55 protein-coding genes and 1 tRNA gene are annotated in these 56,458 nt (G+C 66.3%); 25 read left to right on the forward strand and 31 right to left on the reverse strand.

Going from position 1 to position 56,458, the window contains the following annotated elements:
- Positions 1-60 precede the first annotated feature (60 nt).
- The 4 genes from FPT20_RS10890 to FPT20_RS10905 all read right to left on the reverse strand — a co-directional run bounded on the left by FPT20_RS10890 (position 61) and on the right by FPT20_RS10905 (position 5,993).
- On the reverse strand, positions 61-246 hold the full coding sequence (locus FPT20_RS10890; protein WP_158865184.1) for a hypothetical protein: 186 nt from the start codon (positions 244-246) through the stop codon (positions 61-63).
- A 49-nt stretch (positions 247-295) separates the two neighbouring features.
- Complete coding sequence (locus FPT20_RS10895) at positions 296-4,051, reverse strand: AAA family ATPase (RefSeq protein ID WP_158865186.1); 3,756 nt, start codon at positions 4,049-4,051, stop codon at positions 296-298.
- A 62-nt stretch (positions 4,052-4,113) separates the two neighbouring features.
- Complete coding sequence (locus FPT20_RS10900; RefSeq protein WP_158865188.1) at positions 4,114-5,355, reverse strand: MFS transporter; 1,242 nt, start codon at positions 5,353-5,355, stop codon at positions 4,114-4,116.
- Complete coding sequence (locus FPT20_RS10905; protein WP_158865190.1) at positions 5,352-5,993, reverse strand: ArsR/SmtB family transcription factor; 642 nt, start codon at positions 5,991-5,993, stop codon at positions 5,352-5,354. The genes FPT20_RS10900 and FPT20_RS10905 overlap by 4 nt, the downstream gene beginning before the upstream one ends.
- 74 nt (positions 5,994-6,067) lie before the next feature.
- Between FPT20_RS10905 and FPT20_RS10910 the strand changes: the two genes are divergently transcribed.
- From FPT20_RS10910 to FPT20_RS10930, 5 genes are all read left to right on the forward strand, one after another.
- Positions 6,068-7,513, forward strand: coding sequence for an MDR family MFS transporter (locus tag FPT20_RS10910; RefSeq protein ID WP_158865192.1), 1,446 nt, complete (start codon positions 6,068-6,070; stop codon positions 7,511-7,513).
- Between the two features lie 565 nt (positions 7,514-8,078).
- Entirely contained in the window at positions 8,079-8,840 is a 762-nt protein-coding gene (locus FPT20_RS10915) for a FadR/GntR family transcriptional regulator (RefSeq protein WP_158865194.1), read from the forward strand.
- A gap of 8 nt (positions 8,841-8,848) precedes the next feature.
- Positions 8,849-10,129, forward strand: a complete 1,281-nt coding sequence (locus FPT20_RS10920; protein ID WP_158865196.1) for an alpha-hydroxy acid oxidase — start codon at positions 8,849-8,851, stop codon at positions 10,127-10,129.
- 107 nt (positions 10,130-10,236) lie between these two features.
- Positions 10,237-11,142, forward strand: a complete 906-nt coding sequence (locus tag FPT20_RS10925) for a DsbA family protein (RefSeq protein WP_233265478.1) — start codon at positions 10,237-10,239, stop codon at positions 11,140-11,142.
- A gap of 218 nt (positions 11,143-11,360) precedes the next feature.
- Positions 11,361-11,753, forward strand: a complete 393-nt coding sequence (locus FPT20_RS10930; protein WP_233265479.1) for a hypothetical protein — start codon at positions 11,361-11,363, stop codon at positions 11,751-11,753.
- A gap of 7 nt (positions 11,754-11,760) precedes the next feature.
- On the opposite strand, the gene FPT20_RS10935 is transcribed toward FPT20_RS10930, so the two are convergent.
- The gene (locus FPT20_RS10935; protein ID WP_158865198.1) at positions 11,761-12,357 is read right to left on the reverse strand and encodes a TetR/AcrR family transcriptional regulator; all 597 of its coding nucleotides are present in this window, start codon (positions 12,355-12,357) and stop codon (positions 11,761-11,763) included.
- A gap of 142 nt (positions 12,358-12,499) precedes the next feature.
- Here FPT20_RS10935 and FPT20_RS10940 point away from each other — a divergent pair, with 142 nt between their 5' ends.
- The 5 genes from FPT20_RS10940 (at position 12,500) to FPT20_RS10960 (ending at position 16,814) form a co-directional block, all read left to right on the forward strand.
- Positions 12,500-13,096, forward strand: coding sequence for a DUF6230 family protein (locus FPT20_RS10940; protein ID WP_158865200.1), 597 nt, complete (start codon positions 12,500-12,502; stop codon positions 13,094-13,096).
- Positions 13,087-13,548, forward strand: a complete 462-nt coding sequence (locus FPT20_RS10945) for a DUF6114 domain-containing protein (protein ID WP_233265480.1) — start codon at positions 13,087-13,089, stop codon at positions 13,546-13,548. Before FPT20_RS10940 ends, FPT20_RS10945 begins: the two co-directional genes overlap by 10 nt.
- Entirely contained in the window at positions 13,545-14,258 is a 714-nt protein-coding gene (locus FPT20_RS10950; RefSeq protein ID WP_158865202.1) for a hypothetical protein, read from the forward strand. Before FPT20_RS10945 ends, FPT20_RS10950 begins: the two co-directional genes overlap by 4 nt.
- Positions 14,259-14,418: 160 nt before the next feature.
- On the forward strand, positions 14,419-15,672 hold the full coding sequence (locus FPT20_RS10955; protein ID WP_233265481.1) for an alkaline phosphatase family protein: 1,254 nt from the start codon (positions 14,419-14,421) through the stop codon (positions 15,670-15,672).
- Positions 15,669-16,814 carry an alkaline phosphatase family protein gene (locus FPT20_RS10960; protein ID WP_233265482.1) on the forward strand — a complete coding sequence of 382 codons (1,146 nt, stop codon included), beginning with the start codon at positions 15,669-15,671 and terminating at the stop codon, positions 16,812-16,814. The genes FPT20_RS10955 and FPT20_RS10960 overlap by 4 nt, the downstream gene beginning before the upstream one ends.
- Positions 16,815-16,832: 18 nt before the next feature.
- Here FPT20_RS10960 and FPT20_RS10965 read toward each other — a convergent pair whose 3' ends face one another.
- A complete protein-coding gene (locus FPT20_RS10965) occupies positions 16,833-17,471 on the reverse strand; it encodes a J-domain-containing protein (RefSeq protein WP_158868078.1) in 639 nt (212 codons plus the stop codon).
- A gap of 414 nt (positions 17,472-17,885) precedes the next feature.
- Between FPT20_RS10965 and FPT20_RS10970 the strand changes: the two genes are divergently transcribed.
- Complete coding sequence (locus tag FPT20_RS10970; RefSeq protein WP_158865206.1) at positions 17,886-18,725, forward strand: SDR family NAD(P)-dependent oxidoreductase; 840 nt, start codon at positions 17,886-17,888, stop codon at positions 18,723-18,725.
- Between the two features lie 62 nt (positions 18,726-18,787).
- Here FPT20_RS10970 and FPT20_RS10975 read toward each other — a convergent pair whose 3' ends face one another.
- Together FPT20_RS10975 and FPT20_RS10980 are read right to left on the reverse strand one after the other, a co-directional pair.
- A complete protein-coding gene (locus tag FPT20_RS10975) occupies positions 18,788-20,188 on the reverse strand; it encodes an APC family permease (protein ID WP_233265483.1) in 1,401 nt (466 codons plus the stop codon).
- A gap of 152 nt (positions 20,189-20,340) precedes the next feature.
- Positions 20,341-21,090, reverse strand: coding sequence for an NAD(P)-dependent oxidoreductase (locus tag FPT20_RS10980; protein ID WP_233265484.1), 750 nt, complete (start codon positions 21,088-21,090; stop codon positions 20,341-20,343).
- 609 nt (positions 21,091-21,699) lie between these two features.
- Between FPT20_RS10980 and FPT20_RS10985 the strand changes: the two genes are divergently transcribed.
- Both FPT20_RS10985 and FPT20_RS10990 read left to right on the forward strand, forming a co-directional pair.
- Positions 21,700-22,302: a DUF4190 domain-containing protein gene (locus FPT20_RS10985; RefSeq protein ID WP_158865208.1), complete on the forward strand. Its 603-nt coding sequence runs from the start codon at positions 21,700-21,702 to the stop codon at positions 22,300-22,302.
- A gap of 156 nt (positions 22,303-22,458) precedes the next feature.
- A complete protein-coding gene (locus FPT20_RS10990) occupies positions 22,459-23,247 on the forward strand; it encodes a glycosyltransferase (RefSeq protein ID WP_158865210.1) in 789 nt (262 codons plus the stop codon).
- Between the two features lie 202 nt (positions 23,248-23,449).
- Here the strand turns inward: FPT20_RS10990 and FPT20_RS10995 are convergent, their stop codons facing one another.
- Positions 23,450-23,623, reverse strand: coding sequence for a hypothetical protein (locus FPT20_RS10995; RefSeq protein WP_158865212.1), 174 nt, complete (start codon positions 23,621-23,623; stop codon positions 23,450-23,452).
- Between the two features lie 83 nt (positions 23,624-23,706).
- A complete protein-coding gene (locus tag FPT20_RS11000) occupies positions 23,707-24,783 on the reverse strand; it encodes a nuclease-related domain-containing protein (RefSeq protein ID WP_158865214.1) in 1,077 nt (358 codons plus the stop codon).
- Between the two features lie 146 nt (positions 24,784-24,929).
- Here FPT20_RS11000 and FPT20_RS11005 point away from each other — a divergent pair, with 146 nt between their 5' ends.
- From FPT20_RS11005 to FPT20_RS11015, 3 genes are read left to right on the forward strand one after another with little or no spacing between them, the layout of a single operon-like run.
- Positions 24,930-25,124 carry a hypothetical protein gene (locus tag FPT20_RS11005; RefSeq protein ID WP_158865216.1) on the forward strand — a complete coding sequence of 65 codons (195 nt, stop codon included), beginning with the start codon at positions 24,930-24,932 and terminating at the stop codon, positions 25,122-25,124.
- Positions 25,125-25,176: 52 nt separating this feature from the next.
- Positions 25,177-25,818: a class I SAM-dependent methyltransferase gene (locus FPT20_RS11010; protein ID WP_158865218.1), complete on the forward strand. Its 642-nt coding sequence runs from the start codon at positions 25,177-25,179 to the stop codon at positions 25,816-25,818.
- 37 nt (positions 25,819-25,855) lie between these two features.
- Positions 25,856-26,356: a SixA phosphatase family protein gene (locus FPT20_RS11015; RefSeq protein WP_158865220.1), complete on the forward strand. Its 501-nt coding sequence runs from the start codon at positions 25,856-25,858 to the stop codon at positions 26,354-26,356.
- Positions 26,357-26,429: 73 nt separating this feature from the next.
- Here the strand turns inward: FPT20_RS11015 and FPT20_RS11020 are convergent, their stop codons facing one another.
- The 3 genes from FPT20_RS11020 to FPT20_RS11030 all read right to left on the reverse strand — a co-directional run bounded on the left by FPT20_RS11020 (position 26,430) and on the right by FPT20_RS11030 (position 29,811).
- Complete coding sequence (locus FPT20_RS11020) at positions 26,430-27,596, reverse strand: RtcB family protein (protein ID WP_158865222.1); 1,167 nt, start codon at positions 27,594-27,596, stop codon at positions 26,430-26,432.
- Between the two features lie 338 nt (positions 27,597-27,934).
- On the reverse strand, positions 27,935-28,162 hold the full coding sequence (locus FPT20_RS11025) for an RNA-binding S4 domain-containing protein (RefSeq protein ID WP_158865224.1): 228 nt from the start codon (positions 28,160-28,162) through the stop codon (positions 27,935-27,937).
- A gap of 47 nt (positions 28,163-28,209) precedes the next feature.
- Positions 28,210-29,811, reverse strand: a complete 1,602-nt coding sequence (locus FPT20_RS11030) for a phospholipase D family protein (RefSeq protein WP_199245748.1) — start codon at positions 29,809-29,811, stop codon at positions 28,210-28,212.
- Positions 29,812-29,895: 84 nt separating this feature from the next.
- Here FPT20_RS11030 and arfB point away from each other — a divergent pair, with 84 nt between their 5' ends.
- Entirely contained in the window at positions 29,896-30,333 is a 438-nt protein-coding gene (gene arfB, locus FPT20_RS11035) for an alternative ribosome rescue aminoacyl-tRNA hydrolase ArfB (protein WP_158865228.1), read from the forward strand.
- Positions 30,334-30,408: 75 nt separating this feature from the next.
- Here the strand turns inward: arfB and FPT20_RS11040 are convergent, their stop codons facing one another.
- Positions 30,409-30,870: an Lrp/AsnC family transcriptional regulator gene (locus FPT20_RS11040; RefSeq protein WP_158865230.1), complete on the reverse strand. Its 462-nt coding sequence runs from the start codon at positions 30,868-30,870 to the stop codon at positions 30,409-30,411.
- A 93-nt stretch (positions 30,871-30,963) separates the two neighbouring features.
- Here FPT20_RS11040 and FPT20_RS11045 point away from each other — a divergent pair, with 93 nt between their 5' ends.
- Complete coding sequence (locus FPT20_RS11045; protein ID WP_158865232.1) at positions 30,964-31,407, forward strand: rhodanese-like domain-containing protein; 444 nt, start codon at positions 30,964-30,966, stop codon at positions 31,405-31,407.
- Positions 31,408-31,430: 23 nt separating this feature from the next.
- Here FPT20_RS11045 and FPT20_RS11050 read toward each other — a convergent pair whose 3' ends face one another.
- Entirely contained in the window at positions 31,431-32,048 is a 618-nt protein-coding gene (locus tag FPT20_RS11050) for a protein tyrosine phosphatase (RefSeq protein WP_158865234.1), read from the reverse strand.
- Between the two features lie 164 nt (positions 32,049-32,212).
- On the opposite strand from FPT20_RS11050, the gene FPT20_RS11055 reads away from it, so the two are divergent.
- Positions 32,213-32,974, forward strand: coding sequence for an alpha/beta fold hydrolase (locus FPT20_RS11055; RefSeq protein WP_158865236.1), 762 nt, complete (start codon positions 32,213-32,215; stop codon positions 32,972-32,974).
- 34 nt (positions 32,975-33,008) lie between these two features.
- On the opposite strand, the gene FPT20_RS18160 is transcribed toward FPT20_RS11055, so the two are convergent.
- The 13 genes from FPT20_RS18160 to FPT20_RS11120 all read right to left on the reverse strand — a co-directional run bounded on the left by FPT20_RS18160 (position 33,009) and on the right by FPT20_RS11120 (position 46,891).
- Positions 33,009-33,611 (reverse strand): acyltransferase, encoded by a 603-nt coding sequence (locus FPT20_RS18160; RefSeq protein WP_325064788.1) that lies wholly within the window; start codon positions 33,609-33,611, stop codon positions 33,009-33,011.
- A gap of 165 nt (positions 33,612-33,776) precedes the next feature.
- Positions 33,777-34,349, reverse strand: a complete 573-nt coding sequence (locus tag FPT20_RS11065; protein WP_158865238.1) for a hypothetical protein — start codon at positions 34,347-34,349, stop codon at positions 33,777-33,779.
- A gap of 190 nt (positions 34,350-34,539) precedes the next feature.
- Positions 34,540-35,025: a DUF805 domain-containing protein gene (locus tag FPT20_RS11070; RefSeq protein WP_158865240.1), complete on the reverse strand. Its 486-nt coding sequence runs from the start codon at positions 35,023-35,025 to the stop codon at positions 34,540-34,542.
- 225 nt (positions 35,026-35,250) lie between these two features.
- Positions 35,251-36,039: an SDR family oxidoreductase gene (locus FPT20_RS11075; RefSeq protein ID WP_158865242.1), complete on the reverse strand. Its 789-nt coding sequence runs from the start codon at positions 36,037-36,039 to the stop codon at positions 35,251-35,253.
- Between the two features lies 1 nt (position 36,040).
- Positions 36,041-36,841 (reverse strand): alpha/beta hydrolase, encoded by an 801-nt coding sequence (locus tag FPT20_RS11080; RefSeq protein WP_158865244.1) that lies wholly within the window; start codon positions 36,839-36,841, stop codon positions 36,041-36,043.
- Positions 36,842-37,289: 448 nt separating this feature from the next.
- Positions 37,290-37,541, reverse strand: a complete 252-nt coding sequence (locus tag FPT20_RS11085; RefSeq protein WP_158865247.1) for a hypothetical protein — start codon at positions 37,539-37,541, stop codon at positions 37,290-37,292.
- A 94-nt stretch (positions 37,542-37,635) separates the two neighbouring features.
- A complete protein-coding gene (locus FPT20_RS11090) occupies positions 37,636-42,915 on the reverse strand; it encodes a DEAD/DEAH box helicase (protein ID WP_233265485.1) in 5,280 nt (1,759 codons plus the stop codon).
- Positions 42,916-42,980: 65 nt separating this feature from the next.
- Complete coding sequence (locus tag FPT20_RS11095) at positions 42,981-43,811, reverse strand: esterase/lipase family protein (protein WP_158865249.1); 831 nt, start codon at positions 43,809-43,811, stop codon at positions 42,981-42,983.
- Between the two features lie 242 nt (positions 43,812-44,053).
- Complete coding sequence (locus tag FPT20_RS11100; protein WP_158868088.1) at positions 44,054-44,932, reverse strand: IS3 family transposase; 879 nt, start codon at positions 44,930-44,932, stop codon at positions 44,054-44,056.
- Positions 44,929-45,249, reverse strand: coding sequence for a transposase (locus FPT20_RS11105; protein ID WP_158865251.1), 321 nt, complete (start codon positions 45,247-45,249; stop codon positions 44,929-44,931). The genes FPT20_RS11100 and FPT20_RS11105 overlap by 4 nt, the downstream gene beginning before the upstream one ends.
- A gap of 485 nt (positions 45,250-45,734) precedes the next feature.
- Complete coding sequence (locus FPT20_RS11110; RefSeq protein WP_325064801.1) at positions 45,735-46,349, reverse strand: IS3 family transposase; 615 nt, start codon at positions 46,347-46,349, stop codon at positions 45,735-45,737.
- Positions 46,350-46,361: 12 nt separating this feature from the next.
- Positions 46,362-46,559 (reverse strand): IS3 family transposase, encoded by a 198-nt coding sequence (locus tag FPT20_RS18230; protein ID WP_442786488.1) that lies wholly within the window; start codon positions 46,557-46,559, stop codon positions 46,362-46,364.
- Positions 46,560-46,606: 47 nt separating this feature from the next.
- The gene (locus tag FPT20_RS11120; RefSeq protein WP_158865257.1) at positions 46,607-46,891 is read right to left on the reverse strand and encodes a transposase; all 285 of its coding nucleotides are present in this window, start codon (positions 46,889-46,891) and stop codon (positions 46,607-46,609) included.
- A gap of 239 nt (positions 46,892-47,130) precedes the next feature.
- On the opposite strand from FPT20_RS11120, the gene FPT20_RS17825 reads away from it, so the two are divergent.
- Positions 47,131-47,370 carry a hypothetical protein gene (locus FPT20_RS17825; protein ID WP_199245750.1) on the forward strand — a complete coding sequence of 80 codons (240 nt, stop codon included), beginning with the start codon at positions 47,131-47,133 and terminating at the stop codon, positions 47,368-47,370.
- Positions 47,371-47,725: 355 nt separating this feature from the next.
- Positions 47,726-48,469: a hypothetical protein gene (locus tag FPT20_RS11130; protein ID WP_158865259.1), complete on the forward strand. Its 744-nt coding sequence runs from the start codon at positions 47,726-47,728 to the stop codon at positions 48,467-48,469.
- Between the two features lie 564 nt (positions 48,470-49,033).
- Here FPT20_RS11130 and FPT20_RS11135 read toward each other — a convergent pair.
- A complete protein-coding gene (locus FPT20_RS11135) occupies positions 49,034-53,011 on the reverse strand; it encodes a hypothetical protein (RefSeq protein WP_158865261.1) in 3,978 nt (1,325 codons plus the stop codon).
- Positions 53,012-53,393: 382 nt separating this feature from the next.
- Positions 53,394-53,465: transfer RNA gene (locus tag FPT20_RS11140), tRNA-Arg, on the reverse strand.
- Positions 53,466-53,599: 134 nt separating this feature from the next.
- On the opposite strand from FPT20_RS11140, the gene FPT20_RS11145 reads away from it, so the two are divergent.
- The 4 genes from FPT20_RS11145 to FPT20_RS11160 are packed head-to-tail and all read left to right on the forward strand — an operon-like array spanning position 53,600 to position 55,939.
- Positions 53,600-53,929, forward strand: coding sequence for a PadR family transcriptional regulator (locus FPT20_RS11145; RefSeq protein ID WP_158865263.1), 330 nt, complete (start codon positions 53,600-53,602; stop codon positions 53,927-53,929).
- 5 nt (positions 53,930-53,934) lie between these two features.
- On the forward strand, positions 53,935-54,318 hold the full coding sequence (locus FPT20_RS11150; protein WP_158865265.1) for a DUF1048 domain-containing protein: 384 nt from the start codon (positions 53,935-53,937) through the stop codon (positions 54,316-54,318).
- Entirely contained in the window at positions 54,315-55,166 is an 852-nt protein-coding gene (locus tag FPT20_RS11155; protein WP_158865267.1) for an ABC transporter ATP-binding protein, read from the forward strand. Before FPT20_RS11150 ends, FPT20_RS11155 begins: the two co-directional genes overlap by 4 nt.
- Positions 55,163-55,939: an ABC transporter permease gene (locus FPT20_RS11160; protein WP_158865269.1), complete on the forward strand. Its 777-nt coding sequence runs from the start codon at positions 55,163-55,165 to the stop codon at positions 55,937-55,939. The genes FPT20_RS11155 and FPT20_RS11160 overlap by 4 nt, the downstream gene beginning before the upstream one ends.
- Positions 55,940-56,128: 189 nt before the next feature.
- Here the strand turns inward: FPT20_RS11160 and FPT20_RS11165 are convergent, their stop codons facing one another.
- Complete coding sequence (locus FPT20_RS11165; RefSeq protein WP_158865271.1) at positions 56,129-56,428, reverse strand: hypothetical protein; 300 nt, start codon at positions 56,426-56,428, stop codon at positions 56,129-56,131.
- Between the last annotated feature and the right edge of the window lie 30 nt (positions 56,429-56,458).

Raw genomic sequence — 56,458 nt, forward strand, 5'->3', positions numbered from 1 at the left:
CGCCTCGAGAGGAGACCGGCGGGGCGGGGGCCACAGGGCGAGCCCCGCGAGCCCGCACCGCTACCAGTGGGGAGGGACGTCCCGGCGGAGGCGCTCGTCGTTCGATCCCCACGAGGGACTGTGGTCGCTGTCGCGCGGAGCGGACGGCCCGTCATCCCGCGGCTCGACCTTGGGCGCCGGGTCGGAGCCCGGCGCACCGGCACGCTGGACGCGCCTGTGCCTTCGGGGACGCGGCTCCTCGCTCATCCCTCCACTCTACGGCGAGGGACGGATACGCGGCCGCCCGCCGACCCGCTCAGACCGGCAGCGAGATCGGCGCCGTCACCGCGTCCGGCTCGCCCGCGCCGATGAGACGTGCGACCCGGCCGGCGACTGCCTCCGGGTCGGCGAACAGCTCGAAGCCGTGGACGCGCAGGTAGTGCCATCCGAGGCGGCGGAGGACGTCGGGGCGCAGGCGCAGCGACTCGCGGAGGCTCCCCTTGGCGACGTCGTCGTCGGTCTCGATGACCACGGCGCGGCCCTCGTGCGATGCGACGAGGGTCAGCTTGCCGCGGTAGCCGAGCTGGACGTCCAGTCCCCGACGGGCGAGCCTCCGGGCCAGGTCGGCGACCATGGGGTCGGCGTCGGGGCTGAGGTATTCGGCAACCGGCGCCTGGAGGGTGTCGGCCTCGCTGAGCACCTGGGCGAGCGCGGCGATCCCGTGGCGCATCCGGGTGTCGTCGATGTCGTCCGGGTGGAAGCACGAGACGATGTCCATCCCGCGGCGCGCCCGGGTCATCCCGACCGCGAGGAGGCGGTCGCCACCCGGCTCGGCGAGCGCCCCGAAGTTCGACAGCAGCCGTCCGTGCGGGGTGCGCCCGTACCCGATCGAGAACACGACCCGGTCGCGGCTCAGCCCGACGGACTGGTCGAGGGTGACGACCGTGAACGGCTCGGGCCGGTCGCCCAGGATGAACTCGCTGAGTTCGGTCCGCTTCGTGAACGCGGTCAGCACCGCCTGGTTGACCCGCACGGCGTGCCGGGCACTGGCGGTGATCACCATGAGCGACTCGCGGGGACGCTCGACCGCGTGCTTCAGGACGAGCTCGACGACCTTGGCGACCTCAGCGTCCGTGGACTCGACCGCGCCCGACTCGCTGTCCGGCATGCCCTGGCCGCCGCTGACGTAGTGCAGGGCGAGGCTGCCGTGACCGAGGTAGGTGCCGGCCCACGGGAGGGAGTCGATCATGCCGCCGTAGAAGCGGCGGTTGACGAGGTCGGCGAGGTCCTCGCCGCCGGCGCGGTAGCTGCGGCTGAGCGTGTACACCGGGAGGAGCTCGGAGAGGCGGGCGAGCGCGGACTCCGCGTGGAGCGCCTCCACGTCGTCGACGCCCTCGACGGTGGTGCCGTACTCGTGCACGCCGATGTCGAAGCGCGACGGCGTCTGCGTGACCGGGTCGCCGAACGCGACGACCTGGCGGGCACGTCGGAGCACCGGCACGTTCTCGGCGAGGCTGGAGGCGCCGGCGTCGACCAGGACGACGGCGTCAAACGCGACGTCGCGGCCGATCGAGGGGACCTCGTACGGCGAGATGAGCCAGACCGGGGCGAGCGGGCGGGCGAGGTGCGGCGCGGCCTCGTTGAGCGTCGTGGCGGTCGGGTTCTCGGTCTTGAGGAGGCGCTTCAGCGCGGCGGCCTCGTCGGGCCAGTCGACGATGCCGATCTTCCAGGTCTCGGCGAGCATCCACGCGAGCTGCTTGCCGGTGGCGGAGGCGTGAGCCTCGTCGACCAGCCGGAAATCGGCCTCGAGCCGGTCGAGCACACCGGTGTTGCCGTTGAGCAGGGCCCGGTCGGAGGCGAGCAGCGTCTCCAGCACGGACTGCCACCAGGCGAGCTCGAGCTCGGCGCTGACCTGTTCCTCGGGCACGTGACGGATCGAGAGGTCCGACAGGAGCGGGTCGAGGTCGAGTTCGCGGAGCCGGCCGAGCAGGGCGGTGCGCTCCTGGAGGTTCGCCAGCACCTCCGATTCGGCGGCGAGCCCGGCGACCTGGCGCGTGAGCTCGGCGACGGGCAGCGCAGCGAGCGAGTGCGGCGTGCCGGTGCGGCGGAGCGGGATGTCGAGCCGGGCGAGGTCCTCGGCGACGCGCTGGTAAGCGACCTGGACGTCGGCGATCCCGACGGGCACCTCGGGCACGACGCCGGCGACCGCGAACCGGTTCCAGAGGATCCGCTGCTGCTGGATCCGCCGGAGCGCTTCGTTCAGATCGGTGACGTGCACGCCCGGGCGGACGCACTCGAGCGCGAGCTTGCGGAGGCGACGACGGTTGGCGCCGGACATGCTGGCCGACTCGCGGCGGGACGCCGTCGCCGAGATCAGCTCGGTCAGCGACCGGTCGAACACCGAGGGCATGAACTTGTCGAGCGTCTCGCGGATGTCGGCGAGCAGCCGCAGGTAGACCCCGAGCTCGGCGATCGTCTCGAACGGGCGCATGCGCGTCTGTCCGATGAGCGCGTTGGCGCGGTCGATCAGGCGGGGCAGTTCGGCCCGGTTGAGCTTCTTGGCGAGGTCGTGAGCGGAACGGCCCTCCTCCGTCGTGCCGAAGGAGGCGCCGTACCAGGGCGAGTCGTTCGGCCCGTAGCGGAACTCGCCGAGGCGCGCTGCGCGGATGAGGGCGTCCGCCGCCTCGGCCCGGTCGCTGGCGAGAGCCTCGATCGAGCGGCGTCCGAGACGGGCCGTCGTCGCGGGCGGCGAGGCCAGAGCAGACAGGCGCGACAGCTCGCGGAGCGCGTCGAGCACGGAGACCTTGAGGACGGGATCGCGGCGCGTCAGGGCCGACCGGTAGTCGACGAGCACCTTGCGGAGACGCACGAGCGCCTCGTCGACGTCGGTGACGCGCGGCTGCGTGGCCTTCTCGTTGCGGCTGATCGACTGGATGAGATCGCGGCGCAGGGTGCGCGGCGTCACAGCGAGGCCGGGGAGGCCCGCGCGGGTGAAGCGCTGGGCGATGTCGTCGAGGCTCGAGCGTCGCGGGCTGACGACCAGCACGCGCTTGTGCTGAGCCACGAGAGTGCCGACCGCGTTGACGATGGTCTGCGTCCCACCGGTGCCCGGGAGGGTCTTCACCACGACGGAGTTGCCGGTCGCGATCTGGGCGATCACCGCCTCCTGGGCCTCATCTGCGTCGAGGAGGAGCGTGTCGGTCGCCGGCGGCCGCTCGTCCTGACGGACGGGCTCGACCGGGTTGAAGGCGCTCTCGATGCCGGTGCGCGCGGTCGGGTTGCCGGCCAGCGCGTCGAGGATCGGGGCGTCGAGGTCCTCCGCCTCGGCACGCAGAGCGGGGGCGACGTCGACGAACGAGGAGGCGACGAGCCGGGGCTGCACGTTGAACCACGGGAGGTGCGAGGTGAGACCGCGGAGCCGGTCGATGACGGGCTGCGGCTTGAACACGCCGTTGCTCACGGCGAGCGCGACGAACGCGTCGGCGTCGAGCGTGATCTGGAACTGCTCGGACAGGGCCCGGGCGAGCTCGGGGTTCAGGAAGGTCCGGCCCTTGAGCTTCAGCTCGAAGTCGCGGCCGTAGCGGCGGATCGCGAGCGGACGCAGGAGGATCGGCGCGGTGAACTCGTCGCCGCCGTGCCGCCACTGGGCGAGCCCGATCGCGAGGTGGATGGCCTCGATGCCGCGCACCTCCCGCAGCTCGATGCCCTTGGCGGTGATCGCGCTCGCCGCCGCGCGCGCGGTCCGGAGGGCGAGCTCGTCGCGGATGAGGCTCGACAGGAGGGTGCTCTGCCCGGTGATGAACTGCGGGAGACCACCCGGGTGGGTCGTGCTCAGCTCGATGCGCGTCCGCGGGCTGTCCTCGAAGTGCAGGAGCGGGGAGTCGCCTCCGATGGCGGCGATCTCGTCCCGCCAGCGCTGCCAGACGGGCTCGGCGATGTTGCCGGCGACCAGGGCGGGATCGCCGAGGCTCAGCTTGTGCGGAGCAGTGGTGGAACGTGGATGGAGGGCGTCCTCTTCCGGGATGCCCGACGTCACGTCGTCATCCTCGTTCTTCCTGTCCAGTCGCCACACACGGACACCCTACGTGCAGATGTCCCGCACTCCCGGGAAATCGCGCGGGTTTCGCGCCAATATCACGTCCGCGGCCCGCGGAGGAAGACCAGGGCGCTCGCGCCGCACACGAGATAGAGGGAGGCCTGCGCATCGAGCACGGGCACGACCGGGACGAGGCCGGCCAGCACGCCGCCCAGCAGGAGGCTGATCCCCTGCGCTCCGGTGGAGAGCGTCGTGACCGCGGCGATCACGCGGCCGAGTGCTGGCGCGGGCGTCACCGTCTGAACGAGCGTGATCTCCCCCGCCTCCGTGGCGACCGCGGGGATGCCCATGGCGATGAACAACCCGGCGTAGACGGCCAGCGCGGTGGTAACGGGTGCGAGGTTCCAGGTCAGGAGGGACAGCGCGCCGAAGACGAGGTACCCGACACCGATGAGGAGGCGCGGGCTGAGCCGGCGGATCAGCACTCCGGCGGTGAGGCCGCCGAGCACTCCCCCGATCGCCTGGACACCGCGCAGCACCCCGACGCCCGTGCCGCCCGCACCGAGATCGTGGGTCACGTAGACGAGGACGAGGACGACGAAGAGGCCCTGCGCCACGCTGCCGAGCGCCGCGATGACCGAGAGGGTTCGCAGGGTGCCGTTCCGCCACAGCAAGGCGAGCCCCTCCCTCCACTCGCGCAGCAGCCTTCGCTCGGCATCGGTCGCGCGATCGGCCGCGCTCGCCGGGGCAGAGACCCGAGCGCGACTCAGCGCGACGAGCCCCGCGGTGACGACGAAGCTCGCCGCGTCGACGAGGACGACGCCCGGAAGCCCCCACACCGCGAACGCCAGACCGCCCAGCGGCGACCCGATGAGCCGGGCCAGGTTGTCGCTCACCGCGATGAGCCCGTTGGCGCGGCCGAGCTCCGGCGCCTCGACGAGCCTCGGCACGAGAGCCCTGCGTGCGGGGTTCATCACCGCGCCGAGGAGGGACTCGACCGCCGCCACGCCGTAGACGATCCACATCCGGTCGGCGCTCGCGGCCAGCAACGGGAGGAGCAGAACGCCCTGGAGGCACGCCACCGCGATCATCGTGCGGCGATGGTCCCAACGGTCGACGAGAACGCCGAGGAAGCTCCCGGTGAGCAGCATCGGCACGAGCTCGACGAGGAACACGGTGGAGGCGCCGAGCGGCGACCCCGTGGCCGCGAGGGCGAACAGCGGCAGCGCGATCATGAGCAGCCAGTCGCCGGCGTCGGAGACGAGCCCGGCCGTCCAGATGAGGGCGAAGTCGCGCCGGAGGAGCGGGGAGCGGGAGCGAGGCGCGACGAGCGAGGTCACGGGTGCTCCTCCGGTTCGTCGACCCGGGAGGCGGCTCGTGCGGCCTTCTCGGCGTCAGGGTGGCGGAACGCGTTCAGGTGCAGCGCGACGATGTCGCTTTCGTCGGGAGCATCCGTCCGGGTCAGGGCGATGAACGGCCGGATCAGGGCGTCGAGCCGCTCGCCGAGTCCGCGGAGTTCGTCCGGCGAGATGCGAAGGGCGTAGCCCGACAGGATCGATGCCTCGCGCCACTCCTCGGGCTGATCGTCGCGTTGGGCGATCGAGCGGTGCACGAGGTCGGCCTCCTCATCGACCTGCCGGTCGGCGAGGAAGCGCTCGACGGTGTCGGTTCCCAGCCGGAACGCGGGATCGCCGCTGCGGCCGAACTCCAGCCCGGTGGCCGTGGACCGCCAGGGTCGCTCGCGGCCGTCCGTCGCCTCCACCGACTCGACGAGACCGAAGCGGGCCAGGGTGCGCAGGTGGTAGCTGCAGTTGGAGCCGGTCGACCCGACCACCTCGGCGCATTGACTGGCCGTCCGCGGGCCGAAGGTCATGAGGTGGTCGAGGAGCGCGAGCCGGAGAGGATGCGCCAGCGCACGCAGCGCGCGCGGGTCGGTGACCGTCGTGCGGTGCTCGGGGCGAGCCGATGTGAAAGACATGTTTCACATTGTCCGGAGCGGTTTCTTTCACGTCAAGCGGGAATGCAGGCGCCGGGGCTACGTTGTTGACCGATATGAACGAACCCACCCGAGCGAGCGTCGGCTTCCGGTCGGAGCGCGGCCCCATCCTGATCGCGCTGATGCTGACGACCGGACTGGTCGCGATCGACTCGACGATCCTCGCCACGGCCGTCCCGTCGATCGTCAAGGACCTCGGCGGATTCGCTTCGTTCCCGTGGCTGTTCTCCGTCTACCTCCTCGCGCAGGCCGTGTCCGTGCCGGTCTACGCGAAGCTCTCCGACACCGTGGGGCGGAAGCCGATCGTCCTCGTCGGCATCGGGCTGTTCTTCCTCGGGTCGGTGCTCTGCGGATTCGCCTGGAGCATGCCCGCGCTCATCGCGTTCCGCGCCGTGCAGGGCCTCGGGGCCGGCGCGATCCAGCCGATGTCGATGACCATCGCCGGAGACATCTACACCCTGGCCGAGCGCGCCAAGACGCAGGGTTACCTCGCCAGCGTCTGGGCGATCTCCTCCGTCGTCGGGCCGACCCTGGGCGGGGTGTTCGCCCAGTTCCTGTCCTGGCGCTGGATCTTCTTCGTCAACGTGCCTCTCTGCATCCTGGCCGCCTGGATGCTGATCCGCAGCTTCCACGAGAGCATCGAGCGGAAGCGTCACCGCATCGACTATGCGGGCTCGATCCTTCTGACCGCGGGCATGACCCTCCTGATCCTCGCTGTTCTCGAGGGCGGCCAGGCGTGGGCGTGGAACTCGATCTGGAGCATCGGCTCGTTCGCGCTCGGCGGCCTGCTGCTCGTCGCGTTCGTTCTCGTCGAGCGGCGCGCCGAAGAGCCGGTGCTGCCGCTCTGGGTGTTCTCGCGGCGCCTCCTCGTCACGACGACGCTCATCTCGCTCGGCGTCGGGGCCATCCTCATCGGCCTCACCTCGTACGTGCCGACCTACCTGGAGGCGACGACCGGCGCCGCGCCCCTGGTCGCCGGTCTGGCCGTGGCGGCGCTCACCCTCGGGTGGCCGATCGCCGCCAGCGTGTCCGGGCGCTTCTACCTGCGCATCGGCTTCCGGAACACCGCGCTGCTCGGAACCGGGATCGCGATCGTGGGCTCCATCACGCTCGCGGCCACCTCCCTCCACCCGTCGGTGCTGTTCGTGGCGGTCAGCTGCTTCATCGTCGGGCTCGGCATGGGCCTGATCGCCACGCCGACCCTCATCGCCGCCCAGTCGAGCGTCGCGTGGAACGAGCGCGGGGTCGTCACCGGCAGCAACATGTTCGCGCGCTCGATCGGCAGCGCCGTCGGCGTCGCCGTCTTCGGAGCGATCGCCAACGCGGTTATCGGCGCGACGGGAGGCGGACCCCACGACCCGGCGGCGGTCCAGGCCGCGTCGACCTCGGTCTTCGTCGCCGTCGCCGTCGCCGCGGTGCTGACCATCGTGGCCGGCATCGCGATGCCGTCGACCCGCGTCGAGGACATGCAGATCCACCGGGCGCCGGCCGCGGCGGACTGAGCCCGGGGGTGGGGGCTGACGGCTCCGGCCGGCGCCTCCCGCCCACATTCGTGCTGAACGTGGGCTCTGCGCGCCGTCGCACCCCGTCCCGCTCTCGGCGGATTCGTGCCGAATGTAGGTGGGGAGGCGCCTCCCGCCCACATTCGTGCTGAACGTGGGCTCTGCGCGCCGTCGCGCGCCGTCCCGCTCTCGGCGGATTCGTGCCGAATGTGGGTGGGGAGGCGCCTCCCGCCCACATTCGTGCTGAACGTCGGCTTTGCGCGCCGTCGCGCCCCGTCCCGCTCTCAGCGGATTCGTGCCGAATGTAGGTGGGGAGGCGCCTCCCGCCCACATTCGTGCTGAACGTCGGCTCTGCGCGCCGTCGCACCCCGTCCCGCTCTCGGCGAGTCGGCACCTCCGCTGCGCAGGGAGGCCGCCTGCGGCCGGCGCACGCGGATCCTCCTCCGTAACCCGACACGCACCCGCGTGTCGCGCCGTTTCTCCTCCCTCCTCCACCACCGCGCACGGACCACCCCGGCCGCATGCTACTGTGGTCCGACCACATGGTCCGACCACAGGAGGCCGCATGACCGCCGAGCCCCGCGCCTGGGAGGGCGTGCTCGCGCACATCGAGGCGCAGCTCGTCGACGGCCGACTGCACCCCGGCGATCACCTTCCCGCCGAGCGAGCGCTGTCGGCCGAGCTCGGCGTCGCCCGCTCCAGCGTGCGGGAGGCGATCCGGGTGCTGGAGGCGATGGGTCTCGTCCGAACGCAGACCGGTTCGGGGCCGAGCTCAGGCGCGATCATCGTGGCTCGGCCGGTCGGAGGGATGCAGGCCCTGATGCGCCTCCAGGTCGCTGCGTCCGGGTTTCCGGTCGCCGATGTGGTCCGCACGCGACTCCTCCTCGAGACCTCCGTCGCCGCTGATCTGGCCGCGACCGGCACGGATGCCGCCCTCGGCGAAGCGCTCGAGCTCCTCGATGCGATGGACGACACCGCTCTGACGCCCGAGGAGTTCCTCGCCCTCGACGCCCAGTTCCACCTCGCGCTCGCCGAGGCCGCCGGCAACGCGGTGGTGGCGGCGACCATGGCCGGGCTCCGCACCTCCATCGAGGGCTACGTCCTCGCTGGCGCTGCTCGGCTCCCCGATTGGGCGGCCATGGCGCGCAGGCTCCGCTCGGAGCACCGAGGCATCGTCGCCGCGATCTCCGCGGGTGACGCAGCGAGCGCGCACGCGCTCATCCACGACCACATCAGCGGCTACTACCGCGACGCCGCGCCCGAGCAGTCGGCCGCGCGCACCGAACCCGCCCCTTCCCCCGTCCCGTCCGCCCCTCAGACCCGTTAGGTTCCGACATGGTCACTCGCCAACTCCCGAAGCCCGCCGAGCTGCTCGAGCTCATGAAGTTCAAGAAGCCGGAGCTCGACCTCAAGAAGCGCCGCCTGGAGTCCGCCCTCACCATCGAGGACCTCCGCGCCATCGCCAAGCGCCGGACGCCGAAGGCCGCGTTCGATTACACGGAGGGGGCCGCCGAGGGCGAGATCTCGCTGGCCCGGGCGCGGCAAGCCTTCCAGGACGTCGAGTTCCACCCGTCGATCCTCCGCGACGTGTCGACCGTCGACACCTCCTGCACCATCTGGGGCGGCCCCTCGGCGATGCCGTTCGGCATCGCTCCGACCGGCTTCACGCGCCTCATGCAGACCGAGGGCGAGGTCGCGGGCGCCGGTGCGGCCGGCGCCGCCGGCATCCCCTTCACCCTCTCGACGCTGGGCACCACCTCCATCGAGGGTGTCAAGGAGGCGAACCCGACCGGCCGCAACTGGTTCCAGCTGTATGTGATGCGGCAGCGCGAGATCTCGTACGAGCTCGTCAAGCGCGCGGCGGCCAACGGCTTCGACACCCTGTTCTTCACGGTCGACACCCCGGTCGCCGGGGCCCGGTTGCGTGACAAGCGGAACGGCTTCTCCATCCCGCCGCAGCTGACGATCGGAACCATCGTCAACGCGATTCCGCGGCCGTGGTGGTGGTACGACTTCCTCACGACGCCCAAGCTCGAGTTCGCCTCCCTGTCGTCGACGGGAGGGACGGTCGGCGAACTGCTCGATTCCGCGATGGACCCGTCGATCAGCTTCGAGGACCTCGACATCATCCGCGGGATGTGGCCGGGCAAGATCGTGGTGAAGGGCGTGCAGAACGTCGACGACGCGCGCAAGCTGGTCGACCTCGGCGTCGACGGCATCGTGCTGTCCAACCACGGCGGCCGTCAGCTCGACCGCGCACCGATCCCGTTCCACCTCCTTCCCTCGGTCGTCCGGGAGGTCGGGGCGCACACCGAGGTCGCGATCGACACCGGCATCATGAACGGGGCCGACATCGTCGCCGCCTACGCCCTCGGAGCGAAGTTCACGCTCATCGGCCGCGCCTACCTCTACGGACTGATGGCGGGAGGCCGGGCCGGCGTCGACCGGACCATCCAGATCCTCTCCGGCCAGGTAGTGCGGACGATGAAGCTGCTCGAAGTCGCCTCATTGGAGGAGCTGACGCCGAAGCACGTGACGCAGCTGACGCGACTGGCGCCGCTCGTCCGCGAGCCCGCCGAGCGTTCCGAGCGCGCCTACGAGCCGGTCGAGGAGTGACGGTCTCCCGCCGCGGTTCGCGACGGTCAGGAGCGCCACAGCGTTCTCATAAGGATTACCTCCTACGATCGTACGGACACTGTCCGACCATCGATGGGATGAGCTGAATGGCAACTGGCAGGGGCGCTGCGGGCCCGACGAAACGCGATCGCCGGGAAGAGGCGCGCGAGACCGCCAGGAGGATGCGCGAGGAGGCGGCGAAGAAGGCACGGCGCCGCCGGATCGTCCTTCAGAGCTCCATCGTCGTCGGCGTGCTCGCCGTGGTCGCCGTGATCGCGGTGATCATCTTCACCACGACGAGCGCGAACAGCAACGTCGCGAACCCGAAGAACATGCAGAGCGGCGGCATCCTCCTGTCGAAGTCCGACCAGGCGGTCACCACCCCGGCCATCGCGTCGGGCGCGCAGCCCACGCCGACGAAGATGCAGCTCGACGGCAAGACGGCGCACATCCAGATCTGGCTCGACTACCAGTGCCCGTACTGCGACCAGTTCGAGACGACCAACAACAGCCAGATCAAGCAGTGGCTCGACGAAGGGTCGGCGACGCTCGAGATCCACCCGGTCGCCATCCTCGACAGTTCGGCGAACAAGCAGTACTCGACGAGGTCTGCCGCGGCCGCGAGCTGTGTGGCGAACTACGACCCCGACAAGTATTTCGCGGTCAACGCCGCGCTGTTCGCGAACCAGCCGGACGAACAGACGGGAGGCGGCCTCGACAACTCGAAGATCCTGAGCTTGTTCAAGGGCGCCGGCGTCGACTCGAAGGAGGTCACCGACTGCGTCAACCAGCAGACGTTCGCCAGCTTCGTCGGCAACCGCACGCAGGACGCGACGACGAACAAGCAGCTGGCCAACCCGACGACCGGCGGCTTCGGCACCCCGACCGTCTTCGTCAACGGCGAGCGCTACCAGGGCGGCTTCACCGACGCGGCCCAGTTCGCCGCCTTCAAGGACGCAGCCGTGAAGGACGCCGGCAGCGGCAAGACGATCACGTTCCCGACGTCGAAGTGACGCGGGCGGCCGAGGGCCGCGCTGAGTCGAGGGGCGGTCGCCGATCAGGGCGGCCGCCCCTCTGTCGTGCGCGGACGTTGTTGCCGAGTTGCTGAGTTGGGCCCGTTCGAGGTGCTCGTAGTTGCTGTCGGTCGCGGCGTGTCGAGCGCAGGTACGAGCACCTCGTCGGATGTCGGGGGGCTTCCCCGATTGGTTCTCCAGTGAGAACGTGCGGGTGTATGTTCGCCGCATTCGGGCAGGCGATCGCTCGAATCAGCGACCAGCGAGCGAAGGAGACCACCACGATGGAGCGCATTCCCGAAGACGGCGTCGGGCAGCCGGAGGTCGGCGAAGCAGACGCGGGCGAGACGCCCGGCTGGGCAGACCCGGCCGACGACGACGTCGACTACAGCCTCGACGACCCCATCGCGGAGGCCGACTTCGAGGACGAGCTCGTCACCAACGACGCCGTCGCCGGCGAGACCATCTGGCCCGGCCCCGGCGACGGCAACGACGGCCCGACCGGTGGCCAGCAACGGGAGGCGGAGCCCGAGTACGACGAGCACAGCCGCGTCCAGGAGGACGAAGAAAGCGTGCTGACCGAGGAGGACGTCGAGGAAGAGGGCATCTGAATCCGCGTCAGGGGCGCGAAGCCACCGCCTCGACGACCCCGCCGGCGCTCCGCTCGAGAAAACCGACGATCTCCGGCGAGGGCAGCTCCGTCCCGATCGCGCTCTCGACCAGAGCCTCCTCGGCAAAGGCGATCCAGGAGCGGAGCGCGATCCGGAGCATCGGGCCGTCCGGCTCACCGAGCTCGAGGAAGACCGCGGTCACCCGCTCCGCCTGGATCCGGCGCGCCTCCTCGACGACCGCACGCACCTCGCTGTCGCCGCTCGCGACGCCGCGCACGAGCGAGAAGAACGTGCCGCTGTGCTCGCGGACGAACTGCACGATGCGCGTGAGCGTGTCATGGAGGCGGTCCAGCGGAGGCAGATCCGCGACCGGCTCGGTCGCCCGCAGCATGCTGTCGCGGGCGGTGCGCACGACCTCCCGGTGCAGGCCCTGCTTGGTGCCGAAGTAGTGGAAGAGCAGCCCGCGGGAGACACCCGCCTGCGCTGAGAGCCCTTCGATCGTGAGCTCGTCCAGCGGATTGTCCGCGAGGAACGCGACGCCCAGCGCGACGAGCTGAGCCCGGCGCTCGTCCGGGGTCAGGCGCGTGCGACGGTCGTGCTCCATGCCGCCGAGCCTACCGGCGGGCTCCCCCGCTGGTGAGCCTCCCTCGCTTTCGGCACGACTATTGACAGGCGGTCAATAACGTCTATGCTCACACAAGGACCGACAGCACCGCCGCTGTCAAGTCCCCCGAACAGGAGGATCGATGAAGTTCCGAAAGCTCGCCGGGTCGCACGCAGGCCGCATCGTCCTGGCCGCCGTGCCCGTCGCCGTCGTCTCGACGCTGCTCATGACCGGGGTCGCTCAGGGCGCCGTCCCGGTCTCGTTCTCGGTCTCCGGCAGCCAGTTCCAGATCAGCGCGTCGAAGCTCGAGGGAACCGGGTTCTCGCAGTACGCCGGCGTCGCCCCGGACACCGCCGGCAAGCAGCACCAGGTCGCGATCGCGAACATCAAGTCGGCGACGCTCTCCGATCTCTGCCAGTCCGTCGTCACCGACACCCCGCTCGGCAAGGTCGGCATGCTCATCACCGCGGGCGGCGGCGGCAACCCGGCCTCCGCCTCGGACCTGCAGATCGGCATGACCGACCTCAAGGGCGACTCGCAGTTCCACAACATCCGGATCGGCGTCGACGCCTCCACCGTCAACACGGCCGCCAAGGGCTCCGCGGGCGACTTCGCGCAGGACGCCGACACCGTCACCATCTCGCACCTCGAGCAGACGGCCTGGAGCACGCAGGCGTCGGTCTTCACGCTCAGCGGCATGCACGTCCAGCTCACCGACGGATCGAAGGGGTGCTTCTGATCGTGGCCGCCCACGCGGAGACGACAGCGGGAGGCACGGCCGACGTCCGCACCGGGCGCGCGGCCCGGGAGCGGTTCCGCGCCTGGAGGCGGGAACGCCCGTTCGTCGGAGGCGCGCTGACCGCGCTCGGCGGGATCGAGCTGTTCTTCTCGGGCCAGCTGGATGTGGGCAAGATCCACGTCCAGCTCGGCATCGAGGGGCTCCAGGCGACGGTCATCCCGATCCTGCTCGTGCTGCTCGGCGTGCTGGCGATCGCCATGCCCGCGCACCGCATCTTCTACGGGGTGATCGCGCTCGCCGTCGCCGTCTACTCCCTGGTCGGCGTCAACCTCGGCGGCTTCTTCATCGGGATGCTGCTGAGCACCATCGGGGGCATCCTCACGGTGGCGTGGATGCCGAAGGGCGCCGGGCCCACGCCGGAGCGCCCGAGCGACGGGAGCGAGGAGGCGTGAGCCGGCCGCGTAACGGCGTCGCTGCCGGCGCCCTCGTCGCGTGCCTCACGGCGGGTGTCTCAGGCATCGGAGCGGCTCCGATCTCGACGGTGGCGCCGTCAGATCTCTGCATCCCACTGTTCAGCGCTTGCGGGTCGCCGAGTCCCAGCCCGAGCCCGACGTCGGCCCCCAAGCCCTCGTCGGGGGTCCCCGGCCTTCCGACCCTCCCGGCGCCGGCGGCCCCGGGAGCGCCAGGAGCCCCGCTCCCGACGCCGACCCCGGCCGCGCCGGCGCCCCTGCCCGGCGGCCCCGACAACGCGACGGTGTTCACGGAGCCTCCGGCACAGCTCGGCAGCCAGTCGCTCTCCTTCTCGGGCCTCAAGGGCATCAGCGTCGTGACGGTCCCGCTGGCCGACGGGAGCCGCGTGCCCGTGCTGAAGATCTCCGCCGACAGCATCACGATCGACGGCTTCAGCCTGACCGTCCGGAAGGCGAGCGGCCCCTCCCTGTCGACGACGGCGGACAAGATGACCCTGACGGGCGATGTGAACGTGTACCTCGACTCGGTCACGGCGACCGGCGAGGACGGCAAGTCGATCACGCTCGGCGCTGCGACCCCACCCCCGCAGGACGGCGTCCCGGTACACCTCCTCCGGGCCACGCTGGGCCTGGTGGGTGCCACCGCGGACGACATCTCCTATACGAACACCAAGCAGCACCTGAGCGAGTAGCCTCACGACGGCAGTCCATGAACCTGCATCGTCGGCCGGGCGAACGCCTGGTTAACAACCGCTGCGAAAGCGCTCAAGGTCCCCTTTTCGGGGGACACAGGCCGTTGCCCTCGTGGTTGTGTGGTGGACCGTGAACGTCAACCGCAGACAATTCCTGACCGTGGCCGGCGGCACGGCTGCCGGGGCGCTCGCGGCGGGCGCCGCGGTAGCGGCCCAGGGGGCGACGCCGAGCGCTGGGGCCACCTCGACCCTTCCGTCGCCCTCCGCCTCCGGTATCGATCACATCATCGTCGTGATGATGGAGAACCGCTCCTTCGACCACCTCGTCGGCTGGTTGCCCGGCGCGTCCGGGCTGCCCGCCGGGCTCCGCTACATCGACCGCTACGGGTTCCCGCACGCACCCCATCACCTCGGCGACTTCCAGGGATGCGGGCACCCCGATCCCGACCACTCGTACGAGGGAGGCCGCATCGAGCTGAACAGCGGCAAGTGCGACGGGTGGCTGCGAGCGGGCGAGAACGACGACTTCTCGATCGGCTTCTACGACCAGGCGGATCTCGGGTTCTGGGGCCAGGCGGCGCCGCAGTGGACGGTCTGCGACCAGTACTTCGCGGCCACCCTCGCCGAGACATACCCGAACCGGTTCTACCAGCACTCGGCGCAGACCGACCGCCTCCACAATTCGACGGCGACGGCAACGATGCCCACCATCTGGGACAACCTCGCCGCCGCTGGCGTCAGCGGCAAGTACTACTTCAACGATGTGCCCTTCGTCGCCCTGTGGGGGACCAAGTACCTCGGGATCTCGCACCCGTACGCCGAGTTCCTCGCCGATTGCGCGAGCGGCTCGCTCCCGGCCGTCTCGTTCATCGACCCGCGGTTCGAGGACGAGTCGTCGGGCACGTCCGGCGACGACCACCCGCGCGCCGACATCCGGAGCGGCGAGCTGTTCCTCGACGAGATCTACCGCGCGGTCACCACCTCACCCGCGTGGAGCCGCACCATGCTCGTCATCAACTACGACGAGTGGGGCGGGTTCTTCGACCACGTGCCTCCCGCGGTCGCGCCGGACGCGAACCCCGCGACCGGGCAGCGCGGGTTCCGCGTGCCCGCGATGGTGGTGTCGCCGCGGGCTCGTCGCGGCTACGTCGCGCACGGCGTCTACGACCACACCTCCGTGCTGAAGGCGATCGAGTGGAGGTTCGGCCTCCCCGCCCTCACCCCTCGCGACGCCGCAGCCCGAAACATCGCGGAGGTGCTCGACTTCACCTCGACCCCGAACCTGAACGCGCCCGTGTACACGGTGCCTCCCTACGTGGCGGGACCCGCGTGCAGCCCGGTGGGTCCGCCTCCCGCGGAAGAGTGGGCGCCCCTCAAGCAGAAAGCGATCGCCGAAGGATGGAGTCTCTCGTGACCGGCCGCAGACCCCGCAACCGTACCCGTACCCGCGTCACCGGCGCGCTGGCGGCCCTGGCCGCCGCCGTCCTCGGTGTCGCGGCCGTTGCCGTCCCCGGCGGGCTGACGGCGGTGCACGCCTCGACGACGAGCTCGTACCTCCCCGGTGCGAAGCACTTCTTCGTGATCAACCTCGAGAACAAGGGCTACTCCGAAACCTGGGGCCCGAACTCGGCCGCGCCCTACCTCTCGCAGACGCTGCGGAGTCAGGGCGTGCTGCTCAACTCCTACTACGGGACGGCGCACAACTCGCAGCCCAACTACGTCGCCGAGATCTCAGGGCAGGGTCCGAACCCGCAGATGCAGGCCGATTGCCAGACGTACTCGCCGTTCGTCGGCGCCGGGACGATCGCGCCGGGCCAGGCGGTCGGCGACGGCTGCGTGTTCCCGTCGACCGTCAAGACGGTCGCCGACCAGCTCACGGCCGCCGGCCGCACCTGGAAGGGCTACATGGAGGACATGGGCACCCCCTGCCGCCACCCGGCCCTCGGCGCAATCGACGACACGCAGAAGGCGAAGGTCGGCGACGAGTACGCCGCGCGGCACAACCCCTTCGTGTACTTCCAGAGCATCACCGGGTCGGCCGACTGCGCCAAGAACGACGTCGATCTCTCGCAGCTGAAGACCGACCTCGCCTCGGTCGGCACGACGCCGAACCTGTCGCTCATCACGCCGAACCTCTGCGACGACGGCCACGACTCGCCGTGCGTCGACGGCCGGCCAGGAGGCCTGGCGAGCGCGGACGCGTGGCTGAAGCAGTGGGTGCCTGTGATCACCTCCTCCCCCGCGTTCAAGCAGGACGGCGTGCTCGTGATCACGTTCGACGAGTCGGAGGGCCCGCAGTCGGACGCCTCCAGCTGCTGCGGCGAGGGCCCCGGCCCGAACAGCCCGCAGCCGGGCATCACCGGTTCGGGAGGCGGACTCGTCGGCGCCCTCGTGCTCTCGCCGTTCGTGAAGGGAGGGACGTGGTCGACGACTCCGTACAACCACTACAGCCTGCTGGCGAGCATCGAGGACACGTTCTCGCTGCCGTACCTCGGGTACGCAGGGCAGACGGGCCTCAACCGCTTCGGGCTGGACGTGTACAACGGCAAGCTCTGAGGCCTTGATTCGTCGCATTCAGCCCCGGGAGGAGCGGCGCCAGCGGCGGCGCTCCCGCCAGGACATGGCCGCGTAGGCCTCGGCCTCGGCCTTCCTCCGCTCCTCCGCCTGGCGGAGGCGCTCCTCCCGGCGGCGACGCCACCGCTCGACCTCGTCGTCGACGTCTCGCGTGGGCGTGATCACGGGAGGGCCGCCCTGCAGCTGGCGCCGCGCCTCCACGATGCGGCGGTTGAAGTCGTCGAGGTGCTCGCGGACGGCGCGCTCGCTGCCGAGGCGGTCGAGGCGCGCCTCCAGCTCCTGGTCCTCGGTGCGGAGCATGAGCGCGGGAGGGCCGAGGCCGGTCAGCTGCTCGCGCTCGATCTTGCGGCGGATCCACCAGTCCGGGTCGTGCGTGCCGCCGAGGCCCGGCAGCGGCTTGCCCGCGCCCGGGAGGTTGTCGAAGTCGCCCCGGCGGATCGCCTGCTGGATCGAGTTCTCGATGATCATCGCCCGCTGCTCCATCGTGGGCTGGCCGGCGGTGTTCTCCTCGATCTCCTCGCCGCGGGCCTCCGCGTCGCGGCGGACCCGGTAGCGCGCGGCGGCGACGATCGGGTCGATCTGGGGCGCGCGCCCGCTGTCGCTTCGGTGCCGGGACCCCCCTGGGCGTGTCTCCGACATGCGCCCTGCTCGGTCGTCCGCGTCGTGCTGTGCGGCCATGCCTCCAGCGTACGCCGGCGCCGGGGAGGTCCCGTCGGCCGCCCGGGGCACGCATCGCGGTGAGCGACAGCGCGCTCGACGAGCTGGCCTCTGTCGTCTGAGCGCCGGATTCGAAACTGCGTGTGATCGCACGGGTTGACTTCTCGTGCACGCCGGTTAATGTGTGCACTAAGCAACCGGATGGCAGGCCGGACCGCAGGGGGCGGACGGCAGTACTGCATTCCCGGTAGGTGGTGGCCGGCATTTCGGGTGAGCCGGTCACCACCGAAGCTCTTCGGGACCCACCCGTCCGCGGGGACTCGACGGAGGGACGCGGCCGGGTCAGCGGCAGGCACACCTGTCGAAGCGGGACACGGGGGTGGCAGACTGACGCCCATGAGCAACCCCGTCCTCCTCGTCACCGGCACGTCGTCCGGCATCGGTCTCTCCTCCGCCGTCGCCGCCGCGCGCAGCGGATTCACGGTCGTCGCCACCATGCGCGACCTCGCCAAGTCGTCGGCGCTCCGCACCGCGGCCGAGCAGGCGGGCGTCACGCTCGACCTCCAGCAGCTCGACGTGACCGACACGGCCTCCGTCGACGCCTGCTTCGAGCACATCCGCTCGACCTACGGCCGGCTCGACGCCCTCCTCAACAACGCGGGTGCCGGCCATGTCGGAACGATCGAGGTCGAGTCGGTCGCCGCGGTGCGCGCGGTGATGGAGGTGAACTTCTTCGGAGTCGTCGCGGTCACGAAGGCCGCGATGCCGCTGCTCCGCGAGAGCGGCGGCCGGGTCGTCACGGTGACGAGCGTCGGAGGCGTGGTCGGTCAGCCCTTCAACGAGGCGTACTGCGCCGCGAAGTTCGCCGTGGAGGGGTTCATGGAGTCGCTCACACCGGTCGCCTCCACGGTCGGCGTCCGCGTCACGGTCGTCGAGCCGGGAGCCGTGTCGACGGAGTTCGTCGCGAACGTCGGCCTCGGCGACCGGCCCGCCGCGCTCGGCACGCCGTACGAGGGCGCCTTCCGCGCCTACCTCGACCGCACCGCGAGCGCTTTCGACCCCGCGAACGCGCAGACCCCCGAGGGCGTCGCCGACGCGATCGTGGAGGCGCTCACCGCCGAGAACCCGCCCGCGCGTGTCCAGACCTCGGAGGCCGCCGAGAAGTTCGTCGGCATCAAGCTGTCGGACCTCAACGGCGCCCACGTGCAGGCCGTGACGGCTCACTGGGTGCGCTGACCCGCCGCGCCCAACTGCGGCGAGCGCCCTACTGCGGCGAGCGCCAAACCGCGACGAGCCCGCTAGCGCGCCTGAGTCGGTTCCCCCTGCCGGGTGATGATCGCCGGATCGCCCTGACCGTCGTCGTCGAGCTGCACCCGCAACGGCTTGCGGAACGCCCGCGTGAGCACCAGCACCGTGATGATGCCGATGGTCAGCCAGACGAGCCCGTAGGTCAGCGCATCCAGGTGGAGGTTCGCCCACAGCACCCCGGTCAGCACCATGCCGATCGCGGGCAGCACGATGTTCCGCATGATCTGGCGCGCGCCGCGCACCTCCTTGCGGCGCAGCGCGAAGTGGATGATCACGGTCGCGTTGACGACGGTGAACGCGATGAGCGCACCGAAATTGATCATCGACGAGACGAATTCGAGCGTGAACGCCGCGGCCAAGAGGGACACCGCGCCGACGAGCAGCACAGCCGTCGCGGGGGTGCGGAACCGCGGGTGCACATATGAGAGGAACCGCGAGATTCGGCCGCCGCCGTTTCGCGCCATGACGTAGATCATGCGCGACACGCTCGCGTGCGAGGCGAGGCTCGAGGCGACCGCCGCCGCCACGGCGGCCGAGATGAACAGGATCTGGAACAGCAGGCCGCCGGTCTTGAGCGCGATCTCGGGGAGCGTGTCGTCGGTGAAGTGGAAGCCGGCGAGGGTCGGGAACCGCGACTGGGCGAACCACGCGGCGACGAAGAAGATCGCGCCGCCGATCATCAGGGCGAGCACGATCGCACGAGGAACCGTCTTGGTGTCCTTCGCCTCCTCGGTGTACATGGTGATCGCGTCGAAGCCGATGAACGAGAAGCAGACGACGGTCGCGCCTCCGATCACGGCCCCGAGGTGCACCCCCTCGTGGAAGAGCGGGGCCAGGCTGAACGCCGTCCCGTTGCCGGAGCCCGAGTTCAGCGCACCCCAGGTCAGCGCGATGAACACCGCGATGAGCACGACCTGGAACACCACGAGGATGCCGTTGACCCGGGAGGTGGACGACATGCTGAAGAGGTTCATCGCCGTGATGAGGGCGACATACCCGACGACCCAGATCCAGCCGGGCACCTGCGGGAAGAACGACTCGAGGTAGAGCCGGACGATGAGCGCGTTGACGAGCGGCAGCAACAGGTAGTCGAGGAGGGACGACCACCCGACGAGGAACCCGACGTTGGGGTGGATGGTCTCCGAGGCGTACGTGTACGCCGACCCGGCCGACGGGAACACGCGGGTCATCCTCCCGTAGCTGATCGCCGTGAAGATCATGGCGACGAGCGCGAAGAGGTAGGCGGACGGGACGACCCCGTTCGTCTCGCCGGTGACGATGCCGAACGTGTCGAAGACGGTCATCGGGGTCATGTAGCCGAGGCCGAGACCGACGATCGCCCACAGGCCGAGGGAACGCCGAAGGGAGGTGGGGGCCGGGTTTGCTGACACGCGAGCTCCTTCGCTCAGGGTCGGGCGGACCAGACATCCTAAACACGAAGAGGTGCGAAATCCGAATCGGCGAGTGTCGATATCGACGGTCGAATCGGATTATGACGGAGCTTTACGTAGTGCATTCGGGAATTTCGGTGCGGAATCAGCATTCAGGCGAGAGCGCCGGAAACGATATGGAGCGGCGCCAGACCGGCCTGCAGCCGCTCCGCCTGCGTGCGCACGAGCCGCGCCATCCTCGGCGTCATGGCGGTGGAGTTGCCCCCGACATGCGGCGCTACGATCACGGTGGGAAGCGTCAGCAGCGGATGCCCGGCGGGCAACGGCTCGGGCTCGGTTACGTCCAGTGCGGCCCGCAGCCGGCCACCGGAAGCCGCGCGCACCAGTGCCTCCGTGTCGACGACGGCACCGCGCGCGACATTGACGAGAAGAGCGTCGTCTGGCAGCGCCGCGAGGAACGAATCGTCGACCAATCCCGTCGTCTCAGGGGTGAGCGGCAGCGCGAGAATGACGATCTCCGCGTCCGGCAGGAGCCTCGGCAGGTCCGCGATGGCACGAACCTCACCGAGGCCATCGTGCCTCGCCGTCCGACCGACGCGCGTGAGCTCGACCTCGAAGGGAGCGAGACGCTCAGCGATCGCGCGGCCGACTCCCCCGGTGCCGAGCAGGAGGACGCGCCGGTCGGCGAGGCTCGGATACCTCCGCGCGATCGGCTGCCCCCTCTCCGCTTGCCGGACGAAGTCGTCGAGTCCCCGCTGCGAGGCGATGATCAGCCCGATCGCGAGTTCCGCCGTCGACGACTCGTGCACCGTCGCCGCGTTCGCATACGGCACACCCGGAGGGAGCGCCTCAGCCACCCCGTCGAAGCCGAGCATCTGCCCCTGCACCAACCTCGGCGTCACGCTCGTCGACCTGCAGGTGGAGGAAGCCGGGCACCAGGACCTCGGGCCGGTGGAATCCGCCTTCGCCGCGGCAGGGAACGAGATCGATCGGGTCGACGCGGTCTGCCGCTGACGGGGCGATGGCCGAGGGACTTTAGCCCCTACGCCCCGTGCCTCCCGCTCTTAGTCTTGCTTCAACGGGTAGCACCCGGGCAACCGAAGCGAGGTTCGGACTCAACTCCTTCTCGTGGGGATCGCGATTGACAAGTCGCATGGATCACGGTCAAGGTTGCTGCGACAGAGGCGATGTTCCGGCAGGAACATCGCCTCGACCCGTTAACGGCGCACCTCCGCGGTAGGGCGGCAGAGAGGGGCAGCGACGCGACACGAGCGCGCTTCCCCGGCGGCGTCGCGTCAAACCATCACAATGAGAGGCCTATGGACACTGACGCCGCCCCTCCCGCCGATGCACCAGTGCCGCCCATCGTGACGCCTCCACCACCGCCTCCGGCCCCAGCACCCGCACCAGCACCCGCACCCGCACCCGGCGCCGCAGTGCTCGATGCCGCCCCTCCCCCGGCGCCGTGGGCGAGATACCAGCCGCCTGCTTCGGAGCCGCGGACGAACGTGATGGCTGTCATCGCCTTCGCCGGCTCATTCGTCGTTGCGCTGCTCGGGATCATCGGCGGCCACATCGCCCTGGCCCAGATCGAGCGGACGGGCGAGAAGGGGCGCGGCCTCGCGCTGGCGGGAACCATCATCGGCTACGTGGGCGCCGCCTTCTGGGTGCTGTACTTCGCCTTCATCGCGGTGCTCTTCGCGGTCGGGGGCATATCGGCGTGGCGGGCGGCGGACGCCCCGACGGACACGCCGACCAGCAGCGCCGTCGCGGGGCCGTCGGCGGCGGACTGCGCGACGATCACGACGGCGACGACCAAGCTGTCGAGCGCACTCTCGGCGATCGAATCCTCCCGGATCGCCGATGACCCTGCAGGGGCGAAGGTCGCAGTCAATTCTGCGATCGAGCAGTTCCAGGGGGACACCGCGAACGTCGACCTCACCGGCGACCTGTACTGGGATGTCTTCGACCTCGACAACGACCTCGACCACATCGCAACCGCGCTGGTCGACTACCAGGCACTGCCCGACGGCCAGAAGAGCCTCGGAACGGTCGACGCGGCGTTCAGCACCGCGACGCAGGGCATCGACAAGGTCGTGTCGCTGTGCAGATGATCCCGCTGGGTCAGCTCATTCGGGTCGAGTTCTGACTTGCCGAACTCCGAGTCGCCGTCATGAAGAGGGACGTTCGGCCCTGTAGCAGTTGGTCGCGCCGCTCGTAGTGTCGCCCCATCGGGTTGTACCCGCTGAGCGACGCGGAGGTGCGTCACCATGACGAACCCCCGACCCGGCTCCACGCCCACCGTCTCGGTCGTGATCCCGTGCTGGAACGACGGAGCCATGCTCGGGCAGTGCCTGGAGGCGCTGGCCGCCCAGACGGTTCAGCCGTTCGAGGTGATCGTGGTCGACGGCGACAGCTCGGACGACAGCCACCGTGTCGCCACCGAGGCCGGCGCGCGGGTGATCACGGCGACCGGCGGGATCCCGGACGCGACCGCAGCCGGGCTGGATGCCGCCCGCGGCGACATCCTCGCCCGCATCGACGCCGACTCGCGCCCCTCCCCCGACTGGCTGCAGCGCATCCGCGACGACTTCGACCGGCCGGGCACCTGGAGCGCGGTCACCGGCACCGGCACCTTCTACGGGACCAACCCGCTGCTCGCCTGGGCCGGGCGCGCCCTGTACCTCGGCGGTTACTTTCACGCCGTCGGTCCGATGCTCGGTCACCCGCCGCTGTTCGGCTCGAACTTCGCGATCCGCCGCGAGACGTGGTCGCGCATGAGCCCGCTCGTCCACCGCGACCGGAGGCGCATCCACGACGACCTCGACCTCAGCATCCAGCTCGAACCGGACATGACCGTGCTCTACGATCCGAGCCTCCGCATGAGCGTCTCCGGCCGCCAGCTCGCCTCCTGGTCGTCGTTCCGCCGGCACATCTCGTGGTCGGTCAACACGTTCGCCCTCAACCACCGGCGGATGTCGTTGCGCGCGCGGCGGAGGCAGCGGCGCGATTGGCGCGGAGTGACCAAAGCCTCTGTGCCCCCTCGCGCGCACAGGTGAGGCTGGAGCAACACCCACGACAGGAACTCGAGGTCACCCCGAGGTAGACCCGGACGACGACCGCACTAGATGTCAGCGGAAGGCAAGTCGTACCCGCATCTGAAGCGAGCCGACCATTTGCGAACCACTGACAGGCCCGTATCACCCGTCGGTTGGGGAGGGTGATACGGGCCATCTCCGGTCCGACGCGAAGATCCCCGCGTCAGAAGTCCTCGCGCCGCTCAGCCTCCTCATCGGCGATCCGCTCGACTTGAACCAGCTCTTCCAACGCTGTCCGGAGCTGCTTGACGAGCCACTCCGTCGACGCGCTCCCGTCTGCGGTGGCTCGGTCGAGCTGCGCGAGGCGCTCCTGCGGTGTTCCGCGTAGGTCGTCCATGGTGGTCTCCCTTCTGGTGGCGCTGACGATAGTCGTCGGGGAGGGAGGTGGGGAGGTGCGCTCAGGCTGCGCGACTCAGCGGCTTATCGGTGCGCGAAGAGCCGACGCACGAGCGCCAGCAGGGAGCCTGCAACGGCCAGCCCGATCATCCCCATCCCGGCAACCATCAGCAGTGGCTTGAGCGTGAGATACAGGGGTGGAAGCAGGCAGACAGTCGTTGTGGGACAGGGCTGGTTTGCCATCGATCGGAACACGAGGACGGCGACGACGGTCACGACGGTTGCGGCCCACAGCCTGACCAGGTCGGGACCCACAGCCTTCTTCCGCTTCGCACTGCGGGTTGCTGCCGCCCGTGGTGGCTTCCTTGAAGGCGCTGCCCCAGTCGTCGGCCTCTGAGCGGCCGCCGACGGGCTTCCGACCCTTGCGACGAGACGCTCGAACCGCTGCATCACGCGCAGCGTCTCGGCAGCATGAGGATCGACGTGCCACGTTTCCGGCTCTTCGGCAGCCAGCTTGATCAGATCGATCTTCGTTGTGCTGAGCTGCATCGGCTGAGCGTTCAGCCACGAGACAAGATGCTCGGCGTCTATGACCGCAACCTTCCGGTCATGGTGCGCCCGCTTGTCCACAATCGATCGCGCATTAAGCACGGCAACGACGGAGTGGACAGGCACCGGAAACCCGACCTTGGCCGCCAGTCGCTTCGCAACGTCCGCGCCGTCGTGAACCGCTGCGGCGATGTGGGAGGTGTTACCCCCGTTCACCTGCAGCACCCGGTCCCCGACCCAGACCTTGGCGTCCGCGTGATGCTTTGTATTGATCGCGAAGACTCCGCCGGGCCCGATGACGAGGTGATCGACGTCTTTGGTTCCAGCGCCAATCGGCACCGAATGGCGAACGAACCACTCGGGCCCAAGATGCTTGAGTTTGTCGCCGACAGCTATCTCGCCGAGCGCGCCCTGGTACCAGGGCCAGGCGTCGCCGTGCAGAAACACGCGCTTCTCTGTCCGGAGGGACGGCTCGGCGAGTTCTGCTCGGGCTTGAACCTCCAGGCATTTCTGCGCGACGGCGTAGCCTGCCGGGCGGGACGAGAGCGCGTTGATCGCGGCAAAGTCGACGCGTGTCGACGGCTGCGGTGCACCCCTCAGTTCGTCCCCCATGATCGGCGACGTTATCTCTTTGCGGCGGCTGGTCGCTCGCCCCAGTGGAGGGGATAAGTGGGGCCATGATCCGAATCCGCACGTGGTACGAGCAATCCCCCGCGCGCCCCTCCCCACCCCACGAACAGGGGGCATACCGTGACCACATGGCGATCAAGATCGAACTGCGTTCGGCGGAGTGCCCGATCTGCGGCAAACGTATGAGCGGGACGGTGAAGACGCTCGGCAATCCGGGCCAGCCGGGGTTCCGGACGGCGCCGCAGGACGTCCACTGTCCCTCCGGCTGCGAGAAGGCTCTGGGCGACAACAAGGCTCGGATGCTGGAGGTGTTCCAGGAGTAGCGCCTCCAATGACCCCTGGTGCCGCGAGCCGTCGCTCGAACACAATGGCCGCATGACCGGTTCTGACGTGTCGCGCGAGACCCGGCGTCAGCTGCGCCACTGGGGCAAGCACGCCGAAAGCTACGACACCCAGATCGCGAAACTCGAACGGTCGATGCTCGTCGGAACACGCGAGTGGATCGGTGAGCGCGCGACGGGCCGGGTGCTGGAGGTCGCGGTCGGCGGGGGCAGGAGCCTCCCCTACTACCGGAAAGGCGTGTCACTCATCGGAGTGGACCTCAGCCCCGCGATGCTCGCCCTCGCGAGGCGTAGGGCATCCGAGCTGGGCATGGACGTGGACCTGCGCGAGGGCAACGCGGAGGCACTGCCGTTCCCGGACGCCTCGTTCGACACCGTTGTTTGCGCGCTCGCGCTGTGCTCCATCCCCCGGCCCGACGTTGCACTGACCGAGATGGCGCGAGTCGTCGTACCGGGCGGATCCGTGGTAATCGTCGACCACGTCCGCAGCAGTTCCCCACTGATCTTCGCCGGCCAATGGCTGGCCGAGCGCTTCACCATCCCTCTGGAAGGCGAGCACCTCACGCGTCGACACCGGGACGAGGTGGAGGCGGCCGGCCTGGTGATCGTCGAGGAGGAACGACTCCGGTCGGGCGCGGTCGAACGGATCCGGGCGACGCGGCCCGTGACAAGCTGAGCCGGACTTGAACGCTTCGGTGCGGGACACTGGCACCATGACCGAGATCAGCCGCACTCTCATCCTGCTGCGTCACGCCAAGTCCGACTGGTCGAGTTCCGTCCGGGACATCGAGCGACCGCTGGCCGACCGAGGGCGGACTCAAGCGCCGCTTGCGGGAAGGTGGCTCGGGAGACACGCGGGCCCGATCGATCTCGCCGTCATCTCCCCCGCCCAGCGCGCCCGCGAGACTTGGGAACTCGTATCCGCTCGACTCTCGCCAGCGCCTCCAACGCGATTCGACGACCGCGTATATGCCGCGTCCGCCGAGCACCTCCTCGATGTCTTGCATGAGGTGCCGGATGACGCTCGAACCGTGCTCGTGGTGGGTCACAATCCCGGCATGGAGCAGCTCGCATCCATGCTCGCCGGTGAGAACGTGACGATGCGCACCTCCGGTATCGCGGAGTTCCACGTGAAGGGATCATGGGCCGAACTCGGCGAGGCTTCGGCAGCGCTTCGCGCCGCGGGCCGCTTCGACGGCCGCCACCTGCGCTGATCCGGTCGGCTGGGGGCACCGCGGCCGCCATAAAGAGGAGGGATGGGGTGCCAGAGTCTGACACCCCATCCGTTCAGTCGCCCTTTACGTTCACGATCTGCCTGAGCTTGTGCCGCACCTTCACAAGCTCAGCGGCGTCGACCATGATCTGGTCGATCGGCTTGTAGGCGGCCGGGATCTCATCGAGGAACGCATCAGTGTCCCGGTACTCGATCCCTTTCATCGCCTCCCTCAGCTGATCGTGCGTGAACGTGCGCCGAGCGGCACTGCGCGAGAAGTTCCTCCCGGCGCCGTGCGGGCTCGACTGGAGTGCGGACGCGTTGCCGAGGCCCTCCACCACGTACGATGCGGTCCCCATGGATCCGGGGATCAGCCCGAGCTCGCCCGCCTGCGCCGAGATCGCGCCCTTGCGGGACAGCCAGACGCTCTTACCCCAGTGGGTCTCCTTCTGGGTGAAGTTGTGGTGGCAGTTGATCCGCTCCAGCTCGGCGACCTGAATGCCGGTCCACTCGCTCACCTCCCGCACGACCCGGTCCATCATCTCCTCACGGTTGAGCAGGGCGTAGTGCTGCGCCCACCGCAGTTCGGCGATGTACCGATCGAACTCGGGTGTGCCCTCGAGGAGGTAGGCGAGGTCGGGATCGGGCAACGTGATCCACCACTTCTCCATCAGGTTCTGTGCGACCTTGATGTGACGCTGCGCGATCTTGTTGCCGACGCCTCTGCTCCCCGAGTGGAGGAACAGCCAGACACCGTCCGTTTCGTCGACGCTCACCTCGATGAAGTGGTTGCCGCTGCCGAGGGTTCCGAGCTGTTCGCGCCAGGTGCCGAGCGCCTGCGCGGGGTCGAACCCAGCGTCAGCGGCAAGCTGCTCGAGCTCGGCCACTCGCGGCTGCGCCGTCGCCACGATCTTGGAGTTGTGCGCGCCCGCCGACACCGGAATCGCCCGCTCGATCTGCTGCCGGAGTGCCCGCAGGTCTTCCGGCAGCTCGCTCAGCTGGAACTGCGTCCGAACCGCGATCATGCCGCAACCGATGTCGACGCCAACTGCGGCCGGCATGACCGCCCGGAGGGTCGGGATCACGGACCCGACGGTCGCACCGAGCCCGAGGTGGGCATCCGGCATCAACGCGACGTGCGGGAACACGAAAGGCATGGTCGACGTGACCCGCGCCTGTTCCTCCGCTTTCGCGTCGAGGATGCTCGCCCAGCTGAGCAACCGTTTGTCTATCTGTTTCATCGTCTTTCTTGTCTGTGTGGATTTCTCATGGAGGGATGGCGCCCGAGAAATCCGACATGTCCCCACCCCGAAAGAGGTGGAAAGACGCCGAACGCCCCGGGCCCTCGCGGGCACGGAGCGTCGAAAAGGACGGTCTGCGCCTACACGAGGTGCTGGAGATTGAGCTGCTTGCCGAAATGGTTCGACGAGAGCTGGGGACGGCGTCGGGGCTGATAGCTCACGGCTCGGTCCTCTCCAGTTCAGTAGGGGCGTGGTGCTGGCCCGGTGGCACAGCTTTGCGAGCTTAGCGACGTAGCGGGCCAAATGTCTAGAAGAATCTCGGGTCGCTGAGCCGGCTCTTACTCGCAGACTCGGACGCTGCGCCCCTCGAACGTGACGATGTCGCCCAGCTGCAGCTGCCGACCGCGGCGGCGATCGACCTCGCCGTTCACCGTCACGTACCCGTCGGCGATGGCCTCTTTCACGATTCCCCCGGAGTCGAGGAGTCCCGCGAACTTCAGGAACTGCCCGAGGCGGATGCCGTCACCGCCGATGGAGATGTCTTCGATCGGAGGCTGCTTGGTCATTCCGAAATGCTAGCCGACCAGGTGCGGGCGACGAGCCTCCCCGAGCTTCAGAACCTCGAGGTGCCGTGCAGGCGGCGAGGCCGGGAATCCGGGTCGAGGATGAGACGGTAGAGCAGATCCGCCCAGACCCGCTGGCGTCGCGAGACCGGTTCAGTGCGGTGGCGCCGGACCTGCCCGGGAGGGCGCGGCGATCGGCGCGCGTCGGCGTGCCAGTGATCGAGAGCGTCCGCGAAGGATTTCCAAAGCGAGAGGGCGCCGTCGGTGTCGAGCAGGCGTGGATCGTCCGGCTCGACACCGAGATGCTCGGCCCAGAGTTGGAGGCGCAGGTCGCGCGCGAACCGGCGCGCCGGGTTACCTGCGCTCCCCTCCCGTGAATCTGGCGTGGTGTCGAACACCGCGCACGTCAGCTCGCTGTCCGTAGTCCAGGAGCGTCGGTTGAAATTGTCCGACCCGCACGTGACCCACGTGTCGTCGACGATGCAGACCTTGGCGTGGACGTAGATGGGAGTCCCCGCGGCGTTCTCCAGGTCGAACACCCCGACCCGATCCGGTGCCACGCGCCGCAGCATCGAGATCGCCCGCAGTTGACCCAGACGGCTGGGCGGCCCGGTGAGAGCACCGTCCTGGTCCGGAAACCGAGGGAGGACCACGATCACCTGGAGCCGGGGGTTGCGGGCGAGCGCCTTCGCGATGCTGGCAGCAACCTCCCTCGACCACAGGTACTGGTCCTCGATGTAGATGAACGAGCGAGCTCGGGCGAACGCCTTCGTGTAAGCGCGCGCGATGGTTCGCTCCCCCTTCGGCGCGAAAGGAAACGGAGGCCGCTTCCGACCGTAGGTTCGCAAGAGCTGCACAGCATGCGGACCAGCGGGCGGCGGTGGCGCTGCGGCCTCCGGGAGCGGTTTCGGATGCCGGGGCATGTCGGCCCACCGCTGCAGCATCATCCGGTACGGGTTGCGGTGATCCAGCGGGTGCGGGTCGTTCCAGCGTTCGGCGAACACGGTCAGCACGTCCGCGACCACCGGGCCGCGCAACTCCAGGGCGGCATCGTGCCACGGCGGCCGTTTCCCGTAACGCGGATCCATGTCGACTGCTTGCGGGTCTCCCGCGTGAGCGACGTCGTCGCGGCGGCTGTACGAGAGGTCGATCCCTCCGACGAACGCCACATCACGCGACGGGTCATCGCGATGCCGGATCACGAAGAACTTCTGATGGTGCGACCCGAACGCGCGCACCCGCTGATCGAGCAGTACCTCCCCGCCCGCCTCGTTGATCTCCCGGCCGAGCATCTCATTGGAGGCGCTGCTGATCGGCGCCTTCACGCGCTCACCGTGCGACCGCCAGACCAGCCCGCGCACCTCCACCCCGGAACGAGCAAGGTCGGAGAGAACCTCGCCGATCGACGGCCCGTCGGGGAGGAGCTGCTCGTGGACATCGCCCCGCCAGTCGGTGAAGAAGACGCGGTCGCCGGGCTTCAGCGCGGTCAGCTCGTGATGCAGACGGGCGAAGTACACGGCACCGTGCACCAGCGGGCGCACATGGTTGCCCTCCGACCACGACGACGAGCCGTCCTCCCCCGTCTGAAGATCCGACGCTGGGTTGCCCCGCTCCGAACGGCTGAGGAACCAATCACCGGCATCGTCGTCCACGCGTCGAACTCTACTCATGCGGAGTCACAGAACGGGAGGCTCGGTAAAGCGGGCGCCGCTCGAGCACAGGAGGATGATGGACGCATGCCCGCCGCTCACCGTCCCGGACTGCGGGTCGACTCCGGGCTCACCATTCCGGAGTCCGAGCTGTCCTGGCGGTTTTCCCGGTCTTCCGGCCCCGGCGGCCAGGGCGTGAACACCGCAGACTCCCGAGTGGAGCTGGTGTGGGACGTGGCAGGCTCCGCCGTTCTAACGTCGGCCCAGCGGGAACGCCTCCTCGATCGGCTGGGCAATCGACTCGTCGACGGAACGTTGACGATCGCGGCGTCAGAACACCGCGCGCAACTGCGCAACAGGGAGGCCGCACGAGCTCGGCTGGCCGAGATCGTGGCCGATGCCCTGCGGCCGCCGGGACCGACGCGAAGGCCGACGAGGCCCAGTCGCGGAGCGAAGCAACGACGATTGGAGGCGAAGAAGCGGCGCACCGACGTCAAGCGACTGCGCCGTCCTCCTCAGGACTGAGGCGCGCCCCACCACAGCGAAGCAGCGAGCATGCCCAGGTGTTTCGGCCGTGAAGTTGTCGACGGCCGCCTGCGGTCAGTTGGGCGGCAGCAATGGTCGGGGCGGGAGCGGGGAGGAGTAGACGACGCTCGTGGTGACACTGCCGAGTGTGCCGATCCTGCCGCTGACCTGTTCCAGGTGCATCATGCTCGTGGCGACGACTTTCATGATGAAGCAGTCGTCTCCGGTGACGTGGTGGGCTTCGATGACCTCGGGGATGTCGGCGAGGAGCCGGTGCAGCGGTTCGTAGACGCTGCTGGGGTAGCGCAGCCGGAGGTACGCCAGGATCGTGAATCCGAGTCGTTCGGGATCGACGTGTGCACCGTAGCCGCTGATGACGCCGGACTCTTCGAGTCGGCGCACGCGCTCGGCGGCGGCGCTGTGGCTCATGTTGATCTGGCGAGCCAACTCCGCGATGGACTGTCGCCCGTTGGACTGCAGCAATTTCAGGATGGCCGTATCGACCTTGTCGGGTTCAAAAGGAAGATTCGCGGCCATGCGGTCATGGTGCCACGAAATTGCGGTCGATCTGCCTCAGACGCCGCAGGACCACCCTTCAGATCGCCTCCCGCCCTGAATATCGTTTCGGTCATGACAATCGCCACGGTCCGGTCGGACCTCCTTGTTGCCCATTTCGCCGGCAAGCTCGCGTTCGAGACCGATGCTTCCGACGTGCATGCCGACCAGGAGGAGGGTGTCCGTTTCGTGCTGGTCGATTCCCGCGGCGCGAGCGCGTGGGCCCAGGGCCGGGTCGTGGGGGCGGTTCACATGCCGACCGCCCAGATCGCTGCCCGTGCGGCCGAGGAGATCCGGCACGAGGTGCCCGTCGTGACGTACTGCTGGGGGCCTGGGTGCAACGGTTCGACTCGCGCCGCTCTGGAGTTCGCCAAGCTCGGCTATCAGGTCAAGGAGATGATCGGAGGGTTCGAGTACTGGGCGCGCGAAGGCTACCCCGTCGAGAACGACCACGGTCCCGTCGTCCGCGCCAAGGACCCGCTGACCGCGCCAGTGGATGCCATCACCTGCGACTGCTGAACCGAATCCGTCTACACGTCGGGCTAGTGGTCGCCGTGGTCATCGCCCGAGTGAGATTTGCCCGGGGATGTCGCCGGGGCTCCGTGATCGGCGTGGTCTTCCGAACCCTTCGGCTCGGCCGGCGCCTCCGGAGCATCGGACGTCGGTTCTGACGTCGGCGCCGCAGAATCTTCCGCGTCGTGTTCGGCGGAATGTCCGGGCGCGACAACCCCAGCGCAGTAGGTGGCGACTCCATCCGCGCCTCCCGCTGCCTTCGCCAGCGATGCGTAGGCGACCGAGTCGCGGTCAAGGCCGCCGTGCTCGAACGCGGTGCACAAGCCATGGGCCGCCGGCCCCGTCGCGTCGGGCCCCGTCGGGTCCGTTGCGCTGGGGTTGGGCGTGTCTGTGGCAGTAGGAGTCTCGGTCGGCTCCGGCGTCGCCGTCTCGGTGGCGTCGTCGGTCGGCTCCGGCGTCGGCGTTTCCGTGGCCTCGGGGGTCGGCGTGGCCGTAGGAGCCCCGATGAGCGAATGCGCATCGTTCTGCAGACCTGCGGGGAGCGACCCGGTATACGCGGCGGCGGCGGTGCCTCCGACCGTGATTGTTCCGAGCGCGATAAGGGCGACGGCCAGCTTGCTGCCGACGACCGCGGTGATGAACGACATCGCCTGATTTCTCCTGGTCTGCGTGGGTGCCTGATGCGAGCGAGTGCAACCGTCATCGGGAGTCGCGGTCGGAAATCAGAATCCTGGTCGGGAGCGCGACTTAGCAAGCCCCCCGTCCGAGGCACAGCATCTTCGTCCTGGGCTGAGCGGCGTACAGTTTGCCCATGGAGCCCGTACGGGTCATCATGCTGCCGGGCAGCGTCCTGCCCGCCTCCCTCGCCTATAGCGCGCTGATCGGCTCACTGGGCCCGGAGGTCGACGCCGTCGCGAAGGAGCTCGAACTCTACCGGGACGATTCACCGCCTCCGGGTTGGGGGCTCGACACCGAGGTCGACGGCGTCCTCCGGGAGGCCGATGCACGCGGCTGGCAGACGTTCCATCTGGTCGGCTACTCGGGCGGCGGGGCGGCTGCCCTCGCCTTCTCCGCCAAGCACCCCGAGCGACTCGTGACCCTCACCCTCCTCGAGGCCGCCTGGGCGGGGAACTGGGGCTGGAGTGAAGCGCACGCCCGGTTATGGAGGCAGTACGAGGCCCTGGAGTCGCTGCCTCCGGATCAATTCATGGCGGCGTTCATGAGGCTGGGAGTCCGGCCCGGCGTCGAGCTGCCGCCTCCCCCGCCCGGTGAACCGCCGCCCTGGATGGCGAAGCGTCCGGCCGGCATCACCGCGTTCCTGCACGAGTTCGCGCGGTACGACCTGGACCGGGCCGCGTTGGCGGCATTCGATCGGCCAGTGCTCTTCCTTCTCGGCGGCAGGAGCAACCCCGATGACTACGGCGACAACGCCGAGCGGCTCTCCCGCGTCTTCCCCCACTTCCGATTGGTGGTGTTCGAAGATCGCCACCACTTCGACCCACCCCACCGGGTCGAGCCAGACCGGGTCGCCGCGCTGCTGCGCGAGCACTGGCAGACCGATCCGACTCGGTAGTCGCAGCTTCCGGCCTCCACGAGCCAGCGGTGATCTAAGTCCATTCGACGTCGACGCGCTTTACGCTCGCCGGCACGCCGGCGACCAAGCTGTGCGCGGGGACGTCTCGAGTCACGACGGCACCAGCCCCGATGATCGCTCCATCGCCGACGGTCACACCCTTGAGGATCGTTACCCGCGAGCCCACCCAGACATGGTCGCCGATGCGCACCGGCGCTGAGGACAGCCGGGAACTGCCTCCCACGTGGTGGTTGTCGCTGTCGCGGATCAGCACATCCTCCGCGATGGCGACTTCGTGACCGATCGTCACCTCGACGAAGCAGGAGATTCGCAAGCAGGTATTCGCGTACCCGCTGCCGAGCGTCAACTGGGCACCAGGGTCAACGACCACGCGGCAGCCGGTGTAGAGCGTCATGCCGCCGTCGACTACGAGCTTCCCACCGGAAGCGACACTGACCTGGCCCGGCAGGTAGAGGTTCGACCCGGGCCATTGCGCTCCGGCCCCGAGCCAGCCGTCGCCAGCCGTCTCGCCCCTGAATGTGATGCGGCATCCGCGGTAGGCCACGCCACGTAGCCCGGCCCGCCGCAACGTCGTCGTGCCGGACAAGTTCAGCTTGGACAGTTTGCCGAGTTCCATCGCCCCACCTCACTGCTTGGAGTTCGAAGCGATTGACCAGCGTCGCCTAGTTGCGTCGCGAGGAGGGTACCGCGCACCTGGACGCGCGTACAGGGCAACCTGCGTCGGACCGAGGAGGGTTACCGGCGTTCTCGAGCCGGCCGGCGAGCCTCTGATGGTTAGAGCTCAGGCGGGGACGGCCTCGCCTTTGTCGCTCAGCTGCTCGAAGGCAACCTCGAGCGCGTCGTCCTCGGCGTCCTTCTCGTCCGTGACGCCCGGCGTGACGACCTTCTTCTGGGCATTCGTGAGAAGCGCGCCAATGTCCAGCCCCTTCGGATCCACGGCGATGATCAGAAGGCCGGCCTCGCCTGACGAAAGCGTCGCTCCCATCTCCTCGATGGTGCCCTTCGGCACGTTGCGGTAGAAGTGCCCGATGATCCCCCCAGCACCCGCGAGCGCACCGGCACTGGCGACTGCGCCCGCTCCGGCGGCGGTCGCGGCCAGGGTGGTGATCCCGAGCGGCGGTACCAGGACGACCAAGGAAGCACCCACGATCGCGCCTCCCCAGGCGAGATGCTTGGCAGTCGAGTCGTGACGATCCACGGAGAGTTTGCCGTCCGCGTCCTTCGCGATCACGGCGATCGCGAGATGACCGAGCTCGCCCTGATGCTTGGCGCCTCGGATGACCTCGTAGTCCTCCACCGCATCTTCCCGCGAGCTGTAGGTGGCGACGGCGACCGTCGTCGAATTCGTTGACATGGGTTCTTCCTCCCGCAAAGCTGACGCGGGAAACGCTACGGCCCGGGACGTCAGATGTCCCGGGCCGAAGGTCCCCCGCCGTCGGACGCGGCTCGCGTCCGACACCCGGGCTCTGATGCGACTCTGATCGGTGGCTAATTCTGGAGGAGGAACCGACCGGATTGGCCCAGATCTGTGCGGACGGACTGCGCTAAGCGCGCGGACGGTCGAATCGCGCGCCCTCAGGCTTGGACGGCAGGAGCACGAGCACGAGCACGATGATGCCGCCGACGAACGGGATCAGGCCGAGGAAGAAGAACGGGCCAGCCAGGTTAGCGTCGTGCAGACGGCGCCAGGTGAGTGCCAGGTGCGGGACGATCGTGCCGAGCCCCCATACGACGATGAGCAGCGCCGGAAGCCAGAACAGCGGACCGGGGGTCGAGGTGCCGTCGGCGTTCACCGTCCCGCCCGCGCTGCCGAGGGTAACGGAGAGGACCTCGAGCACGACGACCACGACGATGGTGACCAGGTACCACCACCAGTACTCGCTACGGCTGGCACGACCCGTGAAGTCCGCGTACTTCTTGAAGAAGCGCCGGACGGCCTGGGGAAGGGTGGCGCCATAGAGGGGCGCCCAGAGCGGGGCCTCGCCGGCGGGAGCGGCGGGCGGGGCGGTCGGGTACTGAGGAGACGTCACGAGGAGTCCTTTCCAAGACACGTGTTTGAGTGAGCTGGAGCGCGCACAGTCAATCGCATGAAAGCGCGCTGTGCGTCTTTCGTGACGCGGCGTGTCGCCCCACTGACCGGCAGCGGCGTGCCGCTGGGCCGCTGCCATAGCTAGATCGACCAGGTGGCGGGGGCGCCGGCCGGGGATCCGGGTCCTGGAATCCCGAGGCCTCGGGGTCCTGTGCGCGTCCCGGTTTCACAACTCGGCCGTCAGGCCGCCGTCGATGACGTAGTCAGCGCCGGTGATGTTCCCCGCGACCCGGTCACTCGCGAGGAACGCGACGAGAGCGGCGACTTCGTCGGGCTTCGTGAAGCGACCAGTGAGCATCGAGGCTTCGGCACCAGCAACGACCTGGGCACGATCGGTGCTCGACGCTGAGGACAGGGTCGCCGCAACGCCGTCCTCCCCCAGCCAGAGGTCGGTCGCCACCGGGCCCGGGCTCACAGTGTTCACACGCACGCCGTCGCCTCCGACCTCCTTGGAGAGCGACTTCGAGAAGTTGACCAGAGCGGCCTTCGCTGCGCTGTAATCGATGACGGTCGGGTCGGGCAACTTGGCGTTCACGGAGGCTACCGTCACGACCGATCCGCGCCGCGCCTCCCGCATCGACGGGAGGGCCGCCCGCGTCATCCGAATGGCGGTCAGCGTGTCGAGTCGGAACGTGTCGATCCACTCCTCGTCGGTGACGGAGGCGAACCCTCCCGTTCGCGGCCGAACCCCGCCGACGTTGTTGACCAGAATGCGGAAATCGCCATGCGCCAGCGCCTTGGCTACGAGCTCGTCGGCAACGGGCGGATCGGTGAGGTCCGCGGCGACCGCCTCCACCTGGCCACCGCCCGCGAGTTCTGCCAGAGGGTCGGTCACCGAACGGGAGGCAGCGACAACGAACGCACCCTCCTCGACCAAGGTTCGGGTGACTGACAGGCCGATCCCGCGGCCGGCGCCCGTTACGACGGCAACGGCGCCCTGAAGTCCGAGATCCACCTCAAAGACCCTGGCTCTTGAGCCACTCAAGGACGGCTTCCGCCAGTTCGCTCCAGCCCTTGTCGATGGTGAGCGAATGGCCGCGTCCCTCGAACTGCTTCAGCTCGGTGACCGCCATGGAGTCCCGGTACTGCTTGAGAGTCGAGCGGGTCACCACATCCGGAACCGTGTGGTCCGCCGTCCCCGAGATGAGCAGGAGCGGCCCGCGGGGTGACCGCTTGGTGTCGACCGCGGCCGGGGAGTGCATGACGAAGTTCGCGGCAGCCGCCTGGAAGAGCGGACGCGCCGGGGACGGGATCGTCCACCGCTCGTAGAGCTCGTTCGATTCCTCCTCGCTGACCGCATTGCCGAAGCCGTACCGGAACTGCGCCTCGGTCAACGAAACCGCACGGTGGAGGTTCGCCGGATTGCCAAGGGCTGGGAACCCCGAACGCAGCTGGGCCAGCGGCAGCGGAAGGACGCCCTTGATCTGGGCCGGGTCGATCGCGACCGCTCCCGCCCCGACGCCTTCACCCAAGAGCTTCTCGGCGAGGAGACCGCCGAACGAATGGCCGATCAGGATTGTCTCGTCGCCCAGGGAGTTCGCGATCTCCTCGTAGTGAGCGGCGGCCTCGTCGATGCCGATATCCGCGACCGCTTCGGGGTTCGCGCGCGCCTCTGCCACCCTCGGTGGCTCGTTCGGCCAGCCCGGTGCGACCGGCGCGTATCCCGCAGCACGGAAGCGCTCGATCCACGGATCCCAGCTGGTGGCATGCAGCCACAGACCATGGATGAAGAGAACGGGGCGCGCTGAATCGGTCATGCTTGGCTCCTCCGGACATGGATGACGCGGGTAGTAAAGCAGGGGCAACGGGCGCTCGGGTAGGGGTCATCTGAGTCAGAGGAGGTCGGGGGCGGCCGGGGATCATTCGGTTGCGAATGACGCAGAGGATGGGGCGTTCGCCGTTGGGTGGCTTAGTTGGTCGCACCTACCTGGGTGCGTTGAGCAGCCCGAACGTGCCCCTGGAGGGACTCGAAAACTGCGACCACCCCTTAACCATCACTAGCGCGGGTTCAAAATCCCCGGAATTCCGCGCTTTTTGACCTTACTGAGATGCCTGCGATCACATAGGAACTCACCCGATTGTGGGCAAATTCTGGGCAAATTTGGCCGCTTATCAAATCTGAAATCTAACCTGCCGACCCTGAGTGGACCCGTATATTGGGGCCAACCTCCTGCCACGAGATCCGCCACTGCGGATCGGGCCAGGTCACCCTAGTGATCGGAGATTTGCGGTCGACCCGTCAGCGTCGCGGACGAAGTGATTGCGGAGCGTCGCCCCGCAGCTGTTCTGCGCGTCGACGTCGCCCTCAATCGTGCACCTCCCGTCGTTGCCGTGGGTGGTCTCGTTCGAGAAATTCGCGGTGCTCGGCGCCTTGAGGTTCTTGCGGACGATGTCCTCGCGAGCCGTGTGCGTAGCGGCCTGCTTGTCCTTCTGGGTCGGGCCGGTGTTCGCGTTCATCGAGCGGGCCCTACCGTCACCGCAAATCAAATGGCTGCTTCGGTGAATATCAAGAGTGATCTTCGGAGATGTTTCCACCGGAAAGATCGATCTTCTATTCGTCGATGACGTCCAACAGCGGCAGCCCGCGGACGATTTTCACGGTCGCCACGCTGACGGTCGTCACTCGCATAATGAGGTCCAGGATGTATCGCGGATTGCCGTGCTCGTCCCCCCACTCATTCGGGTCGTTGACGATACCGGAAGCCTTGTCGGTCTTCACCTGATAGCGCTCGATGATCCAATCCAAGGCTGAGCGAGGTCCCAATAGGTACTCGTGCGCTTCCTCGGGGATACCAGACAGCACGATGTCGTCGTTATAGACGATCGCCGTCCTATCTACCTGCTTTCCATTCTTGGCGTAGCGCATTTTCGTCACGCGCAGCGATGCTTCAGGCTTGGAGGTCTCAATCAAGGGGAACCTCTCGGCGTTCTCATACCCAAGGTGCAGCTCCGAGAGCCGTCGACCGGCCGTCACAAACTCCCTGAACGCGTCTACCTTAGGGATCCGTGGCAGCATCTTTTGGAGATCGGCCGAATATCGCGCGCGATAATCTGGGCTGTGCAACATGGCATAGACGTAATGGAAGATATCTTCCTTCAACACGGTCGAACCGTAGATCCGTCTGTATGAATCAAGCGTCTCGTTGGTAATGTTGCTGGCCCGACGATAGCCGTCGACGATCTCAGAGTCCTCCTCGAGCGCCAGCGTATCCACGGGCTCGTACGTCCACTCCGGGAACACCATGCAAGTGTCGAGCGAGTGGTAGTTGGGAACCAAGTCCGACACAAAAAGTGAAAACGGGTCGTGCGACCCGGCCGCGGTGATTATGAGTGCCCTACTGCGCGCCTCTTCGGATGGCCAGCTTCGTCCCACCCGATAACCAGAGTGATTGGCATCGCGATCGAAATAGAGCCACTCCGTGGTGAACGGACGGTAAATGGAGCGTCGGACGCTTGCCTCGTGGAATCGCAACGGCTTGTTTTTGAGAGCATCTTGTTCCATGACCGTGCCCCAGGCGATTTGCTGGGCGTCGCGAGTCAGATCATTCTTGGTAACTGAGAGACCCCGCTGCTTCTTCTCCTGGATGGCTGAGCGCTCGGAGTCGTGGAAAGCAAACATCGACGAGATGTTTTTCGAAAGCACTGCACGGGAGAAGTTCACTGTCCACGCATCTCGGTTTGTTGAAACCCCATGAGTGTCCAACGCGAAGATCCCGCCCTTGCCAGAGATCGGCTGATACTCCTGAAAGTCCGAACGGCGCTGGTTGATCCAGTCTCCTTCGTCGTTCGGCACGATTCGCTCCCAGGCGATCCCTCGGATCGATTTAGCTCTGCGAACTATGTCGAGCTTGTCCTCTCGGGAGCGGTAGTCACCGATGTCGTTGTAGAACAGCCGCCCGTTTTCGGAAGCATCTGGGTTCTTCACAAGCAAGTAGATGGCTACAGTTGCCCGGCTTCCTGCGCCGAAAACCTTGCCACCTTCACGGCGAGACTGCTCGCCGGCAGTTCGTTGGTTGCCACGCAGGTTGAACACGTAGAGACTGCTGTACTCGGCGATAAGGCTCTTTCTAATGCCATCCGCCGAGTTCGAGTCGATGAACCCCCCGTTCGAGACGAATCCGACAATGCCACGGTCGCCGATCCGGTCGGATGCCCAGCGGATCGCTCGGATGTAGGAGTCGTAGAGGGACACCTTGTTGACGTTCTTGGCGCGCTTAGCGTAAGTGTTGCGAATCGCCTCATCGAGCGTTTCGTACTTGATGTTCTGATTGTTGTCGTTCGCCGATGACTGCCCGACCGACCAAGGCGGATTGCCGATGATGACTCGTATGTCCAGGCTTTTTTGCGCGGCGACTCGGTCATTATTTGCCTGAAATACGCCGAGGTCGTCCATCTTGTCGTCGTCCTCGAACATCTGGAATGTGTCGGTGAGGACGATGCCGTCGAACGGGACATAGTTGCCCCCCTGAGCCGCATGATAGGTCTCCTCGATATTGATCGCCGCAACGTAGTACGCGAGAAGGACAATTTCATTCGCGTGAAGCTCGTAGCGATACTTTCGAGCGAGGTCGTGCTGCCTGATGAGACCCGATTGGAGCAGGCGAACTATGAACGTGCCCGTACCGGTAAAGGGATCCAGGATGTGCACGTCTTTATCGGAGAGAGATGTGCTGAATTCGTCCTCGAGGATGTCATTCACGCTGTGGACTATGAAGTCCACGATTTCGTTCGGTGTGTATACGATGCCCAGGCGTTCGCTGGTCTTAGAGAAGGCCGTCGAGAAGAACTTTTCGTAGAGTTCTTTGACGATAGTCTGCTTCGCGCCGGCGTCATCGATACCCGCCGCGCGGGTGCGCACACTGTCATAGAACTTCTCTAGCTTTGCGGTTTCGTTCTCCAGGTTTTCACCATCAAGGACTTCGACCATTCGATTCATCACTTGGGAGACTGGATTGCCTTCGCTGAACGCGTAGCCTTCAAAAAGTGCGTCGAATACGGGCTGGGTGATTAGATGCTGTGAAAGCATTTGCACCGCATCCTCGTAGGCAATATCGGGATTTAGATTCAGCCGTAGGCCCTCTGTGAATGCCTCGAACTCCTCGCGGATGCGCTTGTTTTCGCCATTTACTAGCGCGTTGATGCGAGTCGCGTGAGTCTTCGCAATGTCAGCTACGTCTTTTGCCCAGTTCTCCCAATAGCGCCGCTCCCCAACCTTTTGAACGATCTTCGAAAGGATCGCATCGCGCCATGCCTCGATTTTAGAGAAGTCAAGCTGCAGCGCTCCTTGCACCTTCTCGGCGCCTTCTATCGCGGCGTCTTCGTCATTGCTGCTTCTCCGAGGATCGGAACCAATGACATCGACAACGAGCCTCTCCGTCTTCCTGGTGAGGTCGATCTTGTTAACCTCAGCATCGAAGCGTTCGTCGTGCGCCCGTAGAGCTTGGAGTACCTGCCAAACTACCCGGTACTTGTCGTTATTGTTGAGCGCCTGGTCGGGCTCAACGTCACCGGGAACAGCGATAGGCAGGATGACGTAGCCGAATTTCTTGCCCACCATTTTCCGCATGACCCGGCCGACGGACTGAACGACGTCCACGACGGACTTGCGCGGATTCATGAACATGACGGCGTCCAGCGCCGGCACATCCACCCCTTCGGAAAGGCACTTCGCGTTCGAAAGAATTCGAACCGTGTTGTCCGGGGAAGGCTCCTTGAGCCAGTCGAGCTTCTCGTTCCGGACGAGCATCGACTGGGTACCGTCCACATGCCGCGCTTGCGCTCGCAGAAGCCTGGACGGGTCCTCGCCGGATGCCTCGAGGCGCCCCGCTTCCCCTTCGACGACCTGCTGAAACGCGTCGGCCAGCTTCTTGGAAGTCGCGATATCTTTCGCAAACATGACCGCTCGTTGCATGGGAGAAGGATCTTCCGCATACTCACCCGGAATCACGGATCGCTTAGACAGGCCGTTCCAGGTGCCCACAATCTTCGCGGTGTCTTCCATGTCGAGCTCGTAGCCGTCGCGGGACATCAGTGATTGAAATTCGCTCGCGACAAAGCCCTCATCAACCGCCAGTACCAACACTTTGTAATCGGTGAGGCGTCCCATACTGACCGCCTGCCCAAAGCCGAGCCTATGAAACTCGGGACCGAAAGTGTCTAGGTCATCCATGTCGGCAAGTTTCGCGCCGAGTTCGCCAGCCTTCTTACGAGTCCCGTCGGAGAAGATGCGCGGCGTAGCAGTCATGTACAACCGCTTCTTGCCCTGCAAGAAGCCCTGGTCATGAACTTTCATGAAGGCAGACTCGTCATCGACGGTCATCGCGGCGCCAGTCGTACGGTGAGCCTCGTCGCAAACGATCAGATCAAACTCCGGCAAGCCAAGACCCTGCGCCTTTGAGATGACCGGTAGAGACTGGTAGGTCGAAAAGACGACCGTCAGCTTTCCTGCGGCGTCTCCGAGACTGAACTGCCTCACGAGGGCGTTAGCGTTTGTAGTCGCGGGGAACGCAAGGTCTCGAACAGGTATGTCTTCTTCCGTTCGCCGCTTCCCGACGGAAACGTCGGAGCAGACTGCGAATGCGCGAAGCGGGCCTTCCGCTTGGACGGTCCACTCCTTAAGCGTTTGGGACAGCAATGCGATTGAGGGCACGAGAAAGAGCACTGTCCCACCAGCTGGAACCAGCTTCTCGGCAAGGCGCAACGAAGTGAAGGTCTTCCCAGTGCCACACGCCATGATCAGCTTCCCGCGATCATGGTAAGCGAACCCCGTCACGACGTCATCGATAGCTTCGATTTGGTAGTCGAACGGCGTCTTGTGCTGCTTCTTGACCAAGTTCGCCGGCTCATCCCAGACGAACCGGGACCAGTCGATGGCGGATTCATCGAGATCTTGTACGCGCAGCCGCTCTACCGGAATCGTTTGGTCGACGATCGCGTCCTCGGCATTCTTGCCCCATTTGTCCGACGTCGAGATGATCAGCCTCGCCCCGAACTCCGGAGTGTGATCCGGCCGCAGCTTGCCGGAAGCCGACAAGAAGGAGTCGAGCATCCCCTTCGTTACCGTTGTAGTCGGCGCAAAGAACTTGCACTGAATGGCCGTGAGTTCGCCCGTGTCACGATTGCGCGCGACCAAATCGATCCCAGTATCTGGACGTTTGCCGCGACCGGGGTACTCCGACCAGAGCCATACACGGTCATACAGCTCCGCGTACTGTGGCTCGGTGCGCAGAAACGCCTGCATTAGCCGTTCGAAATGCGCACCCTTCTCAAACTCGTCCAGCGCGGTCCGACGGTACTGATCAAGGACCGTTGCGACCGAGGAGATGGGCCGACTTGGGCGCGAAGTGCCTTCGAACTGACTGTCGAGTTCATTCAAGGTGAGCGTCTCTCTTAGCTCCTGAAGAACTTCATCCCGGGCGGAACCAGCCTCCTTCCAACGCTTCATCGAGGTATCGGACGTGCCCATCCGCCACGCGCTCGGCATGCCTTCGATAGCACCAATTTCTGTCAACAACCAGTCGCCTGCGCCTGGTTCATTCACGTCCTTCGGTCCGACGGTGATCAAGGCCGTTCGACCGGACTCTAGGGCGGCTTTCCAGTCGGGCTCGGGCGCAAAATGGACATTTGCTAGCGCGGTAACTAAGTCGGCGGATACGTCTATCCACGCCTCTGCAATTGCCGACTCGAACGCTGCGTAGTTCTCAAGTGCAGGAGGCCCTTCCTGAGAAGCCTCGCCGAAGTAACCGAGGCCCCGACCGAGCTCGATCCAATCGTTAGCTTCGGCCAGCAACGTGTCTCGCGCGTTCCTCTCGGGTCCTGACTCAAGCTGCATCGATTCCAGGGTTTCGATGACAGCGGCCCGGAAGTTGGCGAGACGAAACGCTGACGGAGCTGGCATCACAGCACTCCCGTCGCGACGAATCGCCAGGGCACGTCGTAGTCCGCTTTCGGTCTACATACGTTGGTGTGCGATCGCCCGTCGACCGACTGGCTATAGAGATCCGTGTCGTATGACTCGTTGATCACGACGTCTTCTGGATTCGCCCAAAGGATTCTGGCGCGCACGGCTTCCGCCTCTGGGTATGTCATGGCTATCGCTTCGGTTCGTCGGCGGGTAGAGGTAAGAAGCTCTGATCCGGGCTGCATGTCGGCGAAGTTTGCGGTGTAGCCGAGGACCGTACGCAAGGCTGCCGTAGCACTTGATTCGAAGAGCGCGCCGAGCAAATGTACTGGGCGAAAGCCGGCGGTTGCAGGGCTGAACAAGCGCACGTTGGCCTCAAGGGTTGGTGGACGTGGCGGGATCAGTCCCAGGAGGGCCTTCCATTCCGTGAAGTCGTCGAGTAGCGCGCGACGGACCACTAGACCCCCGAGGGAATGAGCAACGATGAAGAGCTCCTCGTACTGGGCGTTACCATCGTCCCGAAGGTCACCACCACCGCTGTGCGCCAGGCTCAAGTGTGGAATCGGAAAGTGCTCCGGAAGGAGCCGTCGGAATCTGTCAGCGACAGCTTTCGCGCTTTCCCGGAACGACTTGTAGCCAAAAAAGATCAGATCGGCACAACTCCAGAAGTCGTCCGACGCTTCGAGCTCGGTGAATCCCTTCCACGTCTTGAGCGCATCACCGCCGAATCCGTGCACGAATACCACCAGCCGCCGGGGTGCGACGTGAGCGACGAGGGCCGCTTGCGCAAAGGGTGTCGGCGCAAACACGAGGCTGTGGGTAGACATTCTTGTCGCAGTATAGAAGGTCCCGAGTCATGGAGAGACACCGCGACACTGCGGTCAGCGGCTCAAATGCGATGGGCTGTGATGTCGATGTGCGCCAATCGGGCCCGAGCGTAACGTTGACAGCAGAAAAGTGTCCTTCAATTCGCACGAGTCCTCCCCCGGGCAGAAGGACTGCTTGCGTAATGGAGAGTGCTAGCGCAGATGATCTTCCCCCGGTTCTTCGGACAGTTTGATGTGTCGTTTCAGGCAGCCAGGGTGACTGTCGTCGGGATGATTTTCTCGTAGTCGGCCGGGGAGTGGTAGCCCAGCGAGGAGTGCCGGCGGCGGGGGTTGTACCAGGCTTCGATCCAGGAGAACATCGCCGTCCCCAGTTGTCGCCTGGACTGCCAGGGCTGGGTGTCGAGCAGTTCGATCTGCATGCCGGACCAGAAGGATTCCATCATCGCGTTGTCGTAGCAGTCGCCGACCGATCCCATGGAGGCGACCAGGCCGGCTTCGTGGACGCGGGAGGTGAAGGCCCAGGAGGTGTATTGGGAACCGTGGTCGGAGTGCATGATCGCCCCGCGAACCCCGAACCGCCGCCAGCGGGCCATCTGCAGTGCATCCACCACCAGGTCCGCGGTCATCCGGGATCCGATCGACCACCCGATCGCGAGTCGGCTGTAAGCGTCGAGGACGACGGCGCAGTAGACCTTCCCCTCGGCGGTGTGGTGCTCGGTGATATCGCCCAGCCAGAGCCGGTTCGGGCCGGGGACATGGAAGTTCCGGTTCACCCGGTCTTCACTGGTGGCCGGGTTGGCGCGGAACCGGAACTTGCGTTTGACGGCGCCGGCCCAGCCGCGCTCCCGCATGATCCGCTCCACCCGTTTCCGCCCAATCCGAAACCCGTGCCCCATCCGCAGCTCGGCGTGCATCCGCGGCGACCCGTAGGTGTGGAAGAACGCCCCTTTCTCGGATCGGAGCCGGGCGATCACCGCGGCGATCTCCTCATCCCGCGCCTTCCGGGCCGAGATGCGGTGCTGGGCCCAGGTGTAGTAGCCGGAGCGGGAGACCCCCAATAACCGGCTGACCGTCGCGACTTTGAACCGGTGCGGGTCCTCGGTCGTCAGCTGCTCGATCAGTCGGAAAGATGTTTTGGGAGCACGTTCTCCTTCGCGAAATACGCCGCCGCGCGCTTCAGGATCTCGTTCTCCGTCTCCAACCGGCGCACCTCACGACGCAACCGGACCAGCTCCGCCTGCTCATCCGCATCGAGGACCGGAACCACTCCGGCAGCTTTCTCCGCCTGCGCTTTAGCGAAGTCATCCTCGGCCACCCATCTCGAGAGCGCACTGTTCGAGACGCCGAGCTCACGGGCGACCTGCGACAACGGTCGGTCGCTGATCCGAACTAACTCAATCGCACGAACCCGGAACTCCCGAGGAAACCGTCGAGCCATAAAGACCACCCTCCCGGACCAATAAGGCCGATGCTAAGTGACCGAAGAACCGGGGGAACACCATGGAGACCGGCAAACAAGGAATCGAAAGAGCGAATGCACGTAGGCACTTAAGTGGAACGGCCTGCACCGTCCCGGTTCAGCAGGGGTTCCATGTAAACCTCTCAGTGGACTGCGCACTGCTCCGAGTTCAAATGTCGCGCGGGCAGGGCCACCTGCACGAGGTCGGAAGCGTCTGCTGCTGCGGGCTGCAGACTCACGCCACATGGCCGTCATCGGCTCCACTGCGCAACCCAGCGGCCGCATCCGTTTCGACTCAGGCCTCTGGTCGAAGACGCCGCACGCGGCGCTGCTCTTGTGTGGTTTGAGGGCCTTTCCGCCGCCCGATCGTAGCTCCCTCCCGGTGCTCCGTGCCGGGCTTTCGACGCTTCTATGTTTGTCAAGTGGAGCCTGACCCGGTTGCCCGGACACGGTTGTTGTGTTGATCATGCCGCGATGTGCGCGGCGGTGTGAAGGGCTTCGAACTCGGCCGGGCTGAGATAGCCGAGGGCGGTGTGCCGGCGGCGGGGGTTGTAGAACCCCTCGATCCATTCGAAGATCGCGGAGCCGAGCTCGGCCGGGCTGTCCCAGGTGCGGCGGTCCAGGAGCTCGCGTTGCATGGTCGACCAGAACGATTCCATCAGCCCGTTATCGACGCTCGAAGCGACCCGCCCCATCGAGCCGAGCAGCCCGGCCTGGCGCAGCCGATGCCCGAACGCCCAGGAGGTGTATTGACTGCCGCGGTCCGAATGCAGGATCGTTCCCGGTTTCGGGCGGCGCTGCCAGGTCGCCATCCGCAACGCATCGACGACCAGTTCGGTGCGGATGTGGTCGGCGATCGACCAGCCGACCACGCGACGGCTGAAGCAGTCGATCACGGCCGCGCAGTAGACCTTCCCGGCCCGCGTGGGGTGCTCGGTGATGTCGGTGAACCAGAGCCGGTCCGGCCCGTCCGCCGTGAACCGGTGCCGGACGAGATCGTCGTGCGGGGCAGGCAACGGGCGGACACGGCCGCGTTTGCGGTGATGGAACACGCCGGTCATGCCTGCGGCCCGCATCAGCCGGGCGACCCGTTAGCGGCCGACCCTCACCCCGAAACCCAGCCGCAGCTCGGCATGCACCCGCGGCGCCCCATAGGTTCCCCGGGACTCGTAATGGATCCGGGTGATCATCCCGGACAACGCCTGATCGGCGACCTGCCGAGCGGAAGGAGCACGCCGCGCCCACTCGTAATAACCGGACCGGGACACCAACAGCTTCCGGCAGGCCACCGCGACGGGAACACCGTCCGCGGCGAGCTCCTGGGCCAGCCGGAACCCTATTTTGGGAGCTCGTTCTCCCGGGCGAAATACGCGCTCGCCCGCTTCAGGATCTCGTTCTCCATCTCCAACACCCGGTTCCGGCGCCGCAACTCCACCAGCTCGCGCTTCTCCGCACTGGTCAGCCCTTCCGCCCGGCCGGCGTCGATGTCGTCCTGCGCCATCCACCCGCGCAACCCGGACTCGCTGATCCCGAGACTGCGGGCAACCCGCGCCACCGGCTCACCCTGCGCGACCAAATCCAACGCCCTACGCCGAAACTCCGGCGACTTCGCAGCAGGCATCAGCAGACTCCTTCCCGGGACGATCATCGCCCCAGATCAGGTGTCCGGGAAACCGGGTCAGGCTCCACGTTCTGTTCTTCGACAAGAAGCCCGCGTCCGAAACACCTTGGACACGGCGACTCTGGGTCTACGACCTGCGCACCAATTAGCACTTCACACTAAAGAAGCGCCCGCTGCGCCGGACCGACCTGGACGACTTCGTTGAGGCGTACCAGCCGGGTACACCTCGCGAGGAGCGGGTGGAGTCTGAGAGATGGAAGTCGTACACCTTCGACGAGTTGGTTGCTCGAGAAAAGGTGAACCTCGATGTCACCTGGCTGCGGGATGAATCACTCGAAAGCATCGATAGCTTGCCCGCGCCCAACATCATCGCTCGCGAGATCGTGGAAGACCTGACGGCAGCCGTGGCGGAATTTGAGGCGGTGGCTATTGCTCTCGAAAACCGAACTAGCGCTGCCCATGACCGCGCAGGCCAGTAAGACGTCATAACCAAAAACAAGGGTTCAGCCGGTCGCGGCTGCGCCGCCTGAGCTGATGGAACGTCTGCGCACACGTATAGCCCAGGCAACAAACGAGTTCCGGCGAAATGCGAGCGCGCTGGCACGTGTGTCGAGAGGTGAGCAGTCAATCCTCGCCATGAGACGGTGGCTAGCACCGTCCACTGTACGGGCAGCCTCGACTACTAATCGCTCATTGTCTGGCAACATTCTGACTGTGCCGCCCACAGAGCCTACAGACGAGAGTGAGCTTGGTGCGTTTTGGCGTTCAGCGGGCCCATTGTTGTCCCGTCTGAAACGTCTGAATATTCTCCTAACGGTTACCTTTGTGGGAGCAGTGGTCGCAGTGCTCGGCCCGCTCATTTGGGCGAACCCCGGATGGTCATGGATCCGCATAACGGCCGGCGTCGCTGCCGCTGCCGCAATTGTCGCGGACAAGCTTGCAGATAAGTACGACCAGTTGATTGCGAGTCTTAAGTTTCGCCTGAGTGAGAAATCTGCCGAGAAGGCAATCGACGATCTGAATGTGGTCCTAAGTGAAGCTATCGAGCTGGCTTTCCTTTCCGGAGACGCACGCAAGCAGGCGGCACTCGCGCTGCGGCGCACTGTCGCCCGCCAAGCAGCGAGCGCTGTCGGCGACGGAAGCCGTGCGACTTACTACACGATGCGGCGAGAGACGGCCGGCAAAAGGATATTGGGCAGCGCCGTCCACGGCACTGAGCACGGTCGCTATGACAAACCGGACCGCCCCTTCGTTGAACGAGAGGATCCCGAGCACACGATCTGGAATCTGATGGATCGTGCGGATGAAGAACCAGAGATTTCAAACGCCCCCGACGAGGTTTATGGGGTGGACTGGAGCAGAAAGAAATACAAGACCTTCTACACCGTTCCGGTTAAGGCGAAGTCAGTCCAGTTAGGACTGCTGAGTGTGAACAACAAGAGCGTCGGCGCGATCGGTGGTCCTCAGCGGGCTGCAGTGCTCGCTATGGCGAGAACTATGGCGTTGGTAATCGCGATGCTTAAAGGGCCCACTGCTATGAAAAGACAGGAGGCGCATCACGAAAATGTCGCTGGTTAGAGTTACGTTGTGATTACCGGAGCGAAGGAGGTCATAATGAAGAACAGATTCAGCGAAGAGGCAACACAGGCTCGTGTAGAGGCTCAAGTCCAGCGAAACGCTGAGCGCCTGACTCGCAGGTATTCCTCCACTTCTCCTGTGGCTCGCCGCAATATCGCGGCGCGCGAGCGTTACGTCCAATCTCTCGTCCTCCGCCGAGGCGCATAGTCTGGCCGTGGTAGTCGTCCCGGTGTTTCGCTGGTAAACCAGGCCTGCGGCGATCTGTCTGCGCGAGCCGGAACTCAAACATGCGTCGATGAGGCTGACCTGATGTTGTTCCGTTCAGCTCTTTGGTAAAGAGTCCACTCAGCAAGCACTGTCCCGACCCGCCGGTTAGCCGTGGCGTTGATCTGCTTGACGATGTCCTCGTCAAACCCGGCTCCCCGCAGATCTTTGCGCTCGAACTCGAGCCCCTATCGACTGTTGTGCGCGTTCCTGCGCTTCAAGCGCTCGATCCTCTGAGTTCGCGGGAGGCAACTGCCCGGTCGCTCAGGCGCACCTACTCACGGGGCGTTTGTCTCCACCTCAACCCGCCCTCGATGCCCACTCCCAAAGCCGCTCAGCGGCCGAGGGCGCGAGCTGAGCAGCCACGATGGCGCCCCTGGCGGCCACCTCAGGCGTGTTATTCGAGGGATAGGCGCTCAAGAACTCAAGGAACCACTGAAGACTAAAACCGTCACTCGGTGCCGTCGCTATCGCAAGAAAACTCTCGTCGAGCGCCCCAGACCACAACGACTCGGAGGAACCTTTCGTCACGTTCCAAGCGGCTAGGACCACGTCGAAGCCCAGGTCGGGACGGCTGTCCGCGTAGTCTTCTGCAAGTCGCTGCGCTGGCTCTGCTAGCAGCGACGGTTTCGCGTGAAGCGCCAGTCTGAGCGCCTCAGGTCCAACGTCTGGATCGTCTGACCGTGCGAAGAGGTTGCTCACATGAGGTTCGTCCAAACGCCCCAGCGCGGCGTCGGGTGCGTCAAGCATTCGAAGCAGGTCGCTGTCCGGACGGTTCTCGGCTGGCTTTACGAGATTCAGCCAAGCAATCCAGCGTGAACGTCGTCCCGCAGGCTCCAGCGCGCTTCGTACTAGTCCGTAAACCTCTTCACGCACTCCGTCCGAAACGAATTCAAGAGACGGCGCCCGCTCGGGAGCAAACATGCTCCCTAGAAAGACCGCCAAGTCGGAATAGACGAAGTGGTCTTTCGCTCGTGACGAGAGTGTACGAAGAAGGGAAAGGGCGTTCTTGGCAGCCGCATCTCCGTCCAGAGTCTTTGCTCCATAGACAAACGCGGTGGCAAGGAAGCCGACGCTTGTCAACCCTGGCCACAGGGGCAGACCCCCCACCTCTACTGGTTCACACATTAGAGCCGGAGTCACGGGCAGCGAGGGTCCCCAGCGCTCCTCAGCCGCCTTCCACGAATCCAGGTCGCCAAGATCACCGCGCTCTGCTGCCTTCGCTAGCTCGCTAAGGATGCGCTCCCTGTTGGTCGTGTTCGCGCCCGCTTTCGACTCTGCGTGACGAAGACAGACTTCAAGCGGCCAAGGGATCCCCGGCAGCTGAGGATCCGATGCGGTTCTGCTACACAGATCAAGCGCGCGGGCAAGCGTCTCCGGTGAGGGCGCGCTCGCGAATTGGGCAACACCGACGACCGATTGCCAGGCAACGTCCTCGGGACTCAATCCAGCAATCCAATGCCAGGCGTCGACTCTGGCTCCTAGCTGGCGCGCAAACGCCACCATCACCGTGTCCCCCGTGTTAAGCAGGTCAAAGCCCGTTTGGTCCCCATCATTTGGACTGGCGAGAGACCCCAAATGTCTGATCCAGTCCGGGACCGCTTCACCACCGTCGTGGATTACGTCGCGCAAGTCGTATCGACCGGCCTTCCCGAAAGTCTCCGGGGATGCGACCATGAAATCCGAGCCGATCACGTGAGCGAGGTCGATGTCGAACGTGTCCCACGCCCATTCGACTAGCTGCCGTTTGAGCTCATCGTTGGCGAGCTTCCACAACTTGTGCAGCGCAACATCTGCACGATCGCCGTCGCTCGTCCGAATAAGGGACAAGAGGCCGGCCTTGTTGATCGTATGAGCATGGGACACCTCTTGCGTGGACTCGAGGTGCTCCCAGAGGAGCTCTGCTAAGTCGGTCGACAACAGGAACCGCAGGCGACGGAAGTGGCTCCCCGACGGAACCCTCAACAAGCCGATCGCGTTCTTGGCCAAACTCCGGGCATACCTGGGCATAGAAAGGCAACTTCCATCGCGCAGTACGTCGATAGCAAGGTCGGAGCCAGGTCTCAATACTGCTGATGTCTTGGATGCATCATTCAGACGTTCGCAAAGCAGCACGGCTTCTGCCCGCAGAGGTTCGCGGTGGGCGAAGATGCTGCCTATCGCAAATAGCACGACGTTCCGCCAGTACGGCGTAACGGCGCGTTCCTCAATCGCTCGGATGATCTTGGATTCCTTCAAGCTAATGATGTACTCGGAAGCCATGAATTCCTGCAAGCTGCGAAGCTCAAAACCGATTCGATCGACCTGCAAGCGAGCAAGGAATACCAAGCGGTCAGTGACGAGAGCAGAGAAGTCCCTAACTAGGGTCGCCACTTCAGACTTCGAATGGCCTTGGTTTTTGAAACGCCTTCGAATCAGTTCATGAAATTCGTCGATGGATAACGACGAGGTCGTTTCACCAATCTCCGCACCGCGCGACTGGAGCTCGATTCCGACCCTGCGATGCAGCCAGTCCACGTCACTTTCGTAACGCTGTAATAGGTCGCTGAGCTTGCCACTCTTCTCCTGTTCGCGCGCTGAAATGACGGAATAATACGCCGAGTACAAGCGGCTGCGATCGCTCGGCGCTTTGCCCAGTTTTTCCAAGAGCACCTCAAGGATGGTGACCTGGAGCGGGGATTCGAACAGCTTCGACGTGTGCTCCTCAATACTGGCCCGTCGGAGGCGATCCATGACCTTCTTGGCAGAGGGCGTACCGTCCCCTTGGCGGATGCGCACTAGACCTTCCGCGTACTTGAGCGCTTGACGCACGTTGAGCGAGGCTAAATCGATGTGCTCGTACTGGTTCGGGGAGAACTCCTGGCTGTACCCTTGCGGTCGCGTAGTGGCCACCGCTTCAACGTCGGCACCGATCGCTGCTACGTCTATGAAGAAGTCGCCGATCGCGATCATGACCTGGTCGCGGTTGCTCGAGACCGGTACTTCGTCGAGTCCGTCAATGAGGAGGAGCCAGGGGTAACTTGCCAGCCAGCGGCGCATGCCGCTCGCGTCTACAGGTGCCGACGAACGTTCGGCCACATTTTGCGCGATATAGTGCAAAAGCGAATGCGAGGGGTTCTTGGCAAGGTAATCAGCGAGTTCCGTAAGAACTATTCGAAATGGCCAACGACGGGCGCCAATGACAGGCAGCGAAAGCTTCTCTTGACGGTCCCGGAGTTTCCGAGAGGCCTCTTTGACGTCGGGAGTTTCGGCGACGGGAGATCCGTCAAGAAACTCCGCGCGGTAAATCTCTGCAAGCCACTGAGTGACCGTACTCTTGCCCTGGCCCGGCCCGCCGATCAGGACGAAACCGTTCTTTCGGTGCCCGGACTCGGGATTCGCGTCTGCAAGCCGATTAAAAGAGCTGATTAGATGTGCCGCTATGCCACTCGACTTAGAGGAAGCCGAGGCATCATTCGATTCGAAGTTGTCGAGCAACGAATTGGTCTCCTCCGCCTCCCCTTCATCGGCGTCTTCGAGCCCGGGACGTTGATGCTCTTCGCGCGCAGCTTGTTCCTCGAAGAACCTTCGACCCCGAGGCAGATTTGCGGGTAGATCGACGAATACATCGCCGATGGTGACGCGAGCATCGCCGGCAGTGCCAGATTGGGTGAGATTTAGGATGCCGTCGTCGAGGAGAGAACGTGCCGTATACGCCGTTAGAGCCTCGCCCAGAGTCTTATCCGATTGCTCCAGCTGGTCCAGCAGTGTTGCTATGACGTCTCCGCTGGTTATGAACGCCGCGTACCTCTTTCGGATATCAGCGGCGCCGTCAAGCATGGCGCGGATGTCGTAGTAGTCCGCGAGACCTATCTCGCGAAACTGAAGCTTCAGGTCTGACGCGATTTCTTCCAGCGCCCGAACCGCCTCGTCTTTCCCACTCCCCGGAACTGACGAAAGCCGTACGTTCGTCATAAACAAGAGGAAATCCGGCAGTTCGGCGCGCTTCGACTCGGCACGGGCCCACTCTTTGAGCTCTGACTGAACAGTCGCCTTTAGCCACGCGAGGTTCTCTGCGGGCGCGGAGCTACGTTCTCTGAACTTGGCCTGCAGTACTCCATATCCGTTCCAGCTCGGCAGACGACCGAACGTGACCGAGTCTCCCCGCCACGTCGCTTCTCGTCCCCCGTCTGGACCATCTCCGAAGACCGTGACTCTTGGCCCAATGATTTTCGCAACCAGGGCCTGAGTGAGGTTCTCGAAGTTGCGCGGTCCAAGTGAATCAAGGTTGTAATCCATCGCTAATGATCATGGCGCACGCGTCCGCGTCGCGAAAGAAGTCACGCGGAAACAGGGACCCCCATTGAGAGGCAGGCTGCGGTCACAGCAATCTATGGAGAGCCCTTGCTGCGTTAGACCGATACACCGCCCGAGTGCGCGTTTGGGCTTACCAGGCGACTGGATATTGGAACGTACGTCCGAGCCCGAGTGCGCCAACTTCACCAGAGATCGTCCTGGCTAATGGCCAGAAGCGCTTCGACGCTGACCACACCGGCCTGCGATGGCAGTTGGCACTACAAAGCGCCGGCGTCGGCAATTCCGGGGCAAGTCATAAAATAGCGAGCGTTATTCAGCGACCAAAATTCGTCCTCTGACCGGGACTTTTGCTGCATTCAAAAGGTGCCCCTGGAGGGACTCGAACCCCCAACCGTTTCCTTAGGACGGAACTGCTCTTCCATTGAGCTACAGAGGCTGGCCTCCCGAGTCTACCGAACCTCCCATCGGCAACCCGACAAAGAATCTCGGTACTCACTATTGCCAAGTACCGGTACTCATGCTTACTATGTACCGGTAATCAGCAACACTGAGTAGCCAAGGGAGGTTCCGATGGGCAAGCTGACCACCGAGATGCTCAAGGGAACTCTCGAGGGCATCGTCCTCGCCATCCTGTCCGTCCGCCCGGCCTACGGGTACGAGATCACCGCGTGGCTGCGCGACCGCGGCTTCAGCGACATCGCCGAGGGCACCGTCTACGCGCTCCTCGTGCGCATCGAGCAGCGCGGGTACGTCGATGTCGAGAAGGTCCCCTCCGAGAAGGGGCCGCCGCGCAAGGTGTACTCGCTCAACGCGGCGGGTCGCACCTACCTCGACGAGTTCTGGGAGACCTGGGGCTTCCTCTCCGAACGGCTGAACCAGCTCCGCAACGAAGGGATCTGACAACAATGGCATCCAAGTGGATCGAGCTGGTCACCGGATCGCTCGAGCAGAAGAAGCAGTACCGGCAATACAGGGCACGCATGGAGGCGCTCCCCGCCCCCTACGCGGACGTCGCCAAAGCGATCTACCGCTACTTCATGTACAACGGCGGACTCGTCGACGGCGACACGATCGTCACCATGATGGGCGACTTCGTCGAGCTCTGGGAGCGCGCCGCTGCCGACGGCACCCCGGTGCGCGAGATCGTCGGCGCCGACCCGGTCGACTTCGCCGACACGTTCGCCGAGGCCTACACGGGCAAGCGGTGGATCGACAAGGAGCGCGCGCGCCTCACCGAGGCCGTCGACGCCGCCGAGAAGGCGCAGAAAGAACAGGAGGCGGACTCATGAGCACCGCGACCCTCCCGGCCCCGGCCATCCGGGTCCGCGACCTCTACAAGTCGTACAAGAAGGTGAGCGTCCTGCGCGGGGTCGACTTCGACGTCGCGCGGGGCAGCATCTTCGCCCTGCTCGGATCAAACGGCGCCGGCAAGACGACCGCGGTCAAGATCCTCTCGACCCTCCTCGGCGCCGACTCGGGCGAGGCGAGCGTCAACGGGCACGACGTCTCCCGTGAGGCGGCCGACGTCCGCGACTCCATCAGCCTCACCGGCCAGTTCGCCGCGGTCGACGAAGTGCTGACCGGGAGGGAGAACCTCACGCTCGTCGCGCGCCTCCGCCACCTGAAGCACCCCGGCGAGATCGCCGACCGCCTCCTGGCGCGTTTCGCCCTCACAGAGGCGGGTGGCCGCAAGGTGGCGACCTACTCGGGCGGCATGCGGCGGAGGCTCGACATCGCCATGAGCCTCATCGGCGAGCCTCCCGTCATCTTCCTCGACGAGCCGACCACCGGCCTCGACCCGCAGGCCCGATTGGAGGTGTGGGCCGCGGTGCGCGAGCTCGCCGGCCGCGGGACCACGGTGCTGCTCACCACGCAGTACCTCGACGAGGCGGAGCAGCTCGCCGACCGGATCGCGATCCTCCACGGCGGACGCATCATCGCCAACGGAACGCTCGCCGAGCTGAAGGCGCTCCTCCCGCCGACCGAGGTCGAATACGTCGAGAAGCAGCCCACCCTCGAGGACGTCTTCCTCGCCATCGTCGGCGAACCCACCCCCGACGACGCGAGCGACGCCTCCCCCACCCCCACCGACGAGAAGGCGCGCAAGCGCGGAAAGAACAAGGAGGCACGACGATGAGCACCGCGAACTTCGTCGCCGACACCGCCGTCCTCACCGGGCGGTCCATGCGCCACATCACGCGGAGTCTCGACACGATCATCACCGTGTCGCTCACCCCGATCGCCCTCATGCTGCTGTTCGTGTTCGTCTTCGGAGGCGCCATCAACACCGGCGCCCACACCGGCCCGTACGTGAACTACCTGCTGCCGGGCATCCTCCTCATCACCATCGCCTCCGGCATCTCGTACACGGGATACCGGCTGTTCATGGACCTCCAGGGGGGCATTTTCGAACGCTTCCAGTCGATGCCGATCGCCCGGTCGAGCGCGCTGTGGGCCCACGTGCTCACGAGCCTCCTCTCGAACCTGGTCTCGGTGGTGCTGGTCGTGCTGGTCGCGCTGCTCATCGGGTTCCGCACCGGCGCGAGCGTGCTGGCGTGGCTCGGAGTGACCGGGATCCTCATCCTGTTCACTCTGGCGCTGACGTGGCTCGCGGTGATCGCCGGCCTCTCGGCGAAGACGGTGGACGGCGCAGGCGCCTTCGCCTACCCGCTCATCTTCCTGCCGTTCGTCAGCTCGGCGTTCGTGCCGACCGACACGATGCCGGGCGCCGTTCAGTGGTTCGCGGAGCACCAGCCCGTCACTCCGATCGTCGACACGATCCGCGCCCTGTTCGAGCAGCAGCCGGTCAGCGGCGACATCTGGATCGCTCTCGCCTGGTGCGTGGGGATCCTCGTGGTCGCGTACGCGATCGCGATGGCCACGTATCGCCGCAAGATCACGGCGGGCTGACCCTCCCCGTGCCGCCCGCTCCCCCGAAACGCGACGACGACCGCCCGGCCGACCGGCCCGGCGGTCGTCGCCGCGCGTCGGGGCGCGCTTCGCGCCTCCGCGCCTCCACGCTCCGCGCCTCCGCCCTCGCGCCTCCGCCCTCGCACCCGCATCCCCACCAGCGAGTCCCCCAAGACTGCGCCCCTCCGTCTACTCCGGGAGGCTCGCCTCGGTCGGCTCGGGGACGACCGTGTCACGTCGCTCGAGGTACGCCATCACGACGCCTGCGCCCAGAAGCGCCGTGCCCACGGGCGTGAGGAGGGACGCCGCCACACGTAGCGCGGAGTCCAGCAGCGCCAGGAGCCCCTGATCGACCTGGGTGCCCGTGGAACCCACGGCCATGATTCCGAAGCTGAGCGGCGGCAAGAACAGCTCGACCAGCACTCCCACCAGCAGCAACCCGATCCCCCACCACAGGACGACGCGCGCCCTGAATTTCGAAGTCCGCATGTGATGACTACATCACACGAGGCGTGCGCG

The organism is Leifsonia sp. AG29, from assembly GCF_009765225.1.
Lineage (GTDB): Bacteria > Actinomycetota > Actinomycetes > Actinomycetales > Microbacteriaceae > Leifsonia.

Coding starts and splice junctions, on each gene's coding strand:
- FPT20_RS10890 (WP_158865184.1), bottom strand. CDS start 246: ATGAGCGAGGAGCCGCGTCCCCGAAGGCACAGGCGCGTCCAGCGTGCC.
- FPT20_RS10905 (WP_158865190.1), bottom strand. CDS start 5,993: ATGTCTTTCACATCGGCTCGCCCCGAGCACCGCACGACGGTCACCGAC.
- FPT20_RS10910 (WP_158865192.1), top strand. CDS start 6,068: ATGAACGAACCCACCCGAGCGAGCGTCGGCTTCCGGTCGGAGCGCGGC.
- FPT20_RS10915 (WP_158865194.1), top strand. CDS start 8,079: ATGACCGCCGAGCCCCGCGCCTGGGAGGGCGTGCTCGCGCACATCGAG.
- FPT20_RS10920 (WP_158865196.1), top strand. CDS start 8,849: ATGGTCACTCGCCAACTCCCGAAGCCCGCCGAGCTGCTCGAGCTCATG.
- FPT20_RS10925 (WP_233265478.1), top strand. CDS start 10,237: ATGGCAACTGGCAGGGGCGCTGCGGGCCCGACGAAACGCGATCGCCGG.
- FPT20_RS10930 (WP_233265479.1), top strand. CDS start 11,361: ATGTTCGCCGCATTCGGGCAGGCGATCGCTCGAATCAGCGACCAGCGA.
- FPT20_RS10935 (WP_158865198.1), bottom strand. CDS start 12,357: ATGGAGCACGACCGTCGCACGCGCCTGACCCCGGACGAGCGCCGGGCT.
- FPT20_RS10940 (WP_158865200.1), top strand. CDS start 12,500: ATGAAGTTCCGAAAGCTCGCCGGGTCGCACGCAGGCCGCATCGTCCTG.
- FPT20_RS10965 (WP_158868078.1), bottom strand. CDS start 17,471: ATGTCGGAGACACGCCCAGGGGGGTCCCGGCACCGAAGCGACAGCGGG.
- FPT20_RS10970 (WP_158865206.1), top strand. CDS start 17,886: ATGAGCAACCCCGTCCTCCTCGTCACCGGCACGTCGTCCGGCATCGGT.
- FPT20_RS10985 (WP_158865208.1), top strand. CDS start 21,700: ATGGCTGTCATCGCCTTCGCCGGCTCATTCGTCGTTGCGCTGCTCGGG.
- FPT20_RS10990 (WP_158865210.1), top strand. CDS start 22,459: ATGACGAACCCCCGACCCGGCTCCACGCCCACCGTCTCGGTCGTGATC.
- FPT20_RS10995 (WP_158865212.1), bottom strand. CDS start 23,623: ATGGACGACCTACGCGGAACACCGCAGGAGCGCCTCGCGCAGCTCGAC.
- FPT20_RS11000 (WP_158865214.1), bottom strand. CDS start 24,783: ATGGGGGACGAACTGAGGGGTGCACCGCAGCCGTCGACACGCGTCGAC.
- FPT20_RS11005 (WP_158865216.1), top strand. CDS start 24,930: ATGGCGATCAAGATCGAACTGCGTTCGGCGGAGTGCCCGATCTGCGGC.
- FPT20_RS11010 (WP_158865218.1), top strand. CDS start 25,177: ATGACCGGTTCTGACGTGTCGCGCGAGACCCGGCGTCAGCTGCGCCAC.
- FPT20_RS11015 (WP_158865220.1), top strand. CDS start 25,856: ATGACCGAGATCAGCCGCACTCTCATCCTGCTGCGTCACGCCAAGTCC.
- FPT20_RS11020 (WP_158865222.1), bottom strand. CDS start 27,596: ATGAAACAGATAGACAAACGGTTGCTCAGCTGGGCGAGCATCCTCGAC.
- FPT20_RS11025 (WP_158865224.1), bottom strand. CDS start 28,162: ATGACCAAGCAGCCTCCGATCGAAGACATCTCCATCGGCGGTGACGGC.
- arfB (WP_158865228.1), top strand. CDS start 29,896: ATGCCCGCCGCTCACCGTCCCGGACTGCGGGTCGACTCCGGGCTCACC.
- FPT20_RS11040 (WP_158865230.1), bottom strand. CDS start 30,870: ATGGCCGCGAATCTTCCTTTTGAACCCGACAAGGTCGATACGGCCATC.
- FPT20_RS11045 (WP_158865232.1), top strand. CDS start 30,964: ATGACAATCGCCACGGTCCGGTCGGACCTCCTTGTTGCCCATTTCGCC.
- FPT20_RS11050 (WP_158865234.1), bottom strand. CDS start 32,048: ATGTCGTTCATCACCGCGGTCGTCGGCAGCAAGCTGGCCGTCGCCCTT.
- FPT20_RS11055 (WP_158865236.1), top strand. CDS start 32,213: ATGGAGCCCGTACGGGTCATCATGCTGCCGGGCAGCGTCCTGCCCGCC.
- FPT20_RS18160 (WP_325064788.1), bottom strand. CDS start 33,611: ATGGAACTCGGCAAACTGTCCAAGCTGAACTTGTCCGGCACGACGACG.
- FPT20_RS11065 (WP_158865238.1), bottom strand. CDS start 34,349: ATGTCAACGAATTCGACGACGGTCGCCGTCGCCACCTACAGCTCGCGG.
- FPT20_RS11080 (WP_158865244.1), bottom strand. CDS start 36,841: ATGACCGATTCAGCGCGCCCCGTTCTCTTCATCCATGGTCTGTGGCTG.
- FPT20_RS11085 (WP_158865247.1), bottom strand. CDS start 37,541: ATGAACGCGAACACCGGCCCGACCCAGAAGGACAAGCAGGCCGCTACG.
- FPT20_RS11090 (WP_233265485.1), bottom strand. CDS start 42,915: ATGCAGCTTGAGTCAGGACCCGAGAGGAACGCGCGAGACACGTTGCTG.
- FPT20_RS11095 (WP_158865249.1), bottom strand. CDS start 43,811: ATGTCTACCCACAGCCTCGTGTTTGCGCCGACACCCTTTGCGCAAGCG.
- FPT20_RS11105 (WP_158865251.1), bottom strand. CDS start 45,249: ATGGCTCGACGGTTTCCTCGGGAGTTCCGGGTTCGTGCGATTGAGTTA.
- FPT20_RS11120 (WP_158865257.1), bottom strand. CDS start 46,891: ATGCCTGCTGCGAAGTCGCCGGAGTTTCGGCGTAGGGCGTTGGATTTG.
- FPT20_RS11135 (WP_158865261.1), bottom strand. CDS start 53,011: ATGGATTACAACCTTGATTCACTTGGACCGCGCAACTTCGAGAACCTC.
- FPT20_RS11145 (WP_158865263.1), top strand. CDS start 53,600: ATGGGCAAGCTGACCACCGAGATGCTCAAGGGAACTCTCGAGGGCATC.
- FPT20_RS11150 (WP_158865265.1), top strand. CDS start 53,935: ATGGCATCCAAGTGGATCGAGCTGGTCACCGGATCGCTCGAGCAGAAG.
- FPT20_RS11155 (WP_158865267.1), top strand. CDS start 54,315: ATGAGCACCGCGACCCTCCCGGCCCCGGCCATCCGGGTCCGCGACCTC.
- FPT20_RS11160 (WP_158865269.1), top strand. CDS start 55,163: ATGAGCACCGCGAACTTCGTCGCCGACACCGCCGTCCTCACCGGGCGG.
- FPT20_RS11165 (WP_158865271.1), bottom strand. CDS start 56,428: ATGCGGACTTCGAAATTCAGGGCGCGCGTCGTCCTGTGGTGGGGGATC.